Raw genomic sequence first — 57,010 nt, 5'->3', positions numbered from 1 at the left:
AAATTGATCTACGGAGTTCACATAGGCTTGCACCTCTGCCACATCGTATCCACGAAAACCTTTGGAAAAAGAAACTGCTGATATGCTCATAGGATTAATCTTAAGTAGTAAAATAAAAAACCTTTAATCGATTTTCCAAACAGAAATCTGTTTATCATCAGAACCAGAAACCAACAAGTCTGCATATGTGGACCAAATTAGCGCATTGATGGAATGCTTATGTCCCCCATAACGTGCAAAATCAATAACCTTACGCAAGGTCAATGTTCCCACATCCCAAATTTTAATCGTCTTATCCATACTCCCTGTCGCCAAATAGTGCCCACACGGACTTAGCACCATAGAGTTAATCGCTTGAATATGCGCAGGTATTCCGGGCAATGCTGAGATCAATTCATTCGAATGCCAGTCCCATGATCGAATGTGCGCATCACCTCCGACCGAAAATATACGATCCCCGGCTGAAACAATGGAAAACACACGCTTTTCATGAGCTAATTGGGCATATTTTAATTCAAATTGAGCATTAAAAACACGAATAAATCCATCGCTATAGCCCGCAAAGATGTGTTGGCCTACCACATGCAAACAACGCACATGCGCCTCTCCTACTTTAATGTGCTTACTAACCAGATGCGACATCCGGTCAATCACCGTAATCATGCCATGTGAACTGGCCACCCAAACCTGATCTCCCCAAAATTGGATATCAAAAATAGATTGATTTAACATCGGAATCGAAAATACCCGTTCCAATGAAACTAAATCAATGCCATGAATACCTTCATTATTTTGGGCAACCCAAAGAATACCCGATAATTGATCTAGCCGCATAGCATAGGCGGAACCTTGAATTTGAGCAATTACTTTACCTAAATCAGGTTTTTCTAAATTCCATTGCACGACCCAACCATCTGCTCCCGCCGAATAAAACAAGGCTTGGTCTACGGCTTTTTCCAACGCGTAAACTGCACCACGGTGACCCGCAAACGTATCAATTCGTTCTATTTTCAAAATACTGAGCTAATTGAATTGCAAAAATGATAATTTTACAGCCAAATATATCGGTATGCCGGAATTTTCCTCCACCCTCAACGCACTAATTCCAGAAACACATGTCTGTGTGTGGAAAATTGACGAGCCGCTGGAATTCTTCGAACAAATTCCAGCACATTGGCCCAGCATTAATTCCCAAAATCCAATCAAACGCATCGAATCTTTGGCTGCACGCTACTGCCTATATGATTTATGTAAACGGCTTGGATTGAAGGACGAGGTGCTCCAACAAGACGAACGAGACCGACCTTATTTATCAAATTCCGACTGGAAAATATCCTTAACCCATTCTTTCCCATACGTGGCAGCTGCTTGTAGCTACCAAAAGGAAGTTGGCATAGACATCGAAAAAAAAGGTCGAAAAATCGAGAAAATAGCCCCTAGATTCTTAAATACATACGAATTAGGCGACCGGGCCGAAAACCACATGGCCTTAACCCTCGCCTGGTCCATTAAAGAATCCATTTATAAAGCAGCGAATATTCCCGGATTATCATTTAAAAACTCAATTGCATTAGATCGGCATACAGAAGTAACAGAAGGAAATGCGATCCTACTTCAGGGAGAAAAGTCTATCAAATATTATTGGGAAGAATTAGATGATTTTGTCATCAGTATGGCACGGTTGGATTAATCTAGAGAACCAATTAGATTCGTTAACTCATCTTTATACGAATCATCTCCAGCCTTTTCGTAGGCCATAATAAGATTTCTTAGGACACGGCGAACAATTTCTAAATTCGAACACGGCTGATAATAGATGTCATTAGGCTCTAAATTCAATTGAGCGATGTAATTATCAATATCCGTTTTATTGAAGATCAATCCTTTGTTAAAGACATTAATATAGAATTGGAGTTCATCCTTTTTGTAAGTCAATACAAACAAATTAGGCAAATTAACCCCATAGACTGGCATCCCTAATTTCTGAGCAATCCACATGTAAATCACACACAAGCTGATGGGATTACCTTTTTTGGAGTCAAGCACTACATTAAGGAAGGAGTTATTGGCAGCATGAAAGTTCTTTGTATTAGCCCCAAATTTCAATTGGTCAAACATGACCGTATTAAGAATTTTCAATTGGTCAATCGGATGTAAATCATCGCGCATCTGAGGCCATACCTCGAAATACAATTGCTCCATGGTTGTCTGCAATTCGGCATAGGAAAAATCAGGATAGCGATAAGTGGAAATAATCCACATACCCTCCAACAAATCCATTCCTCCACCCTCTTTCCAATGAGTGAGTCGGCTTTTCATCAAGTCTAATTGAAATTCGTGAATTAAATCCTCGATTTTGGTCTGTAAATAAGGATTAAAACTCAATTGCTCCCATTCCGACTCCAATACGGGAATGATCGCAGAACCCAAGGTGCGCATTTGGGCTTCGACCAATTGAACTACTTCGGTATCCGAGTCGTCCAACAGTTGAATCATTGCTTTAATCGCGGGTTCTTCCATAAGGTATTTATTGCATTCAAAATTAATCAAAATCCTCAAAAATCAAACCTCCTGTCCATTGCATAAATGTTTGGATCCTAAATTTTTTTTCGGCGAAAAATGAGACTAAATTTGTGGTTGCTAAAAGCATAAGCAAAAGCACACATGATGAATATTCTGATTACGGGAGGAGCTGGTTTTATAGGTTCACACACCTATGTTGTTTTACAAGAAAATGGGTACAACCCAATCATTGTAGACAATTTTTCCAATTCTTCCGAAAAGGTCATCACTAATCTGGAAACCATTTGTGGAAAACCAGTCACCTATGTGAAAGCAGATGTTAATGATCCTGCTACTTACGATCAGCTTTTTACCACCTACCAAATTGACGGCATCATTCACTTCGCAGCTTCTAAAGCCGTAGGTGAATCCGTTGCCAATCCACTTAAATATTACCGAAATAACGTAGCGTCAACGGTACTCCTACTCGAAAAAATGCAGCAATATGGGGTTAATAACCTCGTATTTTCCTCTTCATGTACGGTGTATGGCCAACCAGACGAATTGCCGGTAACTGAAAACTCTCCTGTACAAGAGGCCGTTTCCCCATATGGAAATACCAAACAAATTTGCGAGGAAATTATTCGCGATACGGTTCAGGCGAATGCTACCCTCAAAGCCATCTCTTTACGATATTTCAACCCCATTGGTTCCCATAAAAGTGCCCTAATTGGCGAACTACCCCTGGGACCACCTGCCAATTTGATTCCTTTTTTAACGCAGTCGGTGGCCGGATTACGTGGACCGCTGCAAGTGTGGGGAACAGATTATCCAACGGCAGATGGAACCGCCATTCGTGATTATATTCACGTGATGGATTTAGCTCATGCGCACGTGAAGGCACTTTCTCATGTGTTGGGTAGGAACAATACTGCCTACTACGATTTCTTTAATATCGGCACAGGCGAAGGAAGTTCTGTCTACCAAGTGATTCAGGCATTTGAAAAAGCAACACATAAAAAAGTAGCGTATGAAGTTCGGGATCGCAGACCTGGCGATATTACAGCCGTTTATGCGGCTACCGAAAAGTCAAATAACATCCTCGGATGGAAAGCTGAAATCAGCTTAGAAGAAGCCTTAAAAGACGCCTGGGCTTGGCAAGAAGCCCTTTTATAATCATTATGAAGAAAATAGTAATCACCGGCGGTGCCGGATTTATTGGTTCTCACGTAGTCCGTCTTTTCGTCGAAAAATACCCGGATTATCAAATCTATAATTTAGATGCGTTGACGTATGCGGGGAATTTGGCCAACAATCAAGATATTGCTGACCGACCAAATTACCACTTCATTAAAGCAGACATTACCGATGCGGCACACATGGACGCGTTATTTGCAGAACATCAATTTGACGGCGTTTTGCACCTAGCAGCTGAATCCCATGTAGATCGTTCGATTACAGATCCTTTGGCATTTGTGCGTACCAATGTTATCGGAACCGTCAATTTATTACAATCAGCTAAAAAACAATGGGCTGGCAACTACGAAGGCAAGAAATTCTACCACATCTCTACCGATGAAGTTTACGGTGAATTACACGATCCAAAGGAGTTCTTTCTAGAAACAACTCCATACGATCCTCGCTCCCCGTATTCTGCCTCAAAAGCAAGTTCAGATCACTTTGTACGGGCATATCATGAGACTTATGGCTTACCAACAGTGATCACCAATTGCTCAAATAATTATGGACCCAATCACTTCCCAGAGAAGTTGATACCGCTAATGATCCATAACATACTGAACAACAAGCCATTACCAGTTTACGGAAAAGGAGAAAATGTACGCGATTGGCTATTTGTTGTTGACCATGCACGTGCAATCGACACCGTTTTCCACCAAGGGAAAATTGGCGATACGTACAACATTGGAGGATTTAACGAATGGAAAAACATTGATTTAGTCCATCTATTGTGCAAAATCATGGACGAAAAATTAGGACGACCGGCCGGAACGTCAGTTCAGTTGATTACCTATGTAACCGACCGTGCAGGGCATGATTTACGCTATGCCATTGACGCAACTAAAATCATGAAAGAACTTGGTTGGGAACCTAGTTTGCAGTTTGCAGAAGGATTAGAAAAAACAGTTAGTTGGTATTTAAGCAACGAAAAATGGCTTAATGATGTCACTTCAGGTGATTATCAAAATTACTACACGACCATGTATCAAGGACGCTAATTATGAAAGGAATTATTTTAGCCGGAGGATCTGGCACACGTTTACATCCATTGACTTTAGCCGTTAGCAAGCAATTAATGCCTGTTTACGACAAACCGATGATCTATTATCCCCTATCCATCTTGATGTTATCGGGTATTCGGGAAATTTTGATCATTTCAACGCCACATGATTTACCTCATTTTGAGAAGTTACTGGGTGATGGGTCTAGCATCGGTTGCAAATTCGAATATGCAGTTCAGCCGGAACCTAATGGTTTAGCGCAAGCTTTCGTAATCGGTGAAAAATTTATCGGGAAAGAAAAAGTGGCTTTGGTACTTGGTGATAATATTTTCTATGGCTCAGGTTTGAGTAAGTTATTACAAGCCAACAATGATCCAGATGGTGGCGTGGTTTATGCTTATTCGGTCAATGATCCAGAACGTTATGGTGTGGTGGAATTTGATGCGGACAATAAGGCTATTTCAATCGAGGAAAAGCCAAGTCATCCCAAATCAAATTATGCAGTTCCAGGCTTATACTTCTACGACAATGATGTGGTAGAAATTGCCAAAAACATCGCTCCTTCACCTCGTGGCGAATATGAAATCACGGATGTAAATAGAGAATATTTAAAACGTGGAAAGCTATCAGTAGGTATTTTAAACCGTGGAACAGCTTGGCTAGACACGGGCACTTTTGCTTCCTTAATGCAAGCAGGGCAATTTGTCCAAGTAATTGAAGAACGTCAAGGAATGAAAATTGGGTGTATCGAAGAAGTTGCCTACCGCATGGGATACATTGACGCAGGCCAACTCGAAACGATAGCAAAACCACTCGTTAAAAGTGGCTATGGCCAATACTTATTAAATTTATTACGATAACACGTAACCGGCTAATAATGCCGCACTGAATAGCGCAATCGCAGGAACACGTTCCGTTTGCGCGACTAGAAAAGTGAAAATCACTAAGGCGATGGAAACCCCATCGCCTTTTTGTATCATCGGATAAACAAATGTGTAGACTGCGACACCTGTTAATCCCACAGATGCAGCCTGAATACCTGCCAAAGAAGCCCGTATGAATCGATATTGCTTCAATTGCCCCCAGATACGAAAGACAAAAAAGATTAAAAAAGTGCCTGGTAAAAAGATGCCCAATGCACCAATTACACTACCTGCTAACTGACCAAATATCCCATAATCTTTCATCAATAAGACGCCTAAATAAGAGGTAAGAGCAAAAATCGGACCTGGAAGTGATTGCGAAAGTGCCATACCAGTCAAATAATCATCTGGCCGAATTAAACCCTTAAAATCAACGAATTCAGTATATAAAACAGGTGCGAGTACCTGCCCACCCCCAAAAACGAGACTTCCGTTTCGGTAAAAATTCTCAAGTAAATGAAACGGAAAGTAATCCGTGGTTTCACCTAACAGGACCAAAAAAACAAACACTCCCCAGAACAAATGAAAATTTGCCCAAGGTATGATCATTTTATGCTTATTCTGGCGCGGAAATTCACGAAAATTGAAGGATGAAATTATTCCTCCTAGGACTAAAACGAGAGGAAAAACATATGGCGTTGCAAACAAAATACCTACCGCAATGGTGAACACTAAAATCCAAACATACATCCAGGATTTAATTACTTTTCGAGCCATTAACCAGCCTGCTTGCAAAATCAAACCAACCCCTACAGGTAATACAAACTGAACTAGATCACGATTACGCAAATACGTCATCCCATAGGCAGCTAAAGTCATGATAAATACCGCTGGAGTGATCCACAACAATAATGTCATGTAGGCTAAGGAGGCCCCTCCCCGCTTCAAACCAATCGCCGTAATCATCTGCGTGGAAGTTGGCCCGGGCAATACCGAACACAACGCCTGAATCTCAAACAACTCATCTTCAGTTAAATACTGCTTTTCATGCACGAGACGACGCAAAAAAAGGGCCCAGTGTACCTGAGGCCCTCCAAATGATGTGGCAGCCAAAACAAATACATCCCATAAAAAATTCAGATGTTTTGGCCGTTTCACGTTATTTTTTCTTTAATCCCAATTCGATTAATCGCTCATTCAAAAACGCTCCGGCGGTCATGTCCGTATAAATCTTTGGACTTTCTGAGGTTACACAACTCTCCAAGCACGTCAAATCCATTTCAGATCTAGGATGCATAAAAAATGGAATCGAATAACGTGACGTACCCATCTTTTCACGCGGTGGATTAACCACGCGGTGAATCGTAGATTTCAAATGATGATTAGTTAAACGATCCAACATATCCCCTACGTTTACAACAACCTGATCTGGCAAAGCCGTAATGGGAATCCATTTTCCATCCATGCGCAACACCTCAAGACCTTCCGCTGAAGCACCCATCAAAAGCGTAATCAGATTAATATCTCCATGAGCAGCCGCACGAACAGCCCCTTCTGGCAAGCTATCTGGATCTGCGATGGGGAAATAATGAATCGCACGTAAAATGGAATTACCGTTCTTGACACGAGGTTCAAAATAATCCTCTGGTAAGTTTAAATACAAAGCAATCGCGCGCAATAATGATTTTCCAGCTGCCTCAAGTGTTTCATATCCTTGAACAGTTAGCTCCCCAAATTGTGGATATTCCGCCGGAAATACATTCGCAGGATATTCCTCCCAAACCGAATCTCCATCATGCTTATGTGGCTGACCTACATGGTAAAACTCCTTCAAATCAGGCACTTTGAAGCCTTTCGCGGTTTCTTTTCCTTTCCCAATGTAACCCCGCTGGCCTGCAATTCCTTCAATCTCATACGTTCGCTTCAGCTCATCAGGCGACTGGAAAAATCGCTCCACCTCGGCATATAAAGCTTGGGTAAATTCATTGGACAGGCCATGGCCTTTAATCGCCACGAATCCGATCGTATTGAACGCTTGACCTAAATCTTGTACAAATTTTTCCTTTCGAACAGGATCTCCTGAATTAAAATCAGCTAAATCCAAGGAAGGTATTTCTTCTAATAACATACTTATTTTGATTCAAATTGACGCGAGACAAAATCCCAGTTGACCACATTCCAAAAAGCTGCAATATAATCAGCCCGCTTGTTTTGATATTTTAAATAATAGGCGTGCTCCCACACATCTAACGCTAAAATCGGCTTGCCTTTAACTTCAGCTACATCCATCAACGGATTGTCTTGGTTGGCCGTCGAACTAATCACTAATTTCGAACCATTCCAAGTTAACCAAGCCCAGCCGGAACCAAAACGCGAAGTTGCGGCTTTGGCAAATTCCGTTTTAAAGGTATCTAAACTTCCAAAATCAGCCTGAATTTGCTTTATTAATGCGGCACTTGGTTGTTTTCCTGTCGCAGGTGCTAATAATTGCCAAAAGAAACTGTGATTCCAGTGTCCTCCCCCATTGTTTCGAACAGTCACGGGCTGCGTACTAATCGTTGCCAACAATTCTTCGATTGATTTACTCGAAGTACCTACCGCCTTATTCAAGTTATCAACATAAGCCTTGTGATGTCGGCTGTGGTGAATTTCCATGGTCAATTTATCGATATGCGGCTCTAAGGCATCATATGAATAACCAAGGGTAGGTAATGAAAAAGGTGCATTTTCCAATACATTGATCCGTGAGGCCACTAAACCTAAACCGGATAATTTTAAAAATTCGTTGCGATTCATTGTGTATTGGGTTTATTCATAGTTGACTCGGCCTACAATACTGCGGCCAAGGGTAATCTCATCTGTATATTCTAAATCTCCTCCGATCGGAATTCCACGCGCAATGGTGGATATTTTAATCGAATAATCGGCTAATTTCTTAGTCAAATAAAATGCTGTTGTATCCCCTTCCATCGTTGGACTCAGTCCCAAAATGACTTCATCAAAAGCACCAGAAGCGATGCGTGTAATCAGGGTGTCGATGTGTAAATCAGTGGGAGAAACACCTGCTAGCGGTGAAATGATCCCGCCAAGCACATGATACAATCCAGTATATTGACCTGTATTTTCAATCGCCATCACATCGCGTAAATCTTCCACGACACAAAGTAAACGCTCATCGCGTTTCGTACTCGCACAAATCCCACATAAATCACCGTCGGAAATCATGTGACATTTAGGACAATATTTAGTCTCCGTACGAAGCTGAACCAACGCATGTGCTAACTGTAACGATTGTGATTCCGGACGCTTCAGCATGTGTAATGCAAGCCGCAAGGCAGATTTCTTACCAATACCCGGCAATTTCGAAATTTCCTCCACAGCTTGCTCAATGATTCGAGACGGATAGGTATGCATCATAATTTAAGACTCAAATGATTCAATCTCGGCTGAAATACCGCGCCTGCAAATCTCGTTACGCATCGATACCAAGGTATCGAATTCGCCAGATTTCACCCCACACCGACCGCGAAAATGGATCATTAACGTACATTGTTCGGCTTGTTCGGGGCTGTGTTCACAGACTTCCATGAGTGTTAAGGTCACGTACTCGAACGTATTAACCTCATCATTATAAACGACTAATTGATGTGCTGGAACTGCTTCTTCATCCACTAAAACCTCCACTTCTTCTTGCCATTGCTCTTGCCCTGCCAAAGAAAAAATGAACTCAGAAACATTATCTACGGAGAAATCCATATTTTTGAAACTAGTATTGAAAACACCTCGTACAAATTTATATAAATTTCTCTTTAAACCTCTATGTCGATTCAATTAGCCGGCGGAATTCTTGCCATCTATTTTGGCCTTTTGTTGCTCATCTCTTACTTCACATCGAAGGGAGCTGATACAAATGCCTTTTTTACCGCGAATCGGGAATCTCCTTGGTGGCTCGTGGCCTTCGGGATGATTGGTACCTCCATTTCTGGTTTGACATTTATATCCGTTCCTGGGGCAGTTGGCAAAACCTACTTCACCTACTATCAGGTCATTTTAGGGCATTCATTGGGCTATTTAACGATTGCGCTGGTATTAATGCCACTCTATTACCGACTGAATCTAATTTCTATTTACGGCTATTTAGAAACGCGTTTTGGTTTCTGGGCCTACAAAACAGGATCAGCCTTCTTTTTACTTTCCCGTACAATTGGATCCGCAGCTCGGTTATATTTAGCTGTCAATGTGCTCCAAATCGCCATTTTCGCCCCTATTGGTGTTCCATTTGTTTGTACTGTATTCATTTCCATCGCACTAATTTGGCTCTATACCCATCGAGGAGGAGTTAAAACAATTATTTGGACGGACACCCTTCAGACACTCTTTTTACTCGTCGCGCTATTCATCACCATATTTTTAGTTGGCCAAAAAATGAACATGGGTTTTGGAGAAATGGTCAATACCATCCAAGCGAGTCCCCTATCGCACATGTTTGAATGGGATTGGAAGAGCCCGCATTTCTTTGGAAAAGACTTTTTAGCAGGGGTATTTATTGCGATTGTGATGACTGGATTGGATCAAGATTTGATGCAGAAAAACTTAACCTGTAAGTCGATTGGTGAAGCACAAAAGAACATGTTCTGGTTCTATTGGGTATTGTTGTTCATCAATATTCTTTTCTTGTCATTAGGTGCCTTGTTGTATATCTATGCCCAAGCAAATCAGATTGCCATACCGACTAAAACAGATGAGTTATACCCCTTATTAGCACTGGGTGGAGAATTTGGCACTTTGGCAGCCGTGACGTTTTTACTGGGAATTATTGCGGCATCATATGCGAGTTCAGATTCAGCTTTGACCGCATTAACAACTTCATTTTGCATTGATTTCCTGCGAATTGAGAAATTCAAAGAAGCTAAAAGAGAAAAACTAAAGCAACGTGTACACTTAGGGTTTTCAGCTTTGTTCTTTGTCGTGATAGGTTTGTTTCACGTATTCAACACCCAAGAACTAATTGCGGCCGTTTTTAATTTAGCCGGCTATACCTATGGCCCTCTTTTAGGTTTATTTTCGTTTGGATTGTTTACCAAATACGGTGTGAAGGACAAATTAGTACCATTTATATGTGTGGCCTCCCCTATCATCACCTTTATCTTGGAAATGCAAGTACAAACGCTATTTGGTGGATTTGGTTTTGCGAAGCTAATTTTGAACGGTGCGGTGTGTTTTCTAATGCTCTGGGTGATTCGCAAAGATCGCGCTATAGCCTAGAATTTGATCGCATTACGTACGGCAAAATAAATGACATTTTGCCCAGCACCTGTTTCTTTTAAATAGGTTCCTGCCTTGCAATAGCCTAGTTCGGCCTGAAAAAAGTAATGTTTAGTGGGAACGTAATTGACATCCACCGCATATATATCACACAGTTTTAAGGCATCAGATGTCATTTTTTCCGGATCATACGGACGCAATTGAGACATATTGGGCGTATATACCCCATCGTATGCACTAGTTCTTTGGACAAAAGACGCCCGTGCAGTCGCTATCCATTTGGTACCATTTTGATATCGGATATATGGGCTTAAGTTCAAGGTATTAGAAATATTTAGGGCAACTGTTTGACCGAAAGGTGGACGAGCAAACATGGTATTAAACGTATTCAATTGTCCATCTTGCGTGGATTGATCACCGGGTACATAATTGCCGCTAAATCCAATAAATCGATGTGGCATAACCGCTAAGTTAACATCCCAAACAGCCATCATGGCTCGAATATCAAGTGATTTAAAGGTTCCCATCTGCCTCGAAAATTCAAAATCATAATTGAAACGTTGCGGATTTGAATAGAGATGTACACCTAACGTATGCCTATTTTCTACACCTATTGATGAATAATACTCCCGTGCTTTTGATTCAAAATAGTAGTAAAAAGCATCGGCATTAAGAAACTTCAATACCCGATCGTATTTAACATGTAAGCCCGCTAATTTTTCCGTTGACTTTTCATCATCGAACGCCCCTTGATTTAACCGAATGGGATGTGTGTAAAAAAGATCTGTTCTAATGCGTTTGGCTTGATGAATGACATGAGCACCCAGGAAACTTTGGCGATTATTCGGTCCCTCCCGAGCGGCAATAAAGCGCTCTTGGCCAAACAATAATTCTTGTCGGCCTAATCGAAGTACCAGCTTGTCTGCCAACTTCAAATCTGCGAACCATTGATGGAAACTCAGCGTATTCTGATCTACTTGGTTGGTTATCGGATTTGGATTCCAAAAACGAATGGTATTATTGATTTGAGCAAAAACACGAAAATTTGAATGTAGCTGTAAATCCCCATGAAGCAATATACGATGCAGCCATTGGTGTGGATTTCCGGTCACATAAGAGGCAGGAATTTGCCCAAAATTGACATTGGTATAATTCTGATAATGTTCGCGTATTTCACCACCGATACTTAAGGTAGCCTGGCCGACGATCGGCAGGAATTTTACTTTTTCATCCCAAGATTTGCTAGAACTATCTGATTTTAGGTACGAAAAGTCATCGTCAAAACGAAGGCGCGCAATGTGTTGTGCCGAAACGTGGAAACTCAAAAGGCATACCAATAATGAAGGAAGAACTATTCGGAGCAAAATAAATTATTAATAGACGCGCATAAAGGTACCAAGTCTAGATATAAAATAAAACCGAGCTCACATGATAGCTAAGATTAAAACAGCATGTATTTGGCATTTAGAAAACAATTGAGGTTATTTATGGTTTAGTTTCAATAATTTATAAAAATATTTCAATTGACTGAAGCGCGTATATATGATCTTGCCATAGTAGGCGCCGGAGCAGCAGGGCTTCAATTACTATATGAATATTTACAAAAAGCAGAACATATTGATGCAAAGATCTTATTGATTGATTCAGGAGATCGCTCTAAGAAAAGTTGGTGCTACTGGGCCAAAAACGGTCAAGAATCCTTTCCTTTTCTAATTGAAAAGTCCTGGAGTAAAATAACCTACCGGTCGTCCCAATCAATCAGCCAAACACAAGCAATTGATTCATTAGCTTATCATTACATTTCATCAACTCATTTTTTCAACTATTTCTTTGATCAATTCATCCCCTCACACACTCAAATCACGCATGAAATGGGATGGGTAAGTGAACTTATTGAATCAGCATCTACGGTAGAAATAAAATTACAAAATGGTGCTAGTTATGTGGCCAAGCAAGTAGCCGATGCGCGCGTAGGTCACATGCAAACGGCAGGTAAACCATCCTTATCACAACATTTTTGGGGGAAATTCGTCGAATTTGATTCTGATGTGCTGGATAGCAGTTCGGTTACTATGATGGATTTTAGTCAGCCGCAGACCAACAATGATTATGCTGTGTTTCATTACATATTGCCTTTTTCTTCCCGAAAAGGGTTGATTGAAACGACTGTTTTCAGTAAGCAGGCTTATGATGAAAAAGCCTATGAATCACATTGGAATCAGTATATGGAAGCTAACTTCCCAGGCAAAACATATCAAGTAAGTGATGTAGAGCGTGGAACTATTCCGATGAAGATTATAGAATCACCTTCCCAAACTGGGAGAATATTTTCCATTGGAACTGCAGCTGGTCAAGTGAAGGCATCAACAGGCTATGCATTCACACGGATGCATCGAGATGCGAAAAATAGAGTAAATCAGCTAGTAACCAAAAGTCAGTCTCGATTCACATTTTATGATTCCATCCTATTGAACATGATACAAACGGAAAATAGGGTGATTCCTTTGGTCATGGACCGACTTTTTGGTCGCATTGGTTTTACTAGAATTCTCCACTTTTTAGATGAAAAAACGACGATTTGGCAAGAAATTAAGTTATTTAGTCAGCTACAGATACCTCTTTTTGTCAAGCATTTAGTGACCAAAAATCGATGATTTCATTTTACCGAATTTCTGGCATTGTGTTGACCTTAGGGTATTGGGTCTTGATAAGCTTATGGAAAAACATGCCCGTACAAATCGAATGGGCTTTCTGCCTTATATTATTAGCTATTTTAGGCATACCACATGGGGCGGCAGATCATTTAGTCGCGCAACAATTAGCGCGCTTACAGAATAGCTCATTTAGTCTCATCTCGTTTGCAAGTAAGTATCTAGCGGTTATGTTAGCTTATGGAATCATGTGGTATTTCTTTCCCTTGGCCTCATTCGTAATTTTTATTGGCATCTCAATTTTCCATTTTGGGGATTTGGAAACGACGGATACATCTCAATCAGCCAAAACTGGAACAGCCTATTTCATTCAAATACTTAGAACATTCCTTTTAGGTATGGGGATTTTGGGTTTCATTTTATCCCAGCACGCTACGGAGGTGGGCATAATTCTACAGAATTTCAATTTGGGTATACATATTACAGTTGATGCCCTGCCAGTGGGCATTTATATACTTTGCATCCTTTTGGGTTTCCAAAAAGAGCATACTGGCTACTTTATCAATACAGGTGTCACGTTGCTCCTTGGAATGTATCTACCTCTGCTACCTGCCTTTATGTGTTATTTTGCTGGGTGCCATTCCATCTATAGTATACGTGTACTGACAACTAGCCTAGCGCTTAGCACTAAGAATCTGTACCTGAGGCTGTTACCATTTACCATTGCTGCATTTGTGATGGGGATCGTCTATGTTTTGATGGTGAGCCAACAAAAATGGCTCGCTCATGCATTTATTTTTCTGTCAATTTTAACTTTACCTCATTTTTTTTTAATGCACAAAATCATCCCTAAGAGGCCGTAAAGGAATATTTTGCACAATTTTTATTTTTATTTTAATTTTTTTTATTCGATTCAAAACAATATTTAAATTTAAGTGTTTAACTTTCAACGAATTAAATTAAACAGTACAGTAACATATTTTATTTATCACTTTAAACATTTTCTATTATGGAAACATTAAACATTTTACTGAATGGCACACTTGCTGCCGGAGATTACATTGGATTTACCTTCTTTACAGGGTATATGTCCATGCTTGCTGCTTCAATTTTCTTTATTGTAGAAAGAGGAACAGTTAATGACAAATGGAAAACATCTTTATTGATTTCCGCATTGATTACATTTATTGCTGCAGTACACTATTTCTACATGCGTGGTGTATGGTTAGACACAGGTGAGTCACCAACTCAATTCCGTTACATTGACTGGACATTAACAGTACCTTTGATGTGTATTGAGTATTTCTTAATCTTAAAGCCAGCTGGTGCAAAAACAGGCATGCTTTCTCGCTTAATCTTCGGATCAGTAGTGATGTTAGTTGCAGGTTACATCGGTGAGGCAGTTGTACCTGAGCAAAACGTAATGTGGGGAATCATCTCAACATTAGGTTGGGCTGTAATCATCTATGAAATCTACGCAGGTGAGGCATCTAAATTAGCTGCTGCTTCTGATAACGAGCACGTAAAGTCTGGTTACAAAGTAATGCGTTGGTTCACATTAGTTGGTTGGGCAATCTACCCTATCGGTTACATGATGTTACCAGGTAACTTATTAAGTGGCATGGCAGGTAATATTGACCTAGCTTACAACATTGCGGATGCGATCAACAAAATCGGTTTCGGTTTAGTTGTTTACAGCATTGCAAAAGGAGCTTCTGCTGCGAAAGCTTAATTATAAGTTTAAGCTTAGTGAAAAAAGAAAGGCCAACATTGGCCTTTCTTTTTTTTTGTTACCAGGCTAATCTAAACAGATGATAAAATCGTATTTCAGTTCAACTATAATACCAACCATAGGCAAAAAAACCATACACGTAATCGGTTTTACCTTTCGAAATAATCCAGCTTCACAAACCTTCAACTTATCGAATCGTAAACAATTCAAAACATAACCAGAATTAAATAATTGCTTTATATATGTTTTCTGACCTAATTTCTAGATTTAAATTCACTTCATTGGTCATTTGTACCTATCACTCAACTTGCCATTGGGCTAGTTTTTATTCAAATTAGTTTTAAATTGAAAATTATATAAAAATCCAAGCAAAGACTGTTTAAGCTAAGCTATCCATGTTATGAATAATTTTATCCGTTTTATTTTTCTGATTTTGTCGACATGTACCATGTATCCGTCCTTTGGTCAAAAATTTGAAAAGCCAAATATCATAATTATTGTAAGCGACGACCAAGGCTGGGGTGATTTAGGATATAATGGCAACTTAACAGTAGCTACTCCTTCCATCGATAAGCTAGCAAAAAACGGAGTTCGCTTTCAGCACTTCTACGTTAGCCCAGTTTGTTCGCCCACACGTGCTGAGTTGTTGACGGGTCGGTATCATGTGCGTGGCGGTATTTCAGGAACGGCTACCGGAAGAGTGAGATTAGATTTAGACGAGACTACTATTGCTCAAATTTTCAAAAATGCCGGTTATTCAACAGCAGCTTACGGAAAATGGCATAATGGAGGTCAGGCACCATATCATCCAAATTCGAGAGGATTTGATGATTTTTATGGTTTTTGCTCCGGCCATTGGGGTAATTATTTTAATCCAATTCTTGAACATAACGGAGAAATTACCAAGGGAAAAGGATATGTAACTGATGATCTAACAAATCATGCCATTGAATTTATGGACCAACATGCAAAATCTCCATTCTTTCTTTATTTGCCTTTGAATACACCGCATAGTCCCATGCAAGTGCCAACAGAAAATTGGAACAAGTATAAAAATATAGAACTAAGCCAAAAAGGGACGATTGCCTCCAAGGAAAATATCTTACATACAAAAGCAGCGCTTGCTATGACAGAAAATATCGATTGGAATGTAGGTAGGCTCATGACACGATTAGATGAATTGAAGCTAACCCAAAATACCATTGTACTTTATTTCTCAGATAATGGGCCCAATGGTCATCGATGGAATGGAGGGATGAAAGGAATTAAAGGAACTACGGATGAAGGTGGAGTCAGATCTCCTTTAATTATGCAATGGCCTGCTAAGTTAACGGGTGGAACTCAAATCAAGTCCATCACCAGCGTTATGGATATATTACCTACATTGGCAGATTTAGCCGATATATCAGTAACATCCAAAAAACCATTGGATGGAAAAAGCCTTAAACCTTTATTATTAGGAAATCAAGCATTAGTAGATTCCAACCGTTTTATTATAAGTTATTGGAATAAACAAATCAGTGTTCGATCACAAAATTTCAGATTAGCCGCGGATGATGCATTGTATAATTTAGTAGATGATTATGCACAAACAATCAATATGGCCAGTTCTTTTCCCGTTGATTATCAAAAACTTTTAGAAGTAAAAAATAAATGGAAATCAGAAGTATTAACCGAACTTCCCAATGAAGACGATCGACCTTTGGTCATCGGTCATCCCGGGTTGCCTATAACCCAATTACCTGTTAGCGAGGGTTTTGGACATGGAAATATTAAACGTTCCAATCAACACCCCAATGATAGCCACATGACAAATTGGCTATCAAAGGACGATTATATCAGTTGGGAAGTTGCACTTGAACAAGCAGGTGATTTTGAAGTAAGCCTTTATTATACTTGCTCAAAAGAGAATATTGGAACAACGTTATCGATGTCTTTTGGTGATTCCATCGTGACCAGTAAAATCAATAAAGAAAATAACGTGCCTCTTTTTGGAATGGAAAATGATATTATTGCGCGTGAGGAGTCTTATATGAAAGATTTTAAGCCTTTAAATTTAGGTTCTGTGCGTTTGAAAGCTGGAAGTGGAACCTTGAAGGTATTTAGTAACTCGTTGCTGAAAGCTAACGATCTAGATGTAAAATTGGTAACACTCCGTCGATTAAATTAATTTGATTGCCTCTGATTATAATTTGCCACGGAACTAAAGGCGATGATAAGGAGTAAATCAGAGTTCCAAAGAATCAAACAACTGTGGTTATAAAACTATTGCCTAAAAACAAAAAAACCACTCGCCTGAGTGGTTTTTTGCCTACCGAAGTAGTCCGTACGGGAATCGAACCCGTGTTTCATCCGTGAAAGGGACGTGTCCTAACCCCTAGACGAACGGACCATTATTTATTTTGGTGGCACAAAGGTAGAGTTTTCCCTTTTAAATCCAAACTACGACTTCAAAAAAAGCGTATTTTTTTGTAATTAAATTTCGCTATTTTAGCCTTATCATTGAAACTGAACCCCTTATGGCCAACGTAAAACCGTATTCCCGCTTGACCGATTTTGATGTTGCTCTATTCTTAAATGGCAAGCATACACGGCTTTACGAAAAACTAGGTGCCTTCGAAATCGAACATGAAGGAGAAATAGGAACCTTCTTTGCCGTATGGGCACCTAACGCTGAATCTGTCCAGGTCATCGGAAATTTCAACTTTTGGGATAAATTTTCACACCCACTCATGCGGAGATGGGATGCCTCCGGAATCTGGGAAGGATTTATTCCGGGTGTTCGCACCGGAGAAACCTATAAATACGGTATCCAAGCACGCTCCGGCGAATATCTCGAAAAATTAGACCCCATGGGTCTTTACTGCGAAACCCCTCCCAAAACTGCCTCCATCGTTTGGAATACCTATAAGGAATGGAACGATTCCCCATGGATGCAATCACGCAACACAAAAAATGCGTTGAACGCCCCCATGTCTATTTATGAGGTACATTTGGGGTCATGGCAAAAAACATTGGATAATGAGTTTTTGAGCTATGCCGACTTTGCTGTCAAATTAGTCGACTATGTCAAAGAAATGAATTTCACCCACGTGGAATTTATGCCGGTCATGGAATACCCGTATGACCCATCTTGGGGGTATCAAATTACGGGATATTTTGCACCAACTTCGCGTTTCGGTGACCCACAAGGGTTCATGCAACTTGTTGAAGCATTCCACCAAGCAGGTATCGGAGTCATTTTAGACTGGGTTCCCTCCCACTTTCCAGGCGATGCACACGGACTAAAAGACTTTGACGGCACGCCTATCTACGAACATCCAAATCCCAAAAAAGGATACCACCCAGATTGGAAATCCTATATCTTCGATTACGGCCGCACCGAAGTACGCAGCTTCCTACTATCAAACGCAGCCTTTTGGCTAGATCGCTACCACATCGACGGACTACGCGTAGATGCCGTAGCATCAATGTTATATCTTGATTACTCCCGAAATGACGGCGAATGGGAACCCAATGAATTTGGCGGAAACCATAACCTAGACACCATCTCGTTCTTACAAGACCTCAACGTACACTTGTACGGTGAATTCCCAGATATCCAAATCATCGCTGAAGAATCTACCAGTTTTCCAGGCGTTACCAAACCCGTATTCATGGGCGGCCTGGGTTTTGGCCAAAAATGGATGATGGGCTGGATGAACGACACCCTGCGCTTCTTCCAAAAAGATCCAATTCACCGCCAGCATCACCTAAATGATCTGACATTCTCGTTGATCTATGCTTTTACAGAGAATTTCTGCCTTCCTCTCTCCCACGACGAAGTCGTTTATGGGAAAAACTCGCTCATCAATAAAATGCCCGGGGATGAATGGCAACAATTTGCCAATTTGCGCCTCTTGTTCTCCGAGCAGTTTACGCACCCGGGAACTAAATTAATCTTCCAAGGAGGAGAATTTGCCCAAAGAGAAGAATGGAATCACAGTGTGAGCTTAGACTGGCATTTAACAGATTATGCTCCTCATAAAGGCATTCAAGAAACCATGAAGGCCTTGAATACCTTATACCGGGAAGAACCAGCTTTGCACGTCAAGCAATTTTCGCATGAAACTTTTGAATGGTTAGAATCAAACGATCAAGGAAATTCAGTCATCAGTTTTGTTCGTAAGGGTGAAACCGCGAAACAACAACTCATCGTTATCCTTAACCTAACACCTGCACCGCGTGAAGATTATCGCATCGGTGTTCCTTTGCCAGGAGTCTGGAAAGTAGTCTTCAATTCAGATAATGGTGCATTTGGTGGGTCCGACTACCCTACGAAGGGTGCCGCAATGACCGAAGAATACGGTTGGCACGGAAAAGCATTCTCCATCGCTCTCAACCTTCCTCCCCTTTCGTGCATCATCTTGAAAGCCTAATATGAATTAGGCGGAAACAATAAAGACTCAGAAAAATTCCGAGCCTTTATTCAATCCGCCTAAGTAGTATTTTTATGATTAAACGGTTAAACCGCTGTTTCAAATCAAAATTGTACACAAAAATAATACTATATTTCAATTTTTGAAATATTAGCGGGAAAATTTATACTATTCGAATAATTAATGTTTTTTGGCCAAGATATCTTCCATGTCGGAAAGCTCCACTTCCAGTGCCTTCGTAGATATCGTAATCTCCCAGGCACTCAGCATCAATGCAGCACACATGCCCACTAAAGCCGTGCCAAAGAACCAATGAGATACCATTTGCATCTCAAGAAATATAAAAAACATACAAACAACACTCAGGATTAGGCTCATAATCGCAATAATCTGCATGTTTTGAATCAATTTCATGCGCAATCGAAGATTCTGAATTTGCTTTAATATAGACTCATCTGGGTTTTGTTGGAACTTTTCATGCAAACCACGAATCAGCGAAGCCATCGACATGAATCGATTCGTGAAAGCGATCATCAATAACGAAACGGTTGAAAACAATAAGGCTGGGGTTCCGATTCCTAATTCCATGTTATTTGATATAATATGCGTCTAAATACGTTGACATTTCTTCCTGCAATTTTTGGGCTTCCCGCTTCGAATCTACCGCAGGATTATCGCCCGCATAAATAATTCCGCGAGAAGAATTAACCAATAAACCTACCCGCGAATTCATGGCATAGCGTGACACATCTTCTAAACTCCCCCCCTGCGCACCTACGCCTGGCACTAAAAAGAAATTATCCGGTGCTATTTCACGTACCTTTTGTAAAAAATCAACCCGTGTCGCCCCAATTACAAACATCAATTCCTCCGGCGAAGCCCACGTTTGTGCCAAACGCATCACACGCTCATACATAGGAATGTAATCTTCCGACTTAGTCATTTGGAAATCATGGCTACCCGGATTCGAAGTCAAGGCTAATAAAATAACCCATTTGTCCTCAAAACGAAGAAAAGGCTCTACCGAATCATGCCCCATGTAGGGAGCGACGGTAATCGAATCAAAATTCAATCCACTCGAAGCGGGGTCAAAAAACGTTTGCGCATACATGTAAGCCGTATTCCCAATATCCCCACGTTTCGCATCTGCAATTGTAAAAATATCCGAAGGAATATATTCCATCGTTTTTTGTAAACTTTCCCAGCCCTTCGGCCCCAATGCCTCATAAAAAGCAATGTTTGGTTTATACGCCACCGCATAATCAGCCGTTGCGTCTATCACCGCTTGATTGAATGCAAACACAGGATCAGCTTCTTGCTTAAATTTAGAAGGAATTAAGCGGGGATCCGTATCCAAACCCACACACAAAAAAGATCGCTTGCGCTCAATTTGATTAACTAATTGCTGTGAATTCATACGGAATTGAGAAATAGAAATTGGTTTACTGAGTAAATATCGATAATTTTGGCGCAAATTAAAGGCTTTCCTTGCCATTATCAAACATAAGGAATTTTAATTCTATGCAATTTATCAACCACCCATTCGCAGGCGTTATTGAGTGTATACCCACTAAATTTCACGATGATCGCGGCTTCTTTTACGAGTCATATAATCAGAAGCGTTTTGCTGCCAATGGAATCCCCGAAGATTTTGTTCAGGACAACTTCTCCTTTTCGACGGCAGGTGTTTTGCGTGGACTTCATTTCCAAAAAGATCCCCATGCTCAAGGAAAATTAGTGCGTTGCATGACCGGAAAAGTAAAAGACGTGATTGTTGACCTACGCAAAAGTTCACCAACCTACGGCCAACATGCTTCCTTCATTCTCGACGCGGATCAAGGCAATATGCTCTATGTACCTGTCGGCTTTGCGCACGGATTCGTAGCCTTAGAAGAAACAATTTTTGTCTACAAATGCACAGAATTTTGGAATAAAGAAGCCGAATCAGGGCTTCGTTGGAACGACCCAAGCTTACAAATTTCATGGGGTATAGACAACCCAAATGTTTCAGATAAAGACCAAATTTTACCCCTATTTGACCCAAACGAAGTGATATTTAATTAATTTTCATACCTTTGTCCCAATGACTCGCAAGCTGATTTTATCAAGCCCACTATTGGAAATAACCATATCCAGGTTATGCCAAGAGCTCATTGAGAATCAAATCAAAGATGTTGAAACTGTTATTCTAGGCCTACAACCACGTGGGATCTACTTCGCAGAACGCATCGCCAAGGAACTTGGCAAACAACTCAACCAGACATTTCAAGTAGGTAAATTAGACGCCACCTTCTTCCGTGACGACTACCGTAGACGCGACACGATCGCACCTAATTCAACGGACATTTCCTTCTTAATCGAAAATAAACGTGTCATTTTAGTTGACGACGTACTCGCCACAGGCCGCATGGTTCGTGCAGCTTTGGATGCGATGAATTCATTTGGAAGACCCACAAAAGTGGAACTTTGTGTGCTAATCGACCGTATTTACAACCGAGACCTGCCGATTAACGCAGACTACGTGGGTAAAGCAGTCAACACGCTGCCTACGGAAAAAGTGCTCGTTGAATGGCAGGAACAAGGCCACGAAGCAGATAAAATTTGGTTAATCACCCAATAAAAATATGTTGAAATCGCCACACTTATTAGGGATCAAGGATTTGGACGAAGCGTCTATCCACTTAATCGTTAAAACGGCCAAAGAATTTAAAGAAGTTCTCAACCGACCGATTAAAAAAGTTCCTTCCTTACGTGACGTTACCATTGCCAATGTATTTTTTGAAAACTCAACCCGCACCAGACTCTCCTTCGAATTAGCCGAAAAACGCCTCTCAGCAGATACCATCAATTTCTCAGCCTCCGGAAGCTCTGTTAAGAAAGGAGAAACTTTACTCGATACGGTCAATAATATTTTGGCCATGAAGGTCGACATGATCGTGATGCGCCACGCAAGTCCTGGTGCTCCGCATTATTTGGCCAAACATATCAAAGCAAATATTGTCAATGCAGGAGACGGAACGCACGAGCATCCGACGCAAGCTTTATTAGATACCTATTCGCTTCGCGAAAAGCTCGGTGACCTAGACGGGAAAAACATCGCAATTATCGGTGATATTCTGCACTCACGAGTAGCCCTTTCGAATATCTATGCACTTAAGAAACAAGGCGCGAATGTCCGTCTATGCGGACCAAGTACCCTAATTCCAAAACACATTCAATCCTTAGGAGTCGAAGTTTCACACGATGTGAAAAGTACGTTACAATGGTGCGACGCGGCGAATGTGCTCCGGATACAGTTGGAGCGCCAACAAATCAAATACTTTCCAAGTCTGCGTGAATACGCCCAATTCTTTGGCATAACACGCCAAATGTTGGAAGAATTACCCAAAGAAATTGTCTTAATGCACCCAGGCCCAATTAATCGCGGGGTGGAATTAAGTTCCGATGCGGCAGATTCGCCACATTCAATCATACTCGATCAAGTAGAAAATGGAGTGGCCGTGCGCATGGCGGTGCTTTACTTACTCGCCTCGCGCGCTTAAAAAATCAGTATAAGCTTCCTGTAATTGATTTACTTGAATGCCATGGCCACAAGCGTAATGGCCTAAAGGGCATTTCTTTTTCCCATGCGACCCGCAAGGTTTACAAGTTAAACTTTCGTTTGATTCAATGACCCGATTCCAAGTAGCCAAAGGTCCAAATCCAAATTCAGGTGTCGTCGAACAAAATACCGCCACCGTAGGCATGTTCACCGCAGAGCAAATATGCAATGGGCCTGAATCATTCACGAATGCCAAAGCGGCTTGTTGGTACACCCCAATCGCCTCCAACAATCCCAATTTCCCCGTTAGATTATGAATATTATGCTGAGGACACGCACGTGCAATTGTAGCCGATAATTCCATTTCATTCGGCGCACCCATGAGGACAATAGCTTGATCTTTAGGTAATTGTAAAATAAAGTCAATCCAAGTTTGAAGCGGTAAACGCTTTGTTTCCCACACGGAACCAGGTGAAATACATAGGTATTGTTTAGCTTTCAAGGGTGTTGGCAACGAAGGGGTGGACGACAAAAATGGTGCATAAAACTGCTTTCCGAGCCATTTTTCAACTAAATCAATGTTTCGCTCCACTTCATGAACCCCATGACCAAAGCGATGTTTAACAGATTCATTAAATAGGAATGAGACTGGATTCTCCTGAAACCCAGTTACCTTTTTCGCACCCATGGAAACGCTCAAAAGTCCCATCCCGAAGAATCGTTGGACCACGAACACCTGATCAAATTTTTCTTTGCTTAATTGCTTCCGTAGCGAAAACCAAGATTTTAGTTTTTTCGACTTATCATAGCCCCAAACCTTGGTCAGATTATCATGGGGGTATGCCTCAAAAACAGGCTCTAAACCTGCCCTAACTAGTAATTGAACCTTAGTTTGTGGGGATTCATGCCGGATTTTTTCCAATAAAGACGTAACTAACACCGCATCACCTAAGAAAGCTGTTTGGATAATGAGTACGTTGGAATTTTGCAACATGCAAGAAAAATGAGCGATTGGCCATAAAATTAATTAATTTTGAGATCTTTTGCGCTAAGAAGCACTTTATGAATTCCATTCAAATCAAAACATTGCCCAACGGGATCACGTTGGTACATCGCCAAGTTATGCATACCGAGATCTCGCATCTTGGGATTATGCTCGACATAGGCAGCCGAGATGAAGAGAAAAATGAGGAAGGACTCGCGCATTTTTGGGAGCATTTGGCATTCAAGGGCACCGAAAAGAAGAATAATATGCAGATTATCAACCGCTTAGAGATCATCGGCGGAGAATTAAATGCCTACACCACCAAAGAGAAAATCTGTTTTCACGCTTCCGTTTTAAGCCCCTATTTTGAGCGGGCGCTCGAACTAATCACAGATATCACCTTTCATTCGACCTTTCCTGCGAAGGAATTAGAGAAGGAGCGTAGTGTGATTTTGGAGGAGATGTCGATGTATTACGAAGCACCAGAAGATGCAATTCAGGACGATTTCGATGAATTATTATTTCCCAATCATTCCCTAGGGATCAATATTTTAGGCACGCAAGATACAGTCAATTCCTTCAAGCAATCGGATTTAAATGCCTTCATAGCCCGGAATATGGATACCAGTCGGATCGTTATTTCGTCCATCGGGAAGCATCCGCACGACAAAGTATTCAAATGGGCGGAGAAACATTTGGGACACATTCCGGCGCAGCGTAACCAAGTAAAGCGCGTGCAACCGCCTGCGATGATTCCGGTAGAACGGATAACTAAACGCGGTTTGAATCAATCGCATGTGGCTCTGGGTCAGCAGTCCTACGCGATTAAGCATCCGGATCGATTGGCGTTTTTTATGTTGATCAATTTATTGGGCGGGCCGTCCATGAATTCCTTGTTGAACGTTTCCATTCGGGAGAAAAGAGGCTTAGTTTATTCCATTGAAGCCAATTTTACGTCCTATGTAGATTCTGGTTTTTGGGCGATTTATTTTGGCACTGAATCGAATCAAGTGGCTAGGTCAATTAAATTGATTCACAAAGAATTCGAAAAATTGCAAGACCGCACCTTAAGTCCAGCGCAATTGCTCAAGATCAAATCCCAACTCAAAGGGCAAATGGCCATGGCAGAGGAAAGCAACCTCAATTTTATGTTGATGATGGCCAAAAGCCTCCTAGACCGCGAAAAAATCGAAACATTGGAAGAAATATTCGAGCAAATCGATTTAGTTTCTGCTGAAAAAATGCAGCAATTGGCCATGGAAATGTTAAATCCTGATGAGCTAAGTGTCTTGATTTTTGAACCATAAACAAGGTGCATCTTTACCTCCATATTCCCTTTTGCCATCAAGCATGTCATTATTGTGACTTCCATTTCTCTACGCGTCTCGCAGGTAAACAGGCCATGGTGAAAGCCATTCAACTGGAGATTGCGTTACAAAATAATTATTTGGCTGGTCAAACGCTTGAAACAATCTATTTCGGCGGAGGAACCCCTTCCGTACTTAGTTCGCTTGAATTAGCTGTAATCTTACAGACGATTCGCAGTCATTTTAATGTCGAACCAAATGCTGAAATAACCCTCGAGGCTAATCCAGAAGATCTTACTCCGGCTTATTTAGCGTCGATTCAGTCCTTAGGAATAAACCGATTGAGTATCGGAATTCAATCCTTTCAGGATGATAATTTGGCATTTTTGAATCGCAATCATAGTGCCCAACAAGCCATGCAAGCAATTCGCGATGCGCAAGCAATAGGCCTAACGAATATTAGTATTGATTTGATTTATGGGTTGCCAAATAATTCATTGGCAGATCTGGAACATGACATCCTTCAAGCTGTTCAAACAGGCGTTAATCACATATCTGCGTACAGTTTAACCGTAGAACCCAAAACGGTGTTTGGTCATCAAAAGAAGCAAGGCACCTTCAGTGAGGTGTCCGAAACCCACATGGCTACGTGCTTTGAAAATACCCATGTCTTACTCGAAAAACATGGGTTTGAGGCCTATGAAACCTCCAATTTTGCCAAAAATGGGCATTTTTCACGTCACAATACCTCATACTGGAATCAAGAAAACTATCTGGGAATCGGTCCAGCAGCGCATAGTTTCAATCAGGTGAGTCGGCAATGGAATGTGGCCAACAACGCCACCTATGTGAAACAAATAACGCAAGGAATTATTCCGGCTGAAGTCGAAATACTTAGCCCCGCCGATCAATTAAACGAGTTGATGTTGACCAAATTCCGAACCAAAGCGGGTGTTTCACTCGATCGATTAGCGGCTAAATTTGCCGCGGCGAACAGTCCATTTCCAGAAAAAGAATTGGATCGTTGGGTTAAGGAAGGATTAGCGGAGCAGGTTGATGGGCATATCCGATTGATTGGTGATGGAAAATTAATCGCGGATAAATTAGCGAGTGATTTATTTGTATTAGACGCTGGACGTTAGACACTAGACGCTGGACTTCATTAGACGTCGGACGCTGGACGTTAGACGATAGGCAATCGGACTTCAGACTCTCTCCCACCGGACTATTTCCCTTCGGACTTAAACATTTCTTTCGTAATTTCGCACCCAACCCAATCCTTTGTCCATGGCCAAACGCGTAGATTTATCAAATACCCCCCGAACCAGCACGCGTGGTTCAAAATTTAGCCGCATCAAATCAACTGATTCACCCAAGGCTGGATGGACATTTAATCGGGTATTAGGTCGTATTGGACGTTATTTTCTTTATGTTTGGATCTCAACAATCGTTGCAGTTGTCCTTTTCAAATTTGTGCCTGTCTACTTCACGCCTACCATGGCAGCGCGCAAAATCGATGCGATTCAAGCCGGCGAACCTTCGAAAATTTCAAGCCAGTGGACACCTTATGGCCAAATGGACCGCAATGCCGCTTTGGCAGTAATCGCCTCTGAAGATCAATTATTTCCAGATCACCATGGATTTGATTTTGATGCGATGTGGGGTGCGGTCAACAATAATTTAAAGGGGAAAAGAATTAAAGGGGCGAGTACGATATCCCAACAAGTCGCAAAAAATGTTTTTCTTTGGCAAGGAAGAAGTTACCTTCGCAAAGGCCTAGAAGCCTATTTTACCCTGATGATCGAACTCATTTGGGGTAAAAAACGGATCATCGAAGTTTACTTAAATATTGCCGAAACAGGGAAAATGACTTTTGGCGTTGAAGCAGCAAGTCGGAAATACTATGGCCATTCAGCCGAAGAATTAAGTACGACTGAAGCGGCACGCATTGCAGCTTGCCTACCAAACCCAATCCGGTTTTCAGTCGCCTCTCCTTCAGGTTATGTAAATAAACGCACGCAAGCAATCAAAAGACAAATGAAAGCCTTAGGTGGAAAGAAGTTCCTACGCAACATCGACTAAGCTAATTCAGCCGAAGGATCCCAAAAATGTTGCTTAAAATGGATGATTTGATCGTCTTGGACGCGAATGCCCTCTTCGGCCAACAGCATTTCCATTCGATTTCCTCCAAAGAAATTCTTACCCGTTAACACACCATTTCGGTTAACCACCCGATGCGCTGGAATATCAGCAAGCGTATGCGACGCATTCATGGCCCAGCCCACCATGCGAGCACCACCTTTCATACCTAAATAAGCAGCAATCGCACCATACGTCGTGACGCGACCCGATGGAATTTCTCGAACCACCTGATAAATCGCATCAAAGGCATTTATTTTATCCATTAATCTAATTTGCGTTCGTCAATTTCACGCTCCAATTCTGCGTACCATTTAGTTCCAAATTTCCGAATCAGTGGATCTTTCAAGAATTTATACACCGGCACCCCTAACTCTTTCCCATGCGAACAAGCATCCGAACAAATTGTCCAACGCTCGTAGTTAATAGCTTGATATTCAGCTAGTTTTTGAATTCGAATTGGATATAAATGACAGGAAATTGGCTTGCGAAAATCAGTTTTCCCCGCAAAATAGGCCTGCTCAATGCCACATTTCAAATAACCTTTTTCGTCATAAATGGCATAAACGCATTCGCGACCTTTGATGATAGGAGTGGAAAAATCACCGTCTTCTTCACGAATGTATGTTCCTTGCTTTTCTATTTCGGCGATACCGTCTGCCGACAAAAATGGTCGGATTTCATCTTGAATGCGATCAATAATCGCTAATTCTGCTTCCTCCAAAGGAGCACCCAAATCACCCTCTACGCAACACGCACCTTTGCATTTTGTCAAATCACACACAAAATACTCATCAGCAATATCTTCACTAATTACGGTGTCGTCAATTAAAATCATATGCTTTGGGCTAAAAAACAAAGGTAAATATAATCCGCATGAATGCCACAAAAAGCAATAAATACCCAAACCATCCGTTAAATCACTTTAATTTGGTATTTTTGCACATATGAAATTGAAGCACTTCATCTGTTGGCTTGCATGCAGCATCAGCACTCCCCTTTTTGCTGCTAACCTTGTTCCTGACACCATTTCGATCGGAAATGTTCGCGTAGCCATTCATGCATCTGCCAAACCAATCTTTGATAAAGAATTTGCCATGCTCGGGGCAAATAAAAAATATGTGGCCTCATTGGTCAACAAAATGCGCCTGTACTTTCCTGTGATTGAACCGATTTTAGCCCAAGGAAATGTTCCGGACGATTTCAAATTTTTGTGCGTTCAAGAAAGTGCATTGAATCCCAATGCCGTTTCAACTTCAGCCGCCGTGGGATACTGGCAGTTTAAATTGGAAACCGCTAAAGATGTGGGACTAAAAGTTGACAATGAAATCGATGAACGCCGCCATATTCTAGAAGCTACCCGCGGTGCAGTTAATTATTTCAACCGAAATAATGGCGTGCTCCACAATTGGATGAGTACACTTCTATCCTACCGCGTTGGTCTCGGAACCATTAAAAAATTGCCCTATACGGCAAATTGGGCCAATAAAACAGAAATAGAAGTTGACTCATCCACTGACTGGTATGTCATTCGATTCCTGGCATATAAACACTTCTGGGCAGGACAATTAAGCACGTTAGCTAAGACCGATTCCACTAGTTTGGTAACTTATACAAATACACGTGGTAAAAATCTGTATGATTTATCGGATGAACTTAAGGTGAGTTACGATGATTTAAAACGTTATAATGCCTGGATTTTAAAGGATTTTGTTCCGGACGATAAGGCATATACGCTGTATCATCCATCCAATGTAAAAACATACCTTTCAGAGACTCCTACTCAAGATTTGGTGCTGACCGCCTCAGTCGATTCCACGAAACTATATGCACCGAGTCCGTCAAAAAGTAAACGTGCAAAGAATCAGCAAATCTTAAGTGACCAATTTGAAATTCGTAATCACGTGGTTACCGAAGGAGATAACCTAAGTTCAATCGCGACCAAGTATGAGATGAAATTGGGTGAATTGCTTAAGTTGAATGGAATTGATCAAAATGCCGTTATTCAGATTGGCCAAAAAATCAAAGTAAATCGCCGCATTCCGATGCTCGAGATCATCGCTCAAAAATTGGACGAGAAGAGTAAAAATGCACCGGTTATCGAAAAAACGGTGGCTACTGCTCCCGTTGTTGTCGTGGAAGAAATGCGTAAAATCGAAACCATCGAGCCTAAAAAATCATTTTACATCGATCCAGCGGACTCACGAGAAATCGTTATCAAATCAGATAAAAAAGAAGCTGAAAAAATCATCGAGCAAACACAGGTTGTTGAGAAAGCACCCGTAGTAGAAGTAGAAAAAACGAATACTCAAGCTGCATATCACGAGGTGAAAGCAGGTGAAACACTATTTCGTATTTCGAAAATCTACCAAGTTAGTGTAGATGATTTGATTCTTTGGAATGGACTAGGAAAAGTACCTACGATTCAAGTAGGACAAAAAATCAAGGTAAAACCTTAACGGACGCGTAACATATACAAACCATCACGAAGCGGCAATAACATTTTGTCGACGCGCGGATCATCCAAACACTTTTGATTAAAATCACGCAAGGCTTGCGTCGATTTATCGCGCGCTTGTTCATCTACAATCTTACCACTCCACAACACATTATCGACCAAAATAACCCCTCCAGGACTCATTTTGTCTATAATCAAATCATAATACAGCGCATAATTACGCTTGTCGGCATCGATAAAAACCAAATCAAACGGCCCCTCAATCTTCGTCAACTCGTCTTTGGCATCCGCAATGCGGTAATCGATTTGATGTTTATACTCCGAACGATCAAAGAATGAACGTGTAAAGGTTTCCAACTCTTCATTAATGTCTATCGTAATCAATCGCCCATCTATAGCAAGACCCTCCGCTAAACATAAGGCGGAATAACCGGTAAAGGTACCTATTTCGAGGATGGTAGTAGGCCGACAAACCTTCGCGAAAAACGATAAAAATCTGCCTTGTAAATGCCCAGAAAGCATCCGAGGTTGCAAAATCATCGCATGGGTTTCTCGGTCTAATTCCTGCAATAAAGTAGACGGTTCACCTGAAAAAATGCGTGAATATTCCTCAATGGCAGAATCGATGAATTCCATTATTTGATACCTGTGAAAAAGAAATCTAGCGACGCAGCAGGTTGGTCACTCAAGTAATAATCATCCACTTGAATGGAATTCACGAGTTGATTACTTGATTTTGAAATTGCCAAACGGCTCAAGCGATTCGCAATATCATACGGAACTTGAAGCCACGTACGTGGTAGTTTATATTGCAAATTGAATAGATCAAAGCGCGTAATTTTAGCCACCGATTTCTTGTTCTCTTCATAGTAATCCATCACTTTTCCGTTACCGTGTACCCCCTCAGTAATTACTTGACTGAAATGCTTGGACATTAAACCACTCAATTCAGCAGAAACATATTCGCGAACATGCCATGGATTACGTGTCAATGAAAACAACCGATTGACCGTTGTCAAATATAATTTACCACCCGGTTTCAATACGCGTGCCGCCTCTGCCAAAAAGAAATCGTCATTTTCAATATGCTCAATCACCTGAAAAGTAATGACGTAATCAAAGTGATTAGATGGCAAATCTTGCAAGGGTGGCAAGAACATATCAATGAACGTGAAATTCGGATATTGTGCCGAAAGCGAATTCATTAATTCGGTATTCTTGTCGACACCCGTATAATCAGAAACTTTATCCGCTAAAACGCCTACGCCCCGACCTGTACCACAACCAATTTCCAATACATTTCCTGAAACCAAGTGGCTTACATGCATATAGGGAAACAATAAGCGCTGGTGAACAGGGTTGTCTGAAGGAATATCAGAAGAGGCAATTTCAGTCGTTTTATACATTGTATGCTAAATTTGAGCACAAAGGTAAAGTTTTTACCTAAGATTAGGTAATTTGGAACATGCTTTCGCTTTTCTCCACACCGGAATCCCAGAATTACCTCCCATTGGATGGAACGGTTCATTATTATCCGACATTTTTAAGCATTTCGGAAGCCAATCATTTTCAACGCATATTCGAAGAATCCATTCCTTGGGAATCTGACGTCGTGCATTTATTTGGCAAAACGATTCCGATGCGCAGAAAAATGGCTTGGTTTGCGGATGGCCAACGGCGCTATACGTATTCCGGCTCTGCCAAATTTGTCAATCCATGGACAGATGAACTACTCGAACTCAAAAACCGATTAGAAAAGCACCTAAACCTTACATTTAATGGTTGTTTGCTGAATTACTACCACGATGGAGCGGATGGAATGGGCTGGCATGCCGACGATGAAAAAAGTATCCAACCGAATAGTTGCATCGCCTCAATCAGCTTAGGAGCGAGCCGAAATTTTGATTTCAAACATCGCCAAACCGGTCAAAAAGTACGCATTCCATTACTTCATGGCAGTTTATTAGTGATGCAAGGAGAAACCCAACAGCATTGGCTTCATGCACTACCTAAGTCCTTGAAAGTACAAGTCCCTAGGGTAAATTTGACCTTCAGACAAATGGTTTGAAAAAAAATGCCGACCTTTGCCCCACATTTCAGCCAATACCGTGTCAGAAGAAAACGAATCAAGACCCCCATTCCGAAAACCATTTAGACATTTTACAACTCCAAAAACGGAGAATAAAGAGATTGTCTTTGGTATTCAATCCGTACTAGAAACCTTGCGTTCTGGTAAGGAGATCGATCGTTTATTAGTTCAGCGCGAATTAGGACACACGGAAATTCTTGATTTAGCGCACGAAAAAGGCATCCAAGTTCAGAAGGTTCCTTTGGAAAAATTAAATCGCATCACGCGTAAAAATCACCAGGGAGCCATAGCATTCGTTTCTGCAATTCATTATGCCAAATTGGAAAATGTGATTGCAGATACCTTCGAGAAAGGTCAAATCCCTTTGGTTTTGATCCTAGATCGCATTACGGATGTTCGAAATTTTGGCGCGATTGCGCGTACCGCTGAATGTGCAGGTGTGCATGCGATTGTGATACCTTCTAAAGGTGCTGCTCAAATCAATGCAGATGCGATGAAAACCTCATCGGGCGCATTAAACTTCATTCCAGTTTGTCGGGAAGACAGCTTATTACAAACTGTTGATTTCTTACAAAACTCAGGATTGCGCGTCGTGGCTTGTACCGAAAAAGGAAAAAATTCCATGTATAGCGTAGATTATACAGGGCCGACTGCCATTGTCATGGGTTCTGAGGAGGATGGAATTTCAGATGAAATCATCCGTAAATCAGATGATTTGGCCGTTATTCCACAAAGTGGACAAGTCGGATCACTGAACGTATCCGTTGCCGCCGGTGTAATCATTTACGAAACCGTTCGTCAGAGAAATCTTTAAATTCGATTAATTTGTGTTGCAGACGCTTGGGCTGTTGGCAAAATAGTTACATCCGCAATGTTCACATGTGCGGGTGCCATGACCATATATCGAATCAAATCAGCCACATCTTTGGCCACTAAAGGCTCAAATCCTGCATACACAGCATCCGCTTTGGCTTGATCACCTTTAAATCGTACTTGAGAAAATCCTGTATTAACTGCACCTGGAGCAATATTGGAGACTTTTATTCCATGCACATTTAAGTCTTGGCGCATGCCTTGAGAAAGAGCTTCTACCGCTGCTTTCGAAGCACAATAAACATTCCCGTTTGGATAAACCTGTTTTCCTGCGATGGAGGAAAGGTTAATGATGTGACCCGTTTTCCGTTCAATCATCTGCGGAATCACAGCGCGCGATACATATAATAATCCATCTACATTCATGTGCATCATGGCATCCCAATCTGCGACATCTCCTGACTGAATGGGACCCAAACCATGCGCATTACCTGCATTATTAACTAGCACATCGATCGACTTCCAGGCTTCTGGCAATGATGAAAAGGCTGTTTCAACTTCAGTTAAGACACTAACATCAAATGTCAGCACATGGGATTCAACTGACAAATCTGCTTGCAACTGAAGCAAAGCCTCTTTTCGTCTGCCACAAAGAATTAATTTAAAACCTTCGTTGGCCAATACCTGCGCGGTAGCTAAACCGATACCCGAGCTAGCTCCTGTTATACATGCAATCTTATTCATAGCAATAATTTTTCATCCCGAAGGTACATGCTTCGAGGTGATCTAAAAAATTTGGGCGTAATTTGTAGCAAAATTAATCTATCACATGAACTTTTTGATCGTTGGCCTCGGGAACATCGGACCTGAATATTTATTTACTCGGCACAATATTGGTTTTATGGCGGTCGATTATTTAGCTAAAACCAAGGAAGTAAGTTTCAAACAAGATCGACTAGGAGCTATTTCCTCCTACAAACTTAAAGGACATACCATTTACTTACTGAAACCAAGTACGTTTATGAACTTGAGCGGAAAGGCGGTGAATTATTGGTGCCAACAACTCAAAATAGAAAAAGAGCGTTTACTCATCCTTACCGATGACATTGCGTTACCATTTGAGACACTACGTTTAAAACCAAAAGGGTCAAGTGGTGGACATAATGGACTCAAAAGTATCGAGGGCGTTTTACAAACCCAAGAATATGGCCGTTTGAGGATGGGTGTTGGGTCTGATTTTGCGAAAGGCCGACAAGCAGATTTCGTATTAAGTAACTTTAACGAAGATGAAATTGGACTTATCCCATTCATTCTAAACCGCTCAAATGACATCATTGATTGTTTTTGCTTGGAAGGTATCCAACAAACAATGAACAAATACAACCAATAATTGTACTATTTAAAGAATCTTTTAATTTTTCCGTAATTGTTGATTTAGAATTTTTAAAACGATTTACAATTGTTATCCAAATTTAATTTGGAAATAGTAAATAAAACTTTAATTATATTCTGAATTAAGTTAAAAAATAGAATCAATATCTATTTTTATCAAAAAAATTGTGCAAAAGCAAGTTTTGTTATATTAAAAAAATGCAATAATTTTGTATCGTTGATTTAATCAATAAATATAACATTCTTATGAAGAAGCAAATTTTAATGATTGGTGTTTTAGTGGGACTAAACCTAATCGCAACAGCGGCAAAAGCAAACGGAACAACATCTACAGTAGATGTATCGACAACAGGGTTGTCTATCAAAAAAGAAACATTATCTGAAGTAATTCAGAATTTGATAAAGAAAGATTACGCAGGTGCAAGTGCATCATCGACAGCTAGTTTGACCATTTCAATTTTAGAGAATTATCAAAATAACCAGTCGGCTTACCTAAAGGCAACCAAAGCTGAGCAAGCTTTGTTTAACGAAACAGTTAAGTCTATTGTAAATCAAGCATCCACAAGCGAAAAAACGTCAAATTGGATCAAAGAAATCAATAAATCAGCCAAAGCAATTAATACGATTTGGGCTGTTTTAGGTACAGAACCAAAAATTGAAGCAGATTTAAACACTATTTCTGAACAAAATGAAGATTTAGTTGTTGTGTTTCAAAATTAGATTGTAAGTAGTTTTCATAGTTAAATAGGTTTAGAGGTAATCAAAAAAGGTGCTGTTTTTAACGGCACCTTTTTTATTTTTTTGCACTAAACTCATATTATTTAAAGAAAACGCCTATATTTGTATAAATTTTCATAGTTAAATAGGTTTAGAGGTTAAATAAATAAGGCCAGAAGTTTCTTCTGGCCTTATTTTTATTTACACGAAGTATCAATTTTTAACTGATATTCGCCCCATTCCAAATTGATTTACTCGGCTGAACAAAAGCTAAACTGCCATCTGCATCTTCTGCCATCAAAATCATCCCTTCACTTTCTTGACCCATAATCTTGCGAGGAGCTAAATTCGCTAAGAAAGTCACCTGCTTACCAATAATCGCATCCGGCTCAAAATGCTCCGCAATTCCACTTAAAATCGTGCGGTCTTTGAGGCCATCGTTGACGGTCAACTTCAATAATTTTTTACTTTTCTCCACTTTCTCAGCTGCCGTGATTTGACCGATACGCATATCCATCTTCGCAAATGAGTCAAAATCAATCGTTTCCTTGATTGGAGCAACCTGCTTACTTGCTAGTTCCATCTGTGCTTTTGTCGCTTTTAATTTGTCTACTTGTGCCTGAATGACATCATCCTCCAGCTTCTCGAACAACAAACCTGGATTGGCTAGTTTTTGACCCGCGGGAATCAATTCAAAATTTCCGATCGCTGACCAGTCGGCATCCGCTAACCCAAGAGCTGTACGCAGACGAGCAGCTGTAAATGGAATAAACGGTTCAAGCGCTAAGGACGCATGTGCCACTAATTGTACCGCATAATTCAATACCGTACCTGCTTTGGCGCGATCTTCCTTAATAATTTTCCAAGGTTCCGCATCTGCCAAATACTTATTTCCAATACGTGCAATCTCCATCGCATACACCAAGGCATCGCGGAATTTATAGGTAGCTAAGGCCTGATCTAATTTAGCAGGTATCTCTGCCAAAGCAGCGATAACATCCGCCTCCAAACCTGTTCCAGCCGCTTTTTCAGGTACAATACCCTCAAAATTCTTATCGATTAACACAAAGGCACGATTTACAAAATTGCCCAAAATAGCCACCAACTCAGAATTGTTTTTCGTCTGAAAATCCGCCCAAGTAAAGTCGGCATCTTTCGTTTCTGGACTAGAAGCCGTCAATGCATAACGTAACACATCTTGTTTACCTGGGAATTCTTTCAAATATTCATGCAACCACACCGCCCAATTACGCGAGGTAGAAATCTTATCCCCTTCCAAGTTCATAAACTCGTTCGCCGGAACCTGATCCGCTAATTGATACCCACCATGCGCCATGCACATCGCCGGGAAAATCAAACAGTGAAATACGATATTATCCTTACCAATGAAATGAACAATCCGACTATCCTCCGCCTTCCACCACTTCTCCCAATCAGGGGTTAGTTGGCTCGACATCGACACATAGCCAATCGGCGCATCAAACCACACATATAACACTTTTCCCTCCGTATCAGGTAATGGAATAGGAACTCCCCAGCTCAAATCGCGTGTCATAGCTCGAGGACGCAGGCCATCTTGCAACCAAGATTTTACCTGTCCGCTTACATTTGATTTCCATTCAGGGTGGGAATTCACATATTTTTCTAACTCGCCTTGCCATTGATCCAAGGGCAAAAACCAGTTTTTTGTCTCTTTTAAAATCGGAGAAGCGCCACTCAAGGTAGATTTGGGATGAATCAATTCCGTGGGCGATAATGCTGAACCACATTTTTCACATTGATCTCCATAAGCACCCGGTTGGTGACATTTTGGACAATCTCCCGTAATATATCGATCAGCCAGAAACTGATCCGCCGCCTCATCATAATACTGCTCGGTCACTTCCTCAATGAACTTTCCATCTTGGTAAAGCTTCAAGAAAAAATCCTGAGACATTTTGTGGTGTGCCGGGTCAGAAGTCCGACCATAGATATCAAATGAAATACCAAATTCCTCAAACGAAGCCTTGATTTCTTGATAGTAATAATCAACGACTTGCTGGGGCGTTTTACCCTCCTTTTGCGCTTTAATCGTAATCGGCACCCCATGCTCATCCGTCCCGGAGACAAAAATGACGTCCTGTTTCTTCAACCGCAAGTACCGAACATAGATATCTGCAGGCAAATAACAACCTGCCAAATGACCAATATGAATGGGGCCATTGGCATAAATCAAGGCCGCAGTGACCGTAGTCCGCGCAAAATCCGACATAAGCTAGAGTAAAATGAATTACAAAAATAAGTAAAAATACCTAACGAAAATTTAGAAAGACCACTTGCATCTTCAAAATTATAAGTGTACATTTGCACACAATTTAATTCAAAAGAGAAAAATACATGTTAATTATTTCAATCAAAGAGAACGAGTCAATTGATAAAGCACTTAAGCGCTTTAAGAAAAAGTTTGAAAAAACGGGTGTAGTTAAAGAATTACGTAGAAGATCCGCTTTTGAAAAACCTTCGATTGCTCGTCGTAAGGAAATGATTCGCGCTGCTTACAAGCAGATCACATACGGTAACGTAAACAACTAGTTTACCAAACTCCGAGAAATTGACTACTTTCGAGATATGAATCTGGAAGTAGTCAATTTTTTTTTGGTCCACTTGACCGTTGAGCGCCGACTAAGTAAACATACCACCAGCGCTTATTCCACTGATTTACTTCAATTTTGTGCCTTTTTGGCGTCCGAGTACCCTGAACTCTCGTTGGCCGAAGTACGTGCCCCGATAGTTCGCGCCTGGCTTGCTTCGCTTGCACATGACGACATTCAAAATCGATCTATCAATCGAAAATTAGCTTCCTTACGTACGTTATTCAAATTCATGCTGCGCAGAGGCGACATCCGAGAAAATCCTATGTCGGCCGTACGCATGGTCAAAACCCGTAAAAGCCTCCCCCATTTCGTCCGAGAATCGGAAATGGCCCCCTTATTGGACCTAAATCAAGAACCAGCGTCAACCTTTTCTGAAGCCCGTGACCAGCTCGTACTATTTCTTTTATATGGGACAGGCATGCGCTTGGCTGAATTGATTGAACTACGCATAAATCAAATTAACCTCGCCGCCAAAACGCTTCGTGTTATTGGAAAACGGAATAAGGAACGCATGATACCGATCCCAGATTTATTGGTCCAATTCATCCGCCAATACAATGAACTGAATACCTTTTCGAGTGACTATTTGATTTTAACAGATAAAGGTGAACAAGCTTATCCGATGTTCATACAGCGCTTGATCAAAAAGCAATTGGGAGAAATAAGTACCTCTGAAAAGCTATCGCCGCACATTTTACGCCATAGCTATGCGACCCATTTGCTAAATCGAGGTGCTGATTTGAATGCCATCAAAGAATTATTAGGACACGCGAATCTTGCTGCCACGCAGGTTTACACACATAATTCAATGGAAAAACTAAAAGAGATCTACAAGCAAGCCCACCCAAAAGCCTAACGAATCATAGGGCCCTGTTGGTTTATTTCTGACACATACTCCTCTGTACCAATTCCAACCTGATGAAAACCTGCTGCCATCGCTGCAGCTACCCGCGTCGCGGTCTCCTTCCCTTTGGACAAAGCAAACAAAGAAGGGCCAGAACCTGAAATAGAACAACCCAATGCACCAGCTTCTAGCGCAGCGGCCTTCACCACATCGAACTGAGGAATGAGTATGGCACGAGCGGGCTCGATGATTACATCAACTAATGAACGCCCAATCAGCTGATAATCAGGCAATAACAAGCCAGCCACTAAGCCGGCCACATTCCCCATCTGTGTAATGGTCTTATGTAGTGTAATTTCTCGCTCCAAAATACGGCGGGCATCTTTCGTATTTACCTCTATTTGGGGATGCACAATACTTGCATATAAATCGGAGGGCGTAGGGATTTGAATAATGTCAAGCGGATCATAGCTCCGAATAATCACAAATCCACCTAATAAACTTGGACCTACATTATCTGCATGCGCAGAACCGCAAGCCACGCGTTCTCCTTCCATAGCGAATGGAAGTAATTCTTTTTGGCTTAATGGCTTTCCCATTAATTCATTGGCTGCAAAAACACCCGCTACAGCAGATGCCGCCGAAGAACCCAAACCAGAACCTAAAGGCATATCTTTATGAAGCGACAATTCAAAACCCTGATCAGGCTGACCTATGTGCTCCAAATACTTCATGATGGCGATTCCAGCCGTATTTTTTAATACGTCTTTCGGAAGCCGACCGTCATCTCCGGTGATTTCATTGATTCGAATCCCAGGTGTAGATGACTTGGTCAAAACCACCTCATCTCCTGGATGATTAACGGCGAAGCCGAAGATATCAAATCCACAAGCTACATTGGCTACCGTTGCCGGGGCATATACGCGTATACTTTCCATATTAGGATAAATAGCTACCAATGGACACAATATCTGCAAAAACCCCTGATGCCGTTACTTCAGCACCAGCACCCGGACCTTTAATAACTAATGGTCGGTCATAATAACGCTTTGTCGTAAATGCAATGACATTATCAGCCCCATCCATTTGATAGAAAGGATGATCCGAACCTACCGCACGTAAGCCGATGGTGATTTTCTGATTTTCTAATTTGGCGATATAACGCAAAACTTTGTTTTCAGCATGTGCCGAATTAACTAAGTTCTCAAAATAGGCATTGGCCTTTTCTAACTCATCAAAAAACGCATCTACCGTAGGTGCTTGCTCGCAAGCTTCAGGTATGATTTTTTCAATGGTAATATCAGAAAACTCAAGTTTCATCCCGATTTCCCGACTCAAAATCAAGATTTTACGCGCTACATCCATTCCACTCAAATCTTCCCGTGGATCTGGTTCCGTATACCCTTTGGCTTTCGCCTCATGCAACACGGCAGCAAAAGACTTTCCTGGGACAAATTGATTAAACAAAAAGGATAGTGTACCCGATAGAATTCCTTCAATTTTTTCGAAACGATCTCCAGAAGCGATCAAACCTTGTAAAGTATTGATTACCGGCAAGCCAGCTCCTACATTCGTTTCATACATAAACTTCACTCCTTTTTTCAAGGCCGTTTGATGTAAAGCCGCATACTGGTCGTATGGGCCAGAATTCGCCACTTTATTAGGCGTCACCACCGACACATTTGCCTCAAATAACCCGAGGAAAAAGGGATGAATTTCCTTGCTAGCGGTGCAATCCGCAAAAATAGAATTAGGTAAATTCATGGACTTAATCTCTTCCACAAAGTTCGATAATGAACTTGATTCACCTGATGCATCTAATATCGCCAACGCATCCGTCATGGAAATGCCTGCTTTATCTAGGTATTGTTTGCGGGAATTTGCGATGCCAACTAGCTTAATGCGCAAGCCTTTGAATTTCTCCAAATAGCGTTCCTGACCTACTAATTGGTTTAACAATGTCTTACCAATTAAACCAGTACCTACTAAGAACAAATTCAGGGTTTTGATTTGAGAGAAGAAAAAAGTTTCATGAATGACATTCAATGCCTTGGATAAGTCCTTTTTCTCAATAACTACGGATATATTCAACTCCGAAGAGCCTTGGGCTGTAGCGACAATATTGATACCATTTTTTCCCAAAACAGAGAATAATCGCCCACTCACACCGGTATGCTTGCGCATGCCCTCACCCACCACAGCGATAACGGATAAATCTTTTTGAATATCAATCCCTTCGATATCACCTGACTCAATCTCTTGGGCAAATTCTTTCGCAAGAATCTTATCCACTTTAGCAGCAACTTTGGGATCGATCGCGAAACAAATAGAATGCTCAGAAGACGCTTGCGAAATTAACACAACAGATATCTTCTCCTTCGCTAAAACCGTAAATAGCTTAGCCGAAACACCCGCCACACCAATCATCCCCGATCCTTGCACATTCACTAAAGCCAATTCATCAATGGAACTGATACCTGTAATGATGTACGGACTCGTTGAAGTCTCTTTCGAAACAACCGTACCAGAAAATTGGCGATTAAACGTATTTAGTACACGAATTGGAATGTTTTTCGCAAAAGCAGGCTGTAACGATGGCGGATAAATAACCTTCGCACCGAAATGCGTAAGCTCCATGGCTTCCGCATACGAAATAGATGGAATAGTAAACGCCGCGCCCACCTTGCGTGGATCCGCCGTCATCATCCCATCCACATCAGTCCAAATTTCAATCTCTTGCACACCCAACGAAGCACCTAAAATAGATGCGGTATAATCTGAACCTCCCCTGCCTAAAGTCGTAGTTTCTCCTTGCTCATCTGAAGCAATAAAACCAGTAATTAGTGCTATTTCCGTGTCATACCCCTTAAAGAACTCCTGAATCAAGCCACGAGTCTTTTCGAAATTTACTTCGGCCTTTCCAAATTGCGCATTGGTTTTAATCAACGATCGCGCATCCACGTAAACGACCGGAAGTCCGCGTTGCGTCAAGATTGCTGCAATTAAGGCGGTAGAGAGTCGCTCGCCAAAACTTACTAATAAATCAGAGGTCTTGGGCGAAATCTCTTTGATCAAACCAATACCCTTCAATACATCACGTAATTCATTCACTAAGGTGCGAATCTGGGCAATAACTTGTGACTGTCCGGTAACTGGAATAAAATGCTTTATGATTTCAAAATGCCGCTCCTCCAGTTGTTCAATTAAGGTATTGTTGGTTTTTTGCTTGCCAGCCGCAGCTGCACCAGCCTCAAGTAAGGCATTGGTTACGCCACTCATGGCTGAAAAAACAACGGCAAATTTGGATTTTAACTGATGATTGGCCTCGATAATCGCCAAAACAGATTCGATACTTTCAACGCTCCCACAACTGGTCCCACCGAATTTTAAGATTTTTTCCATTAGAAAAGAAAAATATTTGATCCTTAGCTCTACAAACAGCTAAGTAAAGTCTACAAATATACTAGTTTAGACGGTATTTCCCCTAAGTACGCGATGTCCTTTCCGTAATCTTTTCGAAACTTTCTGATAATTTCCCGATATCACAGAAATATTTCCATCAATCTCAAACATAGCTAAATCCACCAAATTCAAGTCCTCTATCCCATGCTCCCGGATAGAAGCATTTAGTTGATCCGCTGTTAAGTCGGCCTTTTTCATTCCTGCGGCCTGAATTTTTCCTTGATACACCAACAAAATGGGTTCACCTTCTATTACTCGACCCACACTGGGAAATCGGTGTTCAATCTTTTTAAAGGTAAAATTAACCGCAAACAAAGCTAATGCAGCAATCAAGCCACCTACTAGCGTGGTATCATCTCCCACCATCGCATTTTGAACTGAATTAGAAATCAGTAGAATAAATACCAAGTCCACGACAGACAATTGCGCAAATTCCTTTTTCCCAAAAAGTCGAATAGCCGCCACGATGAACACGTAGACGGCTATTGATTTGAGGGCAATGATTCCAAAGCCACCCATAGTTTCTATTTTTTCTTTTCTGCAGCCATAACCATAGACAAGTTATTTTTAGCTGCTAAATCATATACATCAGTTAAATCTTGCACGGAACGCGATTTGTCGATTGAAATAATCAATGAGTTCGCTTTCTTCGTCTTCAAAATTTCTTTCAATTGTGCATCCACTTGGTCTAACACATATGGCTGATCACTTCCATCAATAAAAAAGTTATTATTGGCATCTACCGAAACTCGAATAGATTCCACCACCGGAGGAGTCACTTTCGTTGAGTCAGCCTTTGGCAATAACAGACGAATAGCATCTGGTGAAGCCAACGTCGATATCATCAGGAAAAACATTAAGAGGAAAAACAAAATATCAGCTAATGCGCCTGTTTCAACCTCCGATGCTTCTCTTTCGCGCTTTCTAAAATTCATAAGTCAATTATTTTTTATTCGCTGGCTTGTGCAACAAGTCAATAAAGTCCATCGCCACAATCTCCATCTTGTTAATCGAACGATCGATCATCGTCGTCAAAAGCGTATACATCACATAAGCAATGATACCCACAATTAAACCTGATGCTGACGTCACCATCTTCTCGTAGATACCAGAAGCAATCGTTGAAATTTCGATTTTATTTGACGTTGAAATATTATGGAATGTGCGAATCATACCCGTTACCGTACCCAAAAATCCAAACATCGGAGCAATACGTGCAATCGAACTCAAGATACCTAAGTTCTTTTCCATATTGTAAATCTCAAGCTTCGCTTTATTCTCAATCGCCCCTTCAATCTCACGAATCGGAGATCCTAAACGACCTAAACCACGCTCTAATAAATTAGCAATCGGGAATTTGGAATTTTTACAATAAGTAATGGCTCCTTGAATGTTACCGGCCAACAATAATTCGTTGATGTTGTGAAGGAAATTCTCGTCGATTCGAGAGGTCTTGCGGATATACAAATAACGCTCAATAAACAAAAACAGCGCTGCAGTGAACAAGAACAAAATAGGATACATCACGTATCCCCCTTTTTCTAATAAACTTAGCACTGTAAATTCTTCGACTTGCAAAATTAAATTCAATGGAGAAGACATATAGCTTTGTTGAAATTTTTAATGTTAAATAATTAACTTAAAGATGGTCAATATTATTGTACTTTTCAAAAAATATTCCCCTTTTTTATCGCCTCATCCCGTTGGCTAAACCAAAAACCCTCCTTCAGGCTGTTTGTTGACATCCACATTTCTTCCATCCCAAAATGAGTCAACACCCGGTCTACCAACAAATTAGCATACGGAAAAATTCCTGCACGGAACTCGCGCATACCTGGATAAAGTACCCGCTCATCTGGAACCAGACATTCTATTTCTTGCTTAACCTCATAAAAACACGGTATATCTAAGGCGCGGGCTTGTTTATGAGCAACTCCACCTTTTAATGCATATTCAATATCCCACATCGTTTCGAATGCCCCTGCAGCACCCACAAGTACCTGAGGTACCTGCACCGCACATGCAGCAAATAAAGGCTGCAAATGTTCATCTATATAAGCTATGCAAGCCTCTCTAATAGATAAGTCAAAATAATCCTCCTTATTAAACAAGGACCTTAATTTTAATCCACCCAACTCTAAACTCGTTTTGAAATGAACCTCAGCTCCTTGAAATAAAATAAACTCGACACTTCCACCTCCAATATCCATCAATAAAGTGGGACGCTCCCAAGGTTGTGGCAATGATTGAAATACCCCTTCAAAAATCAAATCCGCCTCACGTAATCCGGAAATTAGTTCAACCTGAATTCCAAAAGAGCGCTGCCATGCTGACATTATTTCCGCCCCATTCGTAGCATTGCGTAAAATACTCGTTGCCAAAGCCGTTATTTCATGAGCTGCACAACCGTGCGTTGCCGCTATCTCGATAAATTCCGTTAAAACAATTTGGGCTCGATCCACCGCTTCCGACTGAATGACTCCAGCTTCCATGGCCCCTTTACCCAATTGAACGGGGCGCTGCAGGTTAGTTAGTATCTGCATGGGCGCATCGGCTTGCGTACAAGAAGCCACCAACAACTGAAAGGTGTTTGTTCCTAAATCAATCCCTGCACGCGTGTAGGCCATCTATTTATTTTTTTGAACAAATTTAGGCCTATTGCGCGTTTATTCTTGAGAAATAAATAATAAATTGGAAGTAATTTCGCTTCAAACCACTTGCCAGTCCTTTATGCTTGATCCAGAATACGACGATAACAGAGAAGACATTCAATCTTCGCTAAAAAGGTTTGAAAAAATGCTCGCGCAAGAAGAGAATTCATTCTTTGATCTGGACACTTTAGAGCAAATTGCGGACCATTATTTCATACAATCGCGTTTCGAAGAAGGACTCAAGGCATGTGATCTTGGACTTTTGCATTTCCCGTATACTTTAGAACTCATAGTCCTCAAAGCTCAAATCTTAGGGGAACTCGAACGCACGGAGGAAGCCATGGAATTAATCGAAAATTCCATTCTATTATTCCCGAATGACACCGATCTTAAATTGGTTAAAGGTTCCTTACTAAGCCAACTGAAACAACATGAAGCAGCGATTGAACAATTTCTAAACGTCATTGAAGCGACAGAGGAAAAAGACGAAGTGTATTTTCGCATTGGCTTATGTTACCTGAATTGGCCTAAACCGCGTGAAGCGGTAGACATGTTTAAAAAGGCATTGGAATTCAACCCAGAGAACGAAAGTGCACTGGTGGAGCTTGCTAACGCACTAGATGAAATTGGCAAAATCGAAGAAAGTATCCCCTTTTATAAGCAATTCATCGACATTGATCCATTCTCATTTACGGCTTGGTACAATTTAGGAATTGCCTATTCCAAGCTTAAACAATACGAAAAAGCCATTGATGCCTATGAATATTCATTGGCCATCGAACCTACCTTCGGGTCTTCGCTCTTCAACTTGGGTAATACCTTCATGAATCTGCAAGAATATGCCAAAGCCGAAGAGGCCTACCGCCTATGCTTACAACACGATGACCCAAATCCAGAGTTATATTGCTGCCTTGGGGCCAGTTTAGAACGTCAGCGTCAATTTGATGAAGCACTAACCTTTTACAAAGAATCTGTCAAAATTGACCCACTTTGGGATGAAGGATATTATGGATTAGCTGTATGCTTGACGGAATTAGATAAGTGGTTTGAGTCGCTACATTTCTTGAAGAAAGCAATTAAGCTCAATGAGGTAAATCCACTTTATTGGACAGGTTTAGCGGATGTAGAAGCCTACCTTGGCAACACAATCTCCGCAGATGAAGCCTACCAAAAATCACTTGAATTAGATTCCTTTTTTGCACCCACGTGGGTAAAATGGGCGCAGTTGCATTATGATTTGGAGGATTTTGAGAAATCTGCCGATATCATGTTGTCGGCCATCGATGAACTACCGGAAGAGGCTGAATTATACTACCGATCGGCCATTTTTCTAATTAAAGCCGGTCAATTCAAGGAAGCTTTCCATTTTTTAGAAACAGGTTTAGTCTTAGATTATGATAAGCACGTGCTTATTTTTGATTATTTCCCTAATCTGGAAACACAAAAAGCTATTTTTAAGTTAATCCAACAGTACAAAAAATAAAACCCTTCCGAACAGGAAATTAACCACTCATCCAAATCACTTTCGAGATACGAAATGCTTTGGTAAATTCGCTTCTTATTCAAATTTAACAAAATGAAAAAATTGTTTTACACGGGTCTTGCGATCCTCCTACTTCAAGGTGCTGCATTTGCGCAACAAAAAGCGAAATCGCTACCTATCCCTGAAAAAGTGACTTCTGCTGAAGGAATCACAGAATACAAATTGGCCAATGGCCTCAAAGTTTTATTATTTCCAGACCCTTCCAAGCAAACCATTACGGTTAACATCACCTACTTAGTGGGTTCTCGCCACGAAGGATATGGTGAAACAGGAATGTCCCACTTATTGGAACACATGGTGTTCAAGGGCACAAAAGAAAAACACAAAGAAGTTGCCAAAGAAATCTCCGATCATGGAGCTCAATTTAATGGCACAACCTGGTTAGATCGAACCAATTACTTCGAAACATTTGCATCCACAGACGAAAATCTAGATTGGGCATTGGATATGGAGGCTGATCGTATGATCAATTCCCGTATTTCAAAAAGTGAATTAGAGACAGAAATGACTGTAGTTCGTAACGAATTTGAAAGTGGCGAAAATGATCCAGGAAGTGTCTTGATGGAGCGTATTGTTTCAACAGCTTTCTTATGGCATAACTACGGTAACTCGACGATTGGAGCTCGCTCTGATATTGAAAAAGTGCCTATCGAGAATTTACAGGCATATTACCGCAAGTATTACCAACCAGACAATGCGGTATTATTAGTAGCTGGTAAATTTGACCCGGTAAAAACATTGAAATTAATCAATGAGAAATTTGGAGTAATTCCACGTCCAGAGCGTGTTTTAACGCCAACTTTCACAGCTGAACCTACACAAGATGGAGAGCGTGAAGTTACATTGCGTCGCGTGGGTGATGTCCAACAAGTAGGTATGGCATATCACATTCCATCTGGTTTACATCCTGACTTTATAGCTTGTGATGTGTTAGTTGACCTATTAACAGATGCTCCATCAGGACGTTTGTACAAAGCTTTAATTGACACGAAGAAAGCATCAAGCCAATCTGGCTTTACTTTTCAGTTAAAAGAGCCTGGTTTGGTATATTTCGGTGCTGAGGTTTTAAAAAGCAAGTCGGTTGATTCTGTCAAAAACATCATGATTGAGACGATTGAGCAGTTCGCGAAAAAAGCACCAACTCAAGAAGAGGTTGATCGTATCAAAACAAAAGGCATTAAGAACATTGAATTGTTGTTGAATAATGCACAACGTGTGGGTGTAGGTCTATCTGAGTATATTGCTCAGGGAGATTGGAGATTATTATTCCATACACGTAATCAATTAGAAAAAGTTACTGCCGCTGATATCCAACGTGTCGCAGCGAAGTATTTCAAATCAGCAAATCGTACGTCGGGAATTTTCTATCCTACGGATAAACCAGATCGCGCAGAAATTCCTGAAGCAAAAGATGTTGCAGAGGTTCTAAAGGACTTTAAAGGAAAAGCTGCAGTTGCGGAAGGAGAAGCATTTGACCCATCACCAAGCAACATTGACTCTCGTACAAAAACGGAGAAAATCGCAGGTATTTCATTGGCATTATTACCAAAGAAAACACGTGGAAACTCTGTATATGCACGTATGACCCTACGTTTTGGAGATGAAAAATCGTTATTGGGAACTTCAACTGCCGCTGACTTAGCTTCGGACATGTTGACAAAAGGAACAGCGAAACACACACGTCAACAGTTCCAAGATGAATTGGATAAACTAAAGGCACGTGTTTCTATTTCAGGCTCACCTTTCCAAGCGAACGTTTCTATCGAGACTACACGTGAGAATTTGATTCCAGCCATGCAATTAGTAGCGGAGGCTTTAAAGCAACCTGTGTTCCCTGCTGATGAGTTTGAGAAGTTGAAGCAAGAAAATTTAACGCAAATCGAAGCTCAGAAAAGTGATCCTCAAGCAAAAGCATCCGAAGTGTTAGGACAATGGAGATCAGGACATTATGCGAAAAATGATGTGCGTTACCAGCCAACTATGGCTGAGCAAACTGAACGTTATTCAAACGCGAAGTTAGAAGAAGCTATTGCTTTCTATAAAGGATTCTATGGTGCTTCAAACGCAACGTTCTCCGTAGTAGGCGATTTTGATGAAGCTGCTGTAAAGGCCTTAATCAAGACTGAATTTGCTGATTGGAAATCACCTAAGCCTTACAAACGCATTGAAGATAAATTCAAAGATGGTATGGGTCAGGTAAAATCAATTGAAACACCAGATAAAGCAAATGCGTTTTTCTTAGCTTACCAACCGCTCAAGATGAATGATTCTGATCCGAATTATGCTGCCATGGAATTAAGTAATTACATGTTAGGTGGCGGTAGTGGATTGAGTTCACGCTTAATGAATCGTATTCGTCAAAAAGATGGTTTATCCTATGGTGTAGGTTCGCAATTTGTTGCGAGTCCACTTGATCAATCCGGTGCATTTATCGGTTATGCTATTTATGCTCCTGAAAATGTAGCGAAGTTAGAAGCTGCATTTAAAGAGGAAATCGAAAAAGCGCTGAAAGAAGGATTCACCCAGAAGGAAATCGATGAAGCGAAGAAATCATGGTTGCAATCGAAGCAAGTTACGCGTTCACAAGACAATGCGTTAGTAGGAACTTTGAACTCGAATATTTACCTAAATAGAAACATGAAGTGGTCTGAAGACTTGGAAAACAAAGTCAAGAACTTAACTTCAGAACAAATCACAGAGGCTATCCGTAAGACGATTGACTTGACAAAAATGTCATTCATCAAAGCCGGTGACTATGAAGGAGCTGCTAAGAAAATGGCAGAAAAAGCAAAGAACACACCTTCTGAATCAGGAGCTGTGGGTGGAGCACCAAAGCAATAAAACATAAAGAGCCGTTCAATGAACGGCTCTTTATGAACAAAAAAGGAGCCCTAAAGCTCCTTTTTTTTATTAACAATACTCTTCAAAAACGCCCTCTAAATGTTGCGCGATTAAAGCAGCCGAACGACCTTCAATGTGATGACGCTCAACAAAGTGAACTAACTCACCATCCTTGAATAAGGCAATTGATGGAGATGATGGAGGATATGGCAAAGTATACTCACGTGCTTTTTGAGTAGATTCTTGATCTACACCCGCAAAAACAGTAGCTAGATTCGTTGGCTTTTTTGCCGAAGCTGAAACCGCCGCTTTAACTCCTGGACGAGCAGTAGAAGCTGAACAACCACAAACTGAATTGATAAATAATAACGTGGTACCTGGCTTAGCCATCGTATCAACAACGTCAGATGCTGATTTCAACTCTTGAAATCCACCTTCAACGATATCCATCCGCATAGGATGTACTAAATGTTCTGGATACATATATTTCTAATTTTTAGTTTTTAAAACACACTTACATAAATCCAAGTTCCAACTTGGCAACTTCTGACATCATATCTTGGGAATATGGCGGATCGAATGTTAGTTCGACAGAAACCTCTGCAATACCTTCCACTTCGCGAACCGCTTTCTCGATATCCACCGGAATACTCTCCGCTGATGGACAAGATGGTGATGTTAAGGTCATCAGGATATAGACATTATTCACGGGAAAAATCTTGATTTCATAGATTAATCCGAGTTCATATACATCAACTGGTATTTCGGGGTCATAGACGGTTTTGATCGCTTTGACAACTTCCTCTTTTAATTCTGCTTCCGTCATACTCATATCTGCTTATGCAATCGCACTAAATGCTACTGCGTAATTCTTCATTTGTTTAACCATCGCCACCAATCCATTTGATCTGGTTTGTGCCAAATGCTGACTCATACCAATCTGTTCAATGAAATATAAATCAGCTTTAATAATTTCTTCTGGCGTATGATTCGATAAAACACGTATCAACATGCTAATCATTCCTTTCACGATAATCGCCTCAGAATCTGCCTGAAAAACAACGAGATCGCCTTGTTTCTCCGCATGTAACCAAACCTTGCTTTGGCATCCTTTAATGACATTATCTTCTGTCTTAAATGATTCCGACATAGGTAAAAGCTTTTTACCTAAATCAATCAAATACTCGTATTTATCAGCCCAGTCATCAAAAAGACCAAACTCTTCAATTAATTCATCTTGGGTATGATTGATCATGCTCATATTACGATAACATCATTAAACAGCGCTTTAGCGCCTTCACAAATAGATCAATTTCTTCTTTGGTGTTGTAAAACGCAAAAGAAGCACGGCAAGTTCCGACTAAATCATAGCGCGCCATTAACGGCTGTGCACAATGATGTCCGGTTCGAATAGCCACACCAAATTTATCTAACAACACGCCGATATCCTGTGGATGCACACCATCAATCACAAAACTAACGACTGCGATTTTCTCATGTGCTTGACCAACAATACGTAAACCGTCAATTTGACTTAATTGTTCAGTAGCATAGTCCAACAATGCTTTTTCTTGCTCCCAGACCGCATTTTGAGGCAAGGATGCTAGGTAATCTAAAGCAAATCCGAAGGCATAAACATCCGCAATATTAGGCGTTCCAGCCTCAAACTTGTACGGTAATTCATTATAGGTCGTTCCTGAAAAACTAACCTCTTTGATCATTTCTCCTCCTCCTTGGTACGGTGGCATAGTTTCCAAAAGCTCACGCTTACCATACAAAACTCCTACGCCCGTTGGCCCAAAAAGTTTATGTGCCGAAAACACAAAGAAATCTAAATCCAATGCCTGTACATCAATATCAAAATGCGCAACAGATTGCGCGCCATCAATCAAAACCTTCGCTCCTACTCGGTGTGCCCAATCGATCATTTGCTTGATCGGATTGATTGTCCCGATGGCATTGGATACGTGATTTACAGCAACCAACTTCACACGATCAGTTAAAAGAGATTGATAGGCCACCATATCGAGTACGCCTAATTCATCTACTGGAATCACTTGAACCTCCGCTCCCGTTTCTTGCGCAATCATTTGCCAAGGAACGATATTGGAATGATGTTCTAAATTTGAAACTAAGATGACATCTCCGGCGGTAAAATTAGCACGGCCATACGTCTGAGCGACTAAATTAATTCCGGCAGTTGTACCTGAAGTAAATATGATTTGATCTGTAGATGGCGCATGTAAAAAGTCTTTCAACTTCGTACGCGTTAATTCATAGCCCGTCGTAGCCCGTTCAGCTAACGTATGTAATCCTCGGTGAATATTGGCATTATCCTGGGTGTAATAACGATTTAACGCATCTATCACTACTTGTGGCTTTTGCGTCGTAGCCGCATTGTCAAAATAGACCAAAGGAGATCCATTGACCTGTTGGTCTAAAATGGGGAAATCCTTCCGAATAAGATTAAGATCTAGTTTTTCTGCCATGATTACACCCCAAGGGCTTGTTGTATTTTAGCGACTACACGATTAGAAATAGATTCTTTTAATGCGGGAATCTCAACCTTATCTATGACTTGCTGAACAAAAGCCAGCATTAACAAGGTCTTGGCTGCATCTTGTGAAATACCACGGGATTGCATGTAAAACAATGCCTCATCACTCAGTTGGCCAGTAGTCGTTCCATGGGAACATTTAACATCGTCTGCCCAAATTTCCAATTGAGGTTTGGTGTTCATGGTTGCCTTTTCTGAAGCCAACACGTTCTTACATGATTGGAATGCATTTGTTTTTTGTGCGTCAGGACGAACAAATATTTTTCCATTAAACACACCCGTTGAATTTCCGAGCAAAACCCCTTTGTACAATTCATTCGATTCGGAATTCGGCATGCGGTGATCTACGACCGTGTGTGAATCCACCAGTTGATTATTGCCAGGCACATATAAACCATTCAAGTTCGAAATGACTTGTTGGCCATCTACATAGAAATGTAAATTATTACGAATTAAACCTCCATTCAGTGAAAAGGTAAACATGTCCACTAAACTTTGGTCCTCTTGATTGATAAACGTATGATCCACATGCGTGGTGGAAAGACCGAAATCCTGTGTTTTGACAAAAGTCAAATGTGCATTTTTGGATACCCAAATTTCCTGCACATAGTTCGATAAAATTGATTTTGAGTCTTCCGATGAAGCTAAATCATCTACCCAAGTTAATGATGCACCTTCTTCCAGGTAAATCAATAATTTGATTTGAATCGCAGAAGCGATACTAACCGAGGCGAAATAGGTATGTAAGATTGGTTTATCGAGCTTCACTCCTTTTTTAACCCAAATGACTTGATGAGAACTTGCTAATGCATCATTCAAATCATACAATGAATTTTGATCCAAAATAGGATTGCGTTCAATGAACGTCCGTATAAATTCAGGATTCTGAGCAGCAAAACTAGCAAAATCAAGATATTCAACTCCAGTAGGCAATGTACCTAATAGCGTCATTTTTCCGTTTTGCGTTAGAATCTCAACGGTATTTTCTAATGCTAATGCGGCTGAATTAACTGACTGCTCTGAAGTATTCCAGTTCCACTCAATATCATTCAGCGATTTCAATGAAGTATATTTCCATTCTTCCCATTTGTTGGTTGGAAAACCTTTAGCTAAAAAACGATCCAATGAAGATTGTTTTTCTTTCGGAAGTGAAATAGTTACTAATGTATCTGTGGCCATAACCTAGTCTACTAATGCTGAAATAATCCAATCGTATCCTTTTTCCTCTAGTTCAAGTGCCAATTCTTTGGTACCTGATTTCACAATACGTCCTTTGTATAACACGTGCACGTAATCAGGAACGATATAATCTAATAAACGCTGGTAGTGTGTCACGACAATCGTGGCATTATCTGGACTTTTTAATTTATTCACTCCTTCGGCAACGATACGCAAGGCATCGATGTCCAAACCAGAGTCAGTTTCATCCAAAATTGCCAATTTAGGTGCTAAAACGGCCATTTGGAAAATCTCATTACGCTTCTTCTCTCCTCCAGAAAAACCTTCATTTAACGAACGAGACAATAATGACTGGTCAATATTGACATAAGCCATTTTCTCTTTAAACATTTTCAAAAACTGAACGGCATCCAAAGGTTCTTCACCGCGATATTTACGGATTTCATTGACTGCCGACTTCATAAAGTTGGTCGTAGAAACACCTGGAATTTCAACAGGATATTGAAAAGCTAAGAATACGCCTTCAGCAGCACGTTCTTCTGGAGCTAAATCGAGTAAATCTTTTCCAAAAAATGAGACAGAACCCGAAGTAACTTCATAATCTTCCCGACCTGCTAGTACGGAAGCTAATGTCGACTTTCCAGATCCATTTGGACCCATGATCGCATGAACCTCTCCTGCTTTAACTTCTAAATTAATTCCTCGTAGAATTTCTTTCTCGCCGATTTGCGCATGTAAATTCGTAATTGACAGCATACGTTTGTTTTTGAAATGGTAGTTGACTGCAAAATTAAAACCATAAATTTTACGAAACCATACTTTATTTAGATTCACTCTAAATAAAGGCAAAATAATTCCAAATTTTATCTATATTTGTGTCGAAATTTAAACGAGATACACATGATCACGATATCAGAATTGGCAGCGGACCGCATCAAGGAATTGCGTCAAAAAGAAGGATTAACAACTGATTTCAACATTCGCGTAGCAGTTGAGGGTGGTGGTTGTTCAGGATTAATGTACAATTTGGATTTCGCATCAGCGCCTCAGGACAATGATGCCATTTTTGAGGACAAGGGAGTTAAAATCATGGTGGACAAAAAATCTATCTTGTATTTGGCAGGAACAGAACTTGATTTCTCGGATGGATTAAATGGAAAAGGTTTTCAATTTAAAAATCCAAATGCTTCGCGCACCTGCGGTTGTGGCGAAAGTTTCTCCATCTAAATTCCTAATGGCATTTGCTTTGACTCAAGAATAAAAGGCTTGAGTAACTGATATACCTGGTAGATGGGCAATCCCATGACGGTATAGAAGGAACCTTCTAATTTTTCAATGCCAGCCATACCAATAAAATCTTGAACACCATAGGCGCCTGCTTTATCTAGTGAAGCACCTCCGCGCACATACCATTCCATTTCCCAGTCGGCCAATTCGCGAAAACGCACCCAAGCAGAATCCGACGCGGTAACCAATCCATTAGGACTCGCCAAAGCGATTCCAGTAACTACTTCATGTGTTTTTCCAGATAATTTTTGAAGCATCCGCAACGCCTCTTGCTTGTCGGCCGGCTTATTCAAAATTTCATTTTCCAATATCACCACCGTATCCGCAGCTAGCACTAATGAATTACCACAGCTTTCGATGAGCGCTTGAGCTTTTCGCTCGGCCAACATAACCGGAACTTGTTGCGGGGGAATATCAGTAGAAAATGACTCATCCACATCTGAAGGCAATACAGCGAACTGAAAACCTGCTTGGGTCAAAATCTCTTTTCGACGTGGGGAATTTGATGCGAGTATAAAAGGTAGTTGAAGGCTAAATGAATCATGCATGTTCAAAAATAAGATTTAATCAGACGTTATTAAAAAGAAATTTTAAAAACATTTGCATTTAATGTAATTACATTTAATTTTGCAACATCAAATTTCAAGTATGGGAATTTCGGAGGATTTAAAACAAAGCAAATTTAATACGCTTACAGGCAAGGCGGTTGTAAATATCATCTATACAGGCAACTGGATGATGCAACAAACGCATGATTTATTAAAACCTTTTGGCTTGACTCCTCAACAATACAATGTGCTCCGTATTTTACGGGGACAACAAAATAATCCCATAACCGTTTTAGGTATCACAGAACGCATGTTGGACAAAATGTCAAATGCTTCGCGCCTTGTCGATAAACTTTTAGAAAAGAAATTAGTTCTAAGACGAGAATGCCCACAAGATCGTCGGGCAGTTGATGTGATCATTTTGCCTGCTGGCCTAACCTTATTAGAAGAGATTGATCAGATTCAACTGGAATGGGAAAAGAACTTCCAAAGAATTGACCAAGAAAAAATGGACACATTGAATGAACTCTTGGATGAATTTAGACACGTATTTACTAACAATTAAACAATAAATAAAATGAAAAAAATAAGCCTAGTTTTAGCCGCTCTTGTGATGAGCATCTCTTCTTTTGCAGCACCAAAACCTGTAAAAGTTAACACAGCATCTAGCTCAATCGCTTGGTATGCAGAAAAAGTAACTGGTAAGCACAACGGAACTGTAGCAATCTCTGCAGGCGCTTTGAATGTAGATGGAAACAAATTAGTTGGCGGTAACTTCACAATTGATTTGAAAACAATCAAGGCATTAGACATTACAGATCCTACCTACAACCAAAAGTTCATCGGTCACATCTCTTCAGGAGACTTTTTTGAAGTGGAGAAATTCCCAACGGCTACTTTTGTGATCACTAAAATCGCAGGTAACCAAATCACTGGAAATTTGACAATCAAAGGGATCACAAAATCTATTTCTTTCCCAGCTGAAATTTCAGTTAAAGGAGGAAAGGTAGCTGCTAAAGCATCAATCACGATTGACCGTACGGATTACAACATCCAATATGGTTCGAAAAAATTCTTTGATTCAATTGGCGACAAGGCGATCATGGATGATTTCAAATTAGTTGTTTCTTTAGTTAGCGAGTAATTCAATCCGCTTTCAAGCCGAGGGTTACGAAGTAATCCTCGGCTTATTTTTTACTTTAAAATCAACAATATGTCTTTAATTAATGATTTATCTTGGCGATATGCAGCCAAGCGCATGAATGGAAATAAGGTTTCAGCCGATAAAATTGAAAGCTTATTAGATGCAATCCGCCTTTCAGCATCTGGTTTTGGTTTACAGCCCTATCACATTTTTGTTATTGAGAACCCCGAATTACGGGCACAGATTCAACCGATAGCGTATGGCCAACCGCAAGTAACGGAATCTTCGCATCTATTGGTTTTTGCCGCATGGAACGAAGTGACAGAGGAAAAAATCGATTCATTTATTCAATTGGTTTCGGAGACACGTAACGCTCCTTTGGAAGCATTAGCGGATTACCGTGGTGCAATTGCAGGAAGTATGTTAAGACTTACTCCAGCAGCACAAGCGAATTGGGCTGATCGCCAAGTCTATTTAGCTATGGGTACTGCCCTGGCAGCTGCTGCTGAATTACAGATTGATTCAACTCCTATGGAAGGATTTATGCCGGCTAAACTGGATGAATTATTAGATTTAGCTTCTCAAGGCTTACACTCTGTATTAATGCTCGCAGTAGGCGAACGTGATGCAGATGCAGACTTCATGGCTAAGGCTAAAAAAGTGCGTTATGCCAAAGAAAAACTATTTATTCGCATGTAATCGAATGTTGTATCGTTTTCAAAAGGCTCCTTCGGGAGCCTTTTTTTTTATCAGTTTTTTAGTCAAATACAGAATGAACAAGTCATAATTTGAATGAGTATTTACAGGTGACCCCACTACTTTTATACTGCCATCGCGACGCAAATCAAATTCACCTTTAAACATGAAAATCAATGAAAAATGAATGGATTACCCTAGATAATTTTAGTAATTATGAACTTAGTTGGCATGAACAAATGCACATCGAGGCAGGAGGTTTTTGGGAGGTAGTTGGCATAATCTGTGGCGTTTTAGCCGTTGTCGCTATTGTCTATTTAATAGGTGGTGCGGCCGTCATCTTAGCACTTTAACGCATCGTATAATCGAACATAACATGGAACTCGAAAAATTCAATAGACTCGAATTGAGTCAGCAGGAGATGCATGAAATCTCCGGAGGAAATTGGTGGTCTGATTTCAAATCAGGCTTTGAAGAGGGATTCAATTGGGCCATTGGCGTCATTAGAGATTT

Annotated in this window: 62 protein-coding genes and 1 tRNA gene (2 of these 63 cut by a window edge); 31 read left to right on the top strand and 32 right to left on the bottom strand. The window is 40.8% G+C overall.

Annotated features, from left to right (window positions below):
- Together U0R10_RS02965 and U0R10_RS02960 are read right to left on the bottom strand one after the other, a co-directional pair.
- A protein-coding gene (locus tag U0R10_RS02965) for a DivIVA domain-containing protein (protein WP_377982332.1) crosses the window boundary here: on the bottom strand, positions 1–90 show its 5' portion. It extends 654 nt beyond the left edge of the window; the window shows 90 of its 744 coding nt (coding positions 1–90); its start codon is at positions 88–90; its stop codon lies off the left edge, out of view.
- A gap of 33 nt (positions 91–123) precedes the next feature.
- Positions 124–1,014 carry a WD40 repeat domain-containing protein gene (locus U0R10_RS02960; protein WP_377982330.1) on the bottom strand — a complete coding sequence of 297 codons (891 nt, stop codon included), beginning with the start codon at positions 1,012–1,014 and terminating at the stop codon, positions 124–126.
- Between the two features lie 55 nt (positions 1,015–1,069).
- Here U0R10_RS02960 and U0R10_RS02955 point away from each other — a divergent pair, with 55 nt between their 5' ends.
- Positions 1,070–1,690, top strand: a complete 621-nt coding sequence (locus tag U0R10_RS02955; protein ID WP_377982328.1) for a 4'-phosphopantetheinyl transferase family protein — start codon at positions 1,070–1,072, stop codon at positions 1,688–1,690.
- On the opposite strand, the gene U0R10_RS02950 is transcribed toward U0R10_RS02955, so the two are convergent.
- The gene (locus tag U0R10_RS02950; protein ID WP_377982326.1) at positions 1,687–2,520 is read right to left on the bottom strand and encodes a transglutaminase-like domain-containing protein; all 834 of its coding nucleotides are present in this window, start codon (positions 2,518–2,520) and stop codon (positions 1,687–1,689) included. The two genes, U0R10_RS02955 and U0R10_RS02950, sit on opposite strands and share 4 nt — an antisense overlap.
- A 144-nt stretch (positions 2,521–2,664) precedes the next feature.
- Here U0R10_RS02950 and galE point away from each other — a divergent pair, with 144 nt between their 5' ends.
- From galE to rfbA, 3 genes are read left to right on the top strand one after another with little or no spacing between them, the layout of a single operon-like run.
- Positions 2,665–3,678: a UDP-glucose 4-epimerase GalE gene (galE, locus tag U0R10_RS02945; RefSeq protein WP_377982324.1), complete on the top strand. Its 1,014-nt coding sequence runs from the start codon at positions 2,665–2,667 to the stop codon at positions 3,676–3,678.
- A 5-nt stretch (positions 3,679–3,683) separates the two neighbouring features.
- A complete protein-coding gene (gene rfbB / locus U0R10_RS02940; RefSeq protein ID WP_377982322.1) occupies positions 3,684–4,739 on the top strand; it encodes a dTDP-glucose 4,6-dehydratase in 1,056 nt (351 codons plus the stop codon).
- A gap of 2 nt (positions 4,740–4,741) precedes the next feature.
- Positions 4,742–5,602: a glucose-1-phosphate thymidylyltransferase RfbA gene (rfbA, locus tag U0R10_RS02935; protein ID WP_377982321.1), complete on the top strand. Its 861-nt coding sequence runs from the start codon at positions 4,742–4,744 to the stop codon at positions 5,600–5,602.
- Here rfbA and U0R10_RS02930 read toward each other — a convergent pair.
- The 5 genes from U0R10_RS02930 to U0R10_RS02910 are packed head-to-tail and all read right to left on the bottom strand — an operon-like array spanning position 5,594 to position 9,361.
- Positions 5,594–6,763: a chromate transporter gene (locus tag U0R10_RS02930; protein WP_377982319.1), complete on the bottom strand. Its 1,170-nt coding sequence runs from the start codon at positions 6,761–6,763 to the stop codon at positions 5,594–5,596. The genes rfbA and U0R10_RS02930 overlap by 9 nt on opposite strands.
- 1 nt (position 6,764) lies before the next feature.
- The gene (locus tag U0R10_RS02925; RefSeq protein WP_377982317.1) at positions 6,765–7,733 is read right to left on the bottom strand and encodes an isopenicillin N synthase family dioxygenase; all 969 of its coding nucleotides are present in this window, start codon (positions 7,731–7,733) and stop codon (positions 6,765–6,767) included.
- A gap of 2 nt (positions 7,734–7,735) precedes the next feature.
- A complete protein-coding gene (locus U0R10_RS02920) occupies positions 7,736–8,401 on the bottom strand; it encodes a superoxide dismutase (protein ID WP_377982315.1) in 666 nt (221 codons plus the stop codon).
- Positions 8,402–8,413: 12 nt separating this feature from the next.
- On the bottom strand, positions 8,414–9,022 hold the full coding sequence (gene recR, locus U0R10_RS02915; RefSeq protein ID WP_377982313.1) for a recombination mediator RecR: 609 nt from the start codon (positions 9,020–9,022) through the stop codon (positions 8,414–8,416).
- 3 nt (positions 9,023–9,025) lie between these two features.
- Positions 9,026–9,361 carry an ATP-dependent Clp protease adaptor ClpS gene (locus tag U0R10_RS02910; RefSeq protein WP_377982311.1) on the bottom strand — a complete coding sequence of 112 codons (336 nt, stop codon included), beginning with the start codon at positions 9,359–9,361 and terminating at the stop codon, positions 9,026–9,028.
- 63 nt (positions 9,362–9,424) lie between these two features.
- Between U0R10_RS02910 and U0R10_RS02905 the strand changes: the two genes are divergently transcribed.
- Complete coding sequence (locus U0R10_RS02905; protein ID WP_377982309.1) at positions 9,425–10,870, top strand: sodium:solute symporter; 1,446 nt, start codon at positions 9,425–9,427, stop codon at positions 10,868–10,870.
- On the opposite strand, the gene U0R10_RS02900 is transcribed toward U0R10_RS02905, so the two are convergent.
- Positions 10,867–12,234, bottom strand: coding sequence for an alginate export family protein (locus U0R10_RS02900; protein ID WP_377982307.1), 1,368 nt, complete (start codon positions 12,232–12,234; stop codon positions 10,867–10,869). The two genes, U0R10_RS02905 and U0R10_RS02900, sit on opposite strands and share 4 nt — an antisense overlap.
- Positions 12,235–12,393: 159 nt before the next feature.
- On the opposite strand from U0R10_RS02900, the gene U0R10_RS02895 reads away from it, so the two are divergent.
- The 4 genes from U0R10_RS02895 (at position 12,394) to U0R10_RS02880 (ending at position 17,423) form a co-directional block, all read left to right on the top strand.
- Positions 12,394–13,524: a lycopene cyclase family protein gene (locus tag U0R10_RS02895; protein ID WP_377982305.1), complete on the top strand. Its 1,131-nt coding sequence runs from the start codon at positions 12,394–12,396 to the stop codon at positions 13,522–13,524.
- A complete protein-coding gene (locus U0R10_RS02890) occupies positions 13,521–14,384 on the top strand; it encodes a Brp/Blh family beta-carotene 15,15'-dioxygenase (protein ID WP_377982303.1) in 864 nt (287 codons plus the stop codon). Before U0R10_RS02895 ends, U0R10_RS02890 begins: the two co-directional genes overlap by 4 nt.
- Before the next feature lie 146 nt (positions 14,385–14,530).
- Positions 14,531–15,253, top strand: a complete 723-nt coding sequence (locus tag U0R10_RS02885) for a bacteriorhodopsin-like (protein WP_377982301.1) — start codon at positions 14,531–14,533, stop codon at positions 15,251–15,253.
- Positions 15,254–15,653: 400 nt separating this feature from the next.
- A complete protein-coding gene (locus tag U0R10_RS02880; RefSeq protein WP_377982300.1) occupies positions 15,654–17,423 on the top strand; it encodes an arylsulfatase in 1,770 nt (589 codons plus the stop codon).
- Positions 17,424–17,573: 150 nt separating this feature from the next.
- Here the strand turns inward: U0R10_RS02880 and U0R10_RS02875 are convergent.
- A tRNA-Glu gene (locus tag U0R10_RS02875) sits at positions 17,574–17,645 on the bottom strand.
- A 127-nt stretch (positions 17,646–17,772) separates the two neighbouring features.
- Here U0R10_RS02875 and glgB point away from each other — a divergent pair.
- On the top strand, positions 17,773–19,671 hold the full coding sequence (glgB, locus tag U0R10_RS02870) for a 1,4-alpha-glucan branching protein GlgB (RefSeq protein ID WP_377982298.1): 1,899 nt from the start codon (positions 17,773–17,775) through the stop codon (positions 19,669–19,671).
- Between the two features lie 180 nt (positions 19,672–19,851).
- Here the strand turns inward: glgB and U0R10_RS02865 are convergent, their stop codons facing one another.
- Positions 19,852–20,259, bottom strand: a complete 408-nt coding sequence (locus U0R10_RS02865; RefSeq protein ID WP_377982296.1) for a DUF2721 domain-containing protein — start codon at positions 20,257–20,259, stop codon at positions 19,852–19,854.
- 1 nt (position 20,260) lies between these two features.
- Positions 20,261–21,088, bottom strand: a complete 828-nt coding sequence (pyrF, locus tag U0R10_RS02860) for an orotidine-5'-phosphate decarboxylase (protein ID WP_377982294.1) — start codon at positions 21,086–21,088, stop codon at positions 20,261–20,263.
- A gap of 104 nt (positions 21,089–21,192) precedes the next feature.
- Here pyrF and rfbC point away from each other — a divergent pair, with 104 nt between their 5' ends.
- Genes rfbC through U0R10_RS02845 form a run of 3 tightly spaced genes read left to right on the top strand, consistent with a single transcriptional unit; the run spans position 21,193 to position 23,213 of the window.
- Positions 21,193–21,735 (top strand): dTDP-4-dehydrorhamnose 3,5-epimerase, encoded by a 543-nt coding sequence (gene rfbC, locus U0R10_RS02855; protein ID WP_377982293.1) that lies wholly within the window; start codon positions 21,193–21,195, stop codon positions 21,733–21,735.
- Between the two features lie 19 nt (positions 21,736–21,754).
- The gene (gene pyrR, locus U0R10_RS02850) at positions 21,755–22,291 is read left to right on the top strand and encodes a bifunctional pyr operon transcriptional regulator/uracil phosphoribosyltransferase PyrR (RefSeq protein ID WP_377982291.1); all 537 of its coding nucleotides are present in this window, start codon (positions 21,755–21,757) and stop codon (positions 22,289–22,291) included.
- A 4-nt stretch (positions 22,292–22,295) separates the two neighbouring features.
- Positions 22,296–23,213 (top strand): aspartate carbamoyltransferase catalytic subunit, encoded by a 918-nt coding sequence (locus tag U0R10_RS02845; RefSeq protein WP_377982290.1) that lies wholly within the window; start codon positions 22,296–22,298, stop codon positions 23,211–23,213.
- On the opposite strand, the gene U0R10_RS02840 is transcribed toward U0R10_RS02845, so the two are convergent.
- Positions 23,193–24,206 carry a glycosyltransferase family 9 protein gene (locus tag U0R10_RS02840; RefSeq protein ID WP_377982288.1) on the bottom strand — a complete coding sequence of 338 codons (1,014 nt, stop codon included), beginning with the start codon at positions 24,204–24,206 and terminating at the stop codon, positions 23,193–23,195. The two genes, U0R10_RS02845 and U0R10_RS02840, sit on opposite strands and share 21 nt — an antisense overlap.
- 68 nt (positions 24,207–24,274) lie before the next feature.
- Between U0R10_RS02840 and U0R10_RS02835 the strand changes: the two genes are divergently transcribed.
- The 3 genes from U0R10_RS02835 (at position 24,275) to mtgA (ending at position 27,586) form a co-directional block, all read left to right on the top strand.
- Complete coding sequence (locus U0R10_RS02835; protein WP_377982286.1) at positions 24,275–25,504, top strand: M16 family metallopeptidase; 1,230 nt, start codon at positions 24,275–24,277, stop codon at positions 25,502–25,504.
- A 5-nt stretch (positions 25,505–25,509) separates the two neighbouring features.
- The gene (gene hemW, locus U0R10_RS02830; protein WP_377982284.1) at positions 25,510–26,646 is read left to right on the top strand and encodes a radical SAM family heme chaperone HemW; all 1,137 of its coding nucleotides are present in this window, start codon (positions 25,510–25,512) and stop codon (positions 26,644–26,646) included.
- A gap of 145 nt (positions 26,647–26,791) precedes the next feature.
- Positions 26,792–27,586 (top strand): monofunctional biosynthetic peptidoglycan transglycosylase, encoded by a 795-nt coding sequence (gene mtgA, locus U0R10_RS02825; RefSeq protein WP_377982282.1) that lies wholly within the window; start codon positions 26,792–26,794, stop codon positions 27,584–27,586.
- On the opposite strand, the gene U0R10_RS02820 is transcribed toward mtgA, so the two are convergent.
- Positions 27,583–27,909 carry an MGMT family protein gene (locus U0R10_RS02820; RefSeq protein WP_377982280.1) on the bottom strand — a complete coding sequence of 109 codons (327 nt, stop codon included), beginning with the start codon at positions 27,907–27,909 and terminating at the stop codon, positions 27,583–27,585. The two genes, mtgA and U0R10_RS02820, sit on opposite strands and share 4 nt — an antisense overlap.
- Positions 27,909–28,481, bottom strand: coding sequence for a DUF3109 family protein (locus tag U0R10_RS02815; RefSeq protein ID WP_377982278.1), 573 nt, complete (start codon positions 28,479–28,481; stop codon positions 27,909–27,911). The genes U0R10_RS02820 and U0R10_RS02815 overlap by 1 nt, the downstream gene beginning before the upstream one ends.
- A 109-nt stretch (positions 28,482–28,590) precedes the next feature.
- Here U0R10_RS02815 and U0R10_RS02810 point away from each other — a divergent pair, with 109 nt between their 5' ends.
- On the top strand, positions 28,591–30,102 hold the full coding sequence (locus U0R10_RS02810; RefSeq protein ID WP_377982277.1) for a LysM peptidoglycan-binding domain-containing protein: 1,512 nt from the start codon (positions 28,591–28,593) through the stop codon (positions 30,100–30,102).
- On the opposite strand, the gene U0R10_RS02805 is transcribed toward U0R10_RS02810, so the two are convergent.
- Positions 30,099–30,737, bottom strand: a complete 639-nt coding sequence (locus tag U0R10_RS02805; protein ID WP_377982276.1) for an O-methyltransferase — start codon at positions 30,735–30,737, stop codon at positions 30,099–30,101. The two genes, U0R10_RS02810 and U0R10_RS02805, sit on opposite strands and share 4 nt — an antisense overlap.
- Positions 30,737–31,507: a class I SAM-dependent methyltransferase gene (locus tag U0R10_RS02800; protein ID WP_377982274.1), complete on the bottom strand. Its 771-nt coding sequence runs from the start codon at positions 31,505–31,507 to the stop codon at positions 30,737–30,739. Before U0R10_RS02800 ends, U0R10_RS02805 begins: the two co-directional genes overlap by 1 nt.
- A gap of 59 nt (positions 31,508–31,566) precedes the next feature.
- Between U0R10_RS02800 and U0R10_RS02795 the strand changes: the two genes are divergently transcribed.
- Both U0R10_RS02795 and rlmB read left to right on the top strand, forming a co-directional pair.
- Positions 31,567–32,169: an alpha-ketoglutarate-dependent dioxygenase AlkB family protein gene (locus tag U0R10_RS02795; protein ID WP_377982272.1), complete on the top strand. Its 603-nt coding sequence runs from the start codon at positions 31,567–31,569 to the stop codon at positions 32,167–32,169.
- Between the two features lie 16 nt (positions 32,170–32,185).
- Positions 32,186–33,004 (top strand): 23S rRNA (guanosine(2251)-2'-O)-methyltransferase RlmB, encoded by an 819-nt coding sequence (rlmB, locus tag U0R10_RS02790; RefSeq protein WP_377982270.1) that lies wholly within the window; start codon positions 32,186–32,188, stop codon positions 33,002–33,004.
- Here rlmB and U0R10_RS02785 read toward each other — a convergent pair.
- Complete coding sequence (locus U0R10_RS02785; RefSeq protein WP_377982268.1) at positions 33,001–33,747, bottom strand: SDR family NAD(P)-dependent oxidoreductase; 747 nt, start codon at positions 33,745–33,747, stop codon at positions 33,001–33,003. The genes rlmB and U0R10_RS02785 overlap by 4 nt on opposite strands.
- Before the next feature lie 85 nt (positions 33,748–33,832).
- Between U0R10_RS02785 and pth the strand changes: the two genes are divergently transcribed.
- The gene (gene pth / locus U0R10_RS02780) at positions 33,833–34,393 is read left to right on the top strand and encodes an aminoacyl-tRNA hydrolase (RefSeq protein WP_377982266.1); all 561 of its coding nucleotides are present in this window, start codon (positions 33,833–33,835) and stop codon (positions 34,391–34,393) included.
- Positions 34,394–34,641: 248 nt separating this feature from the next.
- Positions 34,642–35,115 carry a hypothetical protein gene (locus U0R10_RS02775; RefSeq protein WP_377982264.1) on the top strand — a complete coding sequence of 158 codons (474 nt, stop codon included), beginning with the start codon at positions 34,642–34,644 and terminating at the stop codon, positions 35,113–35,115.
- 217 nt (positions 35,116–35,332) lie between these two features.
- Here U0R10_RS02775 and metG read toward each other — a convergent pair whose 3' ends face one another.
- Complete coding sequence (gene metG / locus U0R10_RS02770) at positions 35,333–37,363, bottom strand: methionine--tRNA ligase (RefSeq protein WP_377982262.1); 2,031 nt, start codon at positions 37,361–37,363, stop codon at positions 35,333–35,335.
- A gap of 125 nt (positions 37,364–37,488) precedes the next feature.
- Here metG and rpsU point away from each other — a divergent pair, with 125 nt between their 5' ends.
- Together rpsU and U0R10_RS02760 are read left to right on the top strand one after the other, a co-directional pair.
- Positions 37,489–37,683, top strand: a complete 195-nt coding sequence (gene rpsU, locus U0R10_RS02765) for a 30S ribosomal protein S21 (RefSeq protein WP_377982260.1) — start codon at positions 37,489–37,491, stop codon at positions 37,681–37,683.
- A 36-nt stretch (positions 37,684–37,719) separates the two neighbouring features.
- Positions 37,720–38,601, top strand: coding sequence for a tyrosine-type recombinase/integrase (locus U0R10_RS02760; RefSeq protein ID WP_377982258.1), 882 nt, complete (start codon positions 37,720–37,722; stop codon positions 38,599–38,601).
- Here U0R10_RS02760 and U0R10_RS02755 read toward each other — a convergent pair.
- From U0R10_RS02755 to U0R10_RS02730, 6 genes are all read right to left on the bottom strand, one after another.
- The gene (locus U0R10_RS02755) at positions 38,598–39,527 is read right to left on the bottom strand and encodes a homoserine kinase (protein WP_377982257.1); all 930 of its coding nucleotides are present in this window, start codon (positions 39,525–39,527) and stop codon (positions 38,598–38,600) included. The genes U0R10_RS02760 and U0R10_RS02755 overlap by 4 nt on opposite strands.
- A gap of 1 nt (position 39,528) precedes the next feature.
- Positions 39,529–41,991 carry a bifunctional aspartate kinase/homoserine dehydrogenase I gene (gene thrA, locus U0R10_RS02750; protein ID WP_377982255.1) on the bottom strand — a complete coding sequence of 821 codons (2,463 nt, stop codon included), beginning with the start codon at positions 41,989–41,991 and terminating at the stop codon, positions 39,529–39,531.
- 66 nt (positions 41,992–42,057) lie between these two features.
- Positions 42,058–42,570 (bottom strand): DUF421 domain-containing protein, encoded by a 513-nt coding sequence (locus tag U0R10_RS02745; RefSeq protein ID WP_377982253.1) that lies wholly within the window; start codon positions 42,568–42,570, stop codon positions 42,058–42,060.
- A 5-nt stretch (positions 42,571–42,575) separates the two neighbouring features.
- Positions 42,576–42,986 carry an ExbD/TolR family protein gene (locus U0R10_RS02740; RefSeq protein WP_377982251.1) on the bottom strand — a complete coding sequence of 137 codons (411 nt, stop codon included), beginning with the start codon at positions 42,984–42,986 and terminating at the stop codon, positions 42,576–42,578.
- Positions 42,987–42,993: 7 nt separating this feature from the next.
- A complete protein-coding gene (locus tag U0R10_RS02735) occupies positions 42,994–43,653 on the bottom strand; it encodes a MotA/TolQ/ExbB proton channel family protein (RefSeq protein ID WP_377982250.1) in 660 nt (219 codons plus the stop codon).
- 65 nt (positions 43,654–43,718) lie between these two features.
- A complete protein-coding gene (locus tag U0R10_RS02730) occupies positions 43,719–44,678 on the bottom strand; it encodes a Ppx/GppA phosphatase family protein (protein WP_377982248.1) in 960 nt (319 codons plus the stop codon).
- A 103-nt stretch (positions 44,679–44,781) separates the two neighbouring features.
- Here U0R10_RS02730 and U0R10_RS02725 point away from each other — a divergent pair, with 103 nt between their 5' ends.
- A complete protein-coding gene (locus U0R10_RS02725; RefSeq protein ID WP_377982246.1) occupies positions 44,782–46,185 on the top strand; it encodes a tetratricopeptide repeat protein in 1,404 nt (467 codons plus the stop codon).
- 93 nt (positions 46,186–46,278) lie between these two features.
- Positions 46,279–49,086 (top strand): M16 family metallopeptidase, encoded by a 2,808-nt coding sequence (locus U0R10_RS02720; protein WP_377982244.1) that lies wholly within the window; start codon positions 46,279–46,281, stop codon positions 49,084–49,086.
- Positions 49,087–49,155: 69 nt separating this feature from the next.
- Here U0R10_RS02720 and U0R10_RS02715 read toward each other — a convergent pair whose 3' ends face one another.
- Genes U0R10_RS02715 through sufC form a run of 6 tightly spaced genes read right to left on the bottom strand, consistent with a single transcriptional unit; the run spans position 49,156 to position 53,578 of the window.
- Positions 49,156–49,569, bottom strand: coding sequence for a BrxA/BrxB family bacilliredoxin (locus tag U0R10_RS02715; RefSeq protein ID WP_377982242.1), 414 nt, complete (start codon positions 49,567–49,569; stop codon positions 49,156–49,158).
- Positions 49,570–49,600: 31 nt separating this feature from the next.
- On the bottom strand, positions 49,601–49,912 hold the full coding sequence (locus tag U0R10_RS02710) for an iron-sulfur cluster assembly protein (protein ID WP_315576559.1): 312 nt from the start codon (positions 49,910–49,912) through the stop codon (positions 49,601–49,603).
- 12 nt (positions 49,913–49,924) lie between these two features.
- Positions 49,925–50,347, bottom strand: a complete 423-nt coding sequence (locus U0R10_RS02705) for a SufE family protein (protein ID WP_377982240.1) — start codon at positions 50,345–50,347, stop codon at positions 49,925–49,927.
- 1 nt (position 50,348) lies between these two features.
- Positions 50,349–51,575 carry a cysteine desulfurase gene (locus U0R10_RS02700; protein ID WP_377982238.1) on the bottom strand — a complete coding sequence of 409 codons (1,227 nt, stop codon included), beginning with the start codon at positions 51,573–51,575 and terminating at the stop codon, positions 50,349–50,351.
- A 2-nt stretch (positions 51,576–51,577) separates the two neighbouring features.
- Positions 51,578–52,822, bottom strand: a complete 1,245-nt coding sequence (gene sufD / locus U0R10_RS02695; RefSeq protein WP_377982236.1) for a Fe-S cluster assembly protein SufD — start codon at positions 52,820–52,822, stop codon at positions 51,578–51,580.
- A 3-nt stretch (positions 52,823–52,825) separates the two neighbouring features.
- Entirely contained in the window at positions 52,826–53,578 is a 753-nt protein-coding gene (sufC, locus tag U0R10_RS02690; protein ID WP_377982234.1) for a Fe-S cluster assembly ATPase SufC, read from the bottom strand.
- Between the two features lie 144 nt (positions 53,579–53,722).
- Between sufC and U0R10_RS02685 the strand changes: the two genes are divergently transcribed.
- On the top strand, positions 53,723–54,049 hold the full coding sequence (locus tag U0R10_RS02685; protein ID WP_377982232.1) for a HesB/IscA family protein: 327 nt from the start codon (positions 53,723–53,725) through the stop codon (positions 54,047–54,049).
- Here U0R10_RS02685 and U0R10_RS02680 read toward each other — a convergent pair.
- Complete coding sequence (locus U0R10_RS02680; RefSeq protein WP_377982230.1) at positions 54,046–54,657, bottom strand: Maf family protein; 612 nt, start codon at positions 54,655–54,657, stop codon at positions 54,046–54,048. The two genes, U0R10_RS02685 and U0R10_RS02680, sit on opposite strands and share 4 nt — an antisense overlap.
- 100 nt (positions 54,658–54,757) lie before the next feature.
- On the opposite strand from U0R10_RS02680, the gene U0R10_RS02675 reads away from it, so the two are divergent.
- The 5 genes from U0R10_RS02675 to U0R10_RS02655 form a co-directional block, all read left to right on the top strand.
- Positions 54,758–55,222: a MarR family winged helix-turn-helix transcriptional regulator gene (locus U0R10_RS02675; RefSeq protein ID WP_377982228.1), complete on the top strand. Its 465-nt coding sequence runs from the start codon at positions 54,758–54,760 to the stop codon at positions 55,220–55,222.
- A 12-nt stretch (positions 55,223–55,234) separates the two neighbouring features.
- Entirely contained in the window at positions 55,235–55,801 is a 567-nt protein-coding gene (locus tag U0R10_RS02670; RefSeq protein WP_377982226.1) for a YceI family protein, read from the top strand.
- A gap of 69 nt (positions 55,802–55,870) precedes the next feature.
- A complete protein-coding gene (locus tag U0R10_RS02665) occupies positions 55,871–56,500 on the top strand; it encodes an NAD(P)H-dependent oxidoreductase (RefSeq protein WP_377982224.1) in 630 nt (209 codons plus the stop codon).
- 173 nt (positions 56,501–56,673) lie between these two features.
- Positions 56,674–56,850 (top strand): hypothetical protein, encoded by a 177-nt coding sequence (locus tag U0R10_RS02660; RefSeq protein WP_377982222.1) that lies wholly within the window; start codon positions 56,674–56,676, stop codon positions 56,848–56,850.
- Positions 56,851–56,873: 23 nt separating this feature from the next.
- Positions 56,874–57,010, top strand: partial view of a hypothetical protein gene (locus U0R10_RS02655; protein WP_377982220.1) — the 5' portion only. The gene runs 40 nt beyond the window's last position; the window shows 137 of its 177 coding nt (coding positions 1–137); its start codon is at positions 56,874–56,876; its stop codon lies off the right edge, out of view.

This window comes from Aquirufa avitistagni (assembly GCF_042715545.1).
GTDB lineage: Bacteria > Bacteroidota > Bacteroidia > Cytophagales > Spirosomataceae > Aquirufa > Aquirufa avitistagni.
This window is presented reverse-complemented; position numbering and strand designations above follow the sequence as displayed.

Excerpts from the sequence above, each read along its gene's own strand:
- U0R10_RS02730 (WP_377982248.1), bottom strand. The coding sequence starts at position 44,678 with ATGGCCTACACGCGTGCAGGGATTGATTTAGGAACAAACACCTTTCAG.
- U0R10_RS02835 (WP_377982286.1), top strand. The coding sequence starts at position 24,275 with ATGAATTCCATTCAAATCAAAACATTGCCCAACGGGATCACGTTGGTA.
- U0R10_RS02680 (WP_377982230.1), bottom strand. The coding sequence starts at position 54,657 with ATGCATGATTCATTTAGCCTTCAACTACCTTTTATACTCGCATCAAAT.
- U0R10_RS02800 (WP_377982274.1), bottom strand. The coding sequence starts at position 31,507 with ATGTATAAAACGACTGAAATTGCCTCTTCTGATATTCCTTCAGACAAC.
- U0R10_RS02910 (WP_377982311.1), bottom strand. The coding sequence starts at position 9,361 with ATGGATTTCTCCGTAGATAATGTTTCTGAGTTCATTTTTTCTTTGGCA.
- rpsU (WP_377982260.1), top strand. The coding sequence starts at position 37,489 with ATGTTAATTATTTCAATCAAAGAGAACGAGTCAATTGATAAAGCACTT.
- sufD (WP_377982236.1), bottom strand. The coding sequence starts at position 52,822 with ATGGCCACAGATACATTAGTAACTATTTCACTTCCGAAAGAAAAACAA.
- U0R10_RS02950 (WP_377982326.1), bottom strand. The coding sequence starts at position 2,520 with ATGGAAGAACCCGCGATTAAAGCAATGATTCAACTGTTGGACGACTCG.
- U0R10_RS02700 (WP_377982238.1), bottom strand. The coding sequence starts at position 51,575 with ATGGCAGAAAAACTAGATCTTAATCTTATTCGGAAGGATTTCCCCATT.
- U0R10_RS02685 (WP_377982232.1), top strand. The coding sequence starts at position 53,723 with ATGATCACGATATCAGAATTGGCAGCGGACCGCATCAAGGAATTGCGT.
- recR (WP_377982313.1), bottom strand. The coding sequence starts at position 9,022 with ATGATGCATACCTATCCGTCTCGAATCATTGAGCAAGCTGTGGAGGAA.
- U0R10_RS02810 (WP_377982277.1), top strand. The coding sequence starts at position 28,591 with ATGAAATTGAAGCACTTCATCTGTTGGCTTGCATGCAGCATCAGCACT.
- U0R10_RS02865 (WP_377982296.1), bottom strand. The coding sequence starts at position 20,259 with ATGGAATTAGGAATCGGAACCCCAGCCTTATTGTTTTCAACCGTTTCG.
- U0R10_RS02785 (WP_377982268.1), bottom strand. The coding sequence starts at position 33,747 with ATGAATAAGATTGCATGTATAACAGGAGCTAGCTCGGGTATCGGTTTA.
- pyrF (WP_377982294.1), bottom strand. The coding sequence starts at position 21,088 with ATGAATTCACAGCAATTAGTTAATCAAATTGAGCGCAAGCGATCTTTT.
- mtgA (WP_377982282.1), top strand. The coding sequence starts at position 26,792 with ATGGCCAAACGCGTAGATTTATCAAATACCCCCCGAACCAGCACGCGT.
- U0R10_RS02925 (WP_377982317.1), bottom strand. The coding sequence starts at position 7,733 with ATGTTATTAGAAGAAATACCTTCCTTGGATTTAGCTGATTTTAATTCA.
- U0R10_RS02675 (WP_377982228.1), top strand. The coding sequence starts at position 54,758 with ATGGGAATTTCGGAGGATTTAAAACAAAGCAAATTTAATACGCTTACA.
- U0R10_RS02920 (WP_377982315.1), bottom strand. The coding sequence starts at position 8,401 with ATGAATCGCAACGAATTTTTAAAATTATCCGGTTTAGGTTTAGTGGCC.
- U0R10_RS02660 (WP_377982222.1), top strand. The coding sequence starts at position 56,674 with ATGAAAAATGAATGGATTACCCTAGATAATTTTAGTAATTATGAACTT.
- U0R10_RS02715 (WP_377982242.1), bottom strand. The coding sequence starts at position 49,569 with ATGTATCCAGAACATTTAGTACATCCTATGCGGATGGATATCGTTGAA.
- U0R10_RS02745 (WP_377982253.1), bottom strand. The coding sequence starts at position 42,570 with ATGGGTGGCTTTGGAATCATTGCCCTCAAATCAATAGCCGTCTACGTG.
- U0R10_RS02710 (WP_315576559.1), bottom strand. The coding sequence starts at position 49,912 with ATGACGGAAGCAGAATTAAAAGAGGAAGTTGTCAAAGCGATCAAAACC.
- glgB (WP_377982298.1), top strand. The coding sequence starts at position 17,773 with ATGGCCAACGTAAAACCGTATTCCCGCTTGACCGATTTTGATGTTGCT.
- U0R10_RS02880 (WP_377982300.1), top strand. The coding sequence starts at position 15,654 with ATGAATAATTTTATCCGTTTTATTTTTCTGATTTTGTCGACATGTACC.
- U0R10_RS02795 (WP_377982272.1), top strand. The coding sequence starts at position 31,567 with ATGCTTTCGCTTTTCTCCACACCGGAATCCCAGAATTACCTCCCATTG.
- galE (WP_377982324.1), top strand. The coding sequence starts at position 2,665 with ATGATGAATATTCTGATTACGGGAGGAGCTGGTTTTATAGGTTCACAC.
- U0R10_RS02670 (WP_377982226.1), top strand. The coding sequence starts at position 55,235 with ATGAAAAAAATAAGCCTAGTTTTAGCCGCTCTTGTGATGAGCATCTCT.
- U0R10_RS02775 (WP_377982264.1), top strand. The coding sequence starts at position 34,642 with ATGAAGAAGCAAATTTTAATGATTGGTGTTTTAGTGGGACTAAACCTA.
- U0R10_RS02735 (WP_377982250.1), bottom strand. The coding sequence starts at position 43,653 with ATGTCTTCTCCATTGAATTTAATTTTGCAAGTCGAAGAATTTACAGTG.
- U0R10_RS02815 (WP_377982278.1), bottom strand. The coding sequence starts at position 28,481 with ATGATTTTAATTGACGACACCGTAATTAGTGAAGATATTGCTGATGAG.
- U0R10_RS02705 (WP_377982240.1), bottom strand. The coding sequence starts at position 50,347 with ATGAGCATGATCAATCATACCCAAGATGAATTAATTGAAGAGTTTGGT.
- U0R10_RS02760 (WP_377982258.1), top strand. The coding sequence starts at position 37,720 with ATGAATCTGGAAGTAGTCAATTTTTTTTTGGTCCACTTGACCGTTGAG.
- rfbB (WP_377982322.1), top strand. The coding sequence starts at position 3,684 with ATGAAGAAAATAGTAATCACCGGCGGTGCCGGATTTATTGGTTCTCAC.
- U0R10_RS02955 (WP_377982328.1), top strand. The coding sequence starts at position 1,070 with ATGCCGGAATTTTCCTCCACCCTCAACGCACTAATTCCAGAAACACAT.
- sufC (WP_377982234.1), bottom strand. The coding sequence starts at position 53,578 with ATGCTGTCAATTACGAATTTACATGCGCAAATCGGCGAGAAAGAAATT.
- U0R10_RS02755 (WP_377982257.1), bottom strand. The coding sequence starts at position 39,527 with ATGGAAAGTATACGCGTATATGCCCCGGCAACGGTAGCCAATGTAGCT.
- U0R10_RS02725 (WP_377982246.1), top strand. The coding sequence starts at position 44,782 with ATGCTTGATCCAGAATACGACGATAACAGAGAAGACATTCAATCTTCG.
- U0R10_RS02805 (WP_377982276.1), bottom strand. The coding sequence starts at position 30,737 with ATGGAATTCATCGATTCTGCCATTGAGGAATATTCACGCATTTTTTCA.
- pth (WP_377982266.1), top strand. The coding sequence starts at position 33,833 with ATGAACTTTTTGATCGTTGGCCTCGGGAACATCGGACCTGAATATTTA.
- U0R10_RS02845 (WP_377982290.1), top strand. The coding sequence starts at position 22,296 with ATGTTGAAATCGCCACACTTATTAGGGATCAAGGATTTGGACGAAGCG.
- U0R10_RS02890 (WP_377982303.1), top strand. The coding sequence starts at position 13,521 with ATGATTTCATTTTACCGAATTTCTGGCATTGTGTTGACCTTAGGGTAT.
- rfbC (WP_377982293.1), top strand. The coding sequence starts at position 21,193 with ATGCAATTTATCAACCACCCATTCGCAGGCGTTATTGAGTGTATACCC.
- rfbA (WP_377982321.1), top strand. The coding sequence starts at position 4,742 with ATGAAAGGAATTATTTTAGCCGGAGGATCTGGCACACGTTTACATCCA.
- pyrR (WP_377982291.1), top strand. The coding sequence starts at position 21,755 with ATGACTCGCAAGCTGATTTTATCAAGCCCACTATTGGAAATAACCATA.
- U0R10_RS02840 (WP_377982288.1), bottom strand. The coding sequence starts at position 24,206 with ATGTTGCAAAATTCCAACGTACTCATTATCCAAACAGCTTTCTTAGGT.
- U0R10_RS02885 (WP_377982301.1), top strand. The coding sequence starts at position 14,531 with ATGGAAACATTAAACATTTTACTGAATGGCACACTTGCTGCCGGAGAT.
- U0R10_RS02905 (WP_377982309.1), top strand. The coding sequence starts at position 9,425 with ATGTCGATTCAATTAGCCGGCGGAATTCTTGCCATCTATTTTGGCCTT.
- U0R10_RS02665 (WP_377982224.1), top strand. The coding sequence starts at position 55,871 with ATGTCTTTAATTAATGATTTATCTTGGCGATATGCAGCCAAGCGCATG.
- metG (WP_377982262.1), bottom strand. The coding sequence starts at position 37,363 with ATGTCGGATTTTGCGCGGACTACGGTCACTGCGGCCTTGATTTATGCC.
- U0R10_RS02720 (WP_377982244.1), top strand. The coding sequence starts at position 46,279 with ATGAAAAAATTGTTTTACACGGGTCTTGCGATCCTCCTACTTCAAGGT.
- U0R10_RS02740 (WP_377982251.1), bottom strand. The coding sequence starts at position 42,986 with ATGAATTTTAGAAAGCGCGAAAGAGAAGCATCGGAGGTTGAAACAGGC.
- thrA (WP_377982255.1), bottom strand. The coding sequence starts at position 41,991 with ATGGAAAAAATCTTAAAATTCGGTGGGACCAGTTGTGGGAGCGTTGAA.
- U0R10_RS02820 (WP_377982280.1), bottom strand. The coding sequence starts at position 27,909 with ATGGATAAAATAAATGCCTTTGATGCGATTTATCAGGTGGTTCGAGAA.